Below are 56,608 nucleotides of genomic sequence, written 5' to 3'. Positions count from 1 at the left end.
AGTACCGCGGCGAGCCGCACCGTGTGGAACCCATTGGTGTGGTGGCAGGCGTGGAATATTTCGACGACAGCAAGGGCACCAATGTGGGCGCCACGGTGGCGGCGCTGTCCGGTCTGGGGGCAGATCGCCGCCTCGTGGTGATTCTGGGCGGCGAGGGCAAGGGGCAAGACTTTTCGCCGCTGGCAGCGCCGGTGGCGCGCTGTGCGCGGGCAGTGGTTCTGATGGGCCGGGATGCACCGTTGATTCGCGCTGCACTGCAGGGTGCGGGTGTTGCGCTGGTCGATGCGCAGACGCTGCCGCACGCCGTGCAGTTGGCCGCGCAGCACGCCCGTCCGGGCGATGCGGTGTTGATGTCTCCCGCCTGCGCCAGCTTTGACATGTTTCGGGACTACGCACACCGTGCCCAGGTGTTCTGCGACGCTGTGCGCGAGCTGGCGCACGACGCCGGACAGGAACTGGAGGGCATGCAATGACCGCCGCCACCAGTGCATGGCAACGCCTTACGGCTTGGCTGGGAGGGCTGTCGGGCAAGGCCGCCGATGTGCTGCCGGTGCGCGTGGGCGGCACCGATTACAGCCCCACCCGCAGCACGCCCGCCGCCGTGCTGGGTTTTGACCAGACCCTGCTGTGGGTGGTGGTGGCGCTGCTGGCCTGGGGGTTGGTCATGGTGTATTCGGCGTCGATTGCCATGCCGGACAACCCCCGTTTTGGCAAGATCGCGCCCACCCACTTCCTCATGCTTCACGCGCGTGCGCTGGTTGTCGGTTTTGTAGTGGCGCTGCTGGCGTTCCAGGTGTCCATGGCCACCTGGGAGCGTGTGGCGCCCTGGTTGTTCGTGGTCTCCATCGTCCTGCTGGTGGCGGTGCTGATCCCGCATGTGGGCATTGTGGTCAATGGTGCGCGGCGCTGGCTGTCGCTGGGTATCATGAACTTCCAGCCCTCGGAGCTGGCCAAGTTTGCCGTGCTGGTGTATGCGTCCGACTACATGGTGCGCAAGATGGATGTGAAAGAGCGCTTCTTTCGCGCCGTGCTGCCCATGGGCGCCGCCGTGGCCATTGTGGGTGTGCTGCTGCTGGCCGAGCCGGACATGGGCGCCTTCATGGTGGTGGCGGTGATCGCCATGGGCATCCTGTTCCTGGGCGGCGTCAATGCGCGCATGTTCTTCCTGATTGCGGGCGTGCTGGTCTCGGCCTTCGCCGTCATGATCGCCAGTTCGCCCTGGCGGCGCGAGCGCGTGTTTGCCTACCTCGACCCGTTCAGCGAAGAGCACGCGCTGGGCAAGGGCTACCAGCTTTCGCATTCGCTCATTGCCATCGGGCGTGGGGAAATCTTTGGCGTGGGGCTGGGCGGCAGCGTTGAAAAGCTCCACTGGCTGCCCGAGGCGCACACCGACTTCCTGCTGGCCGTCATCGGCGAAGAGTTTGGCCTGGTGGGCGTGCTCACGCTCATCGTGCTGTTTGTCTGGATGACACGCCGCATCATGCACATCGGCCGCCAGGCCATCGCCCTGGACCGTGTATTCGCTGGCCTGGTGGCGCAGGGCGTGGCCATCTGGATGGGCTTTCAGGCCTTCATCAACATGGGCGTGAACCTGGGCGCGCTGCCGACCAAGGGACTCACGCTGCCGCTGATGAGCTTTGGCGGCTCTGCCATCCTGATGAACCTCGTCGCGCTCGCGGTCGTATTGCGCGTGGATTATGAAAACAAACTGCTCATGCGCGGAGGCCGCGTATGAGCAGTTTGTTTCACCAAAACAGGCTGCAGCAGCGTGTCAACGCTGCCGAATGCGGAGCATTCGATGCGCGGAGGCCGCGTATGAGCAATTTGTTTCGCCAGAACAAGCTCCGCATTGCGCATGCAATGCAAGGCGCGCAGCGCCTCATGAGAGGGGGGCGTGTATGAGCCAGAAAACGGCACTCATCATGGCTGGCGGCACCGGCGGCCATATCTTCCCGGGCCTTGCCGTCGCTGAGGAGCTGCGCGCACGCGGCTGGCGCGTGCACTGGCTGGGTGCACCGGGCAGCATGGAGTCGCGCATCGTTCCGCAGCACGGCTTTCCGCTCGAACTCATTGATTTTTCCGGTGTGCGTGGCAAGGGCCTGGCCACGCTGGCGTTGCTGCCGCTGCGCCTGCTGCGCGCCTTCTGGCAGGCCTTGCAGGTGGTGCGCCGTGTGAAACCCGACGTGGTGGTGGGCCTGGGCGGCTACATCACCTTTCCGGGCGGAATGATGGGCGTGCTGTGCGGCAAGCCCCTGGTGCTGCATGAGCAGAACTCGGTGGCCGGCATGGCCAACAAGGTGCTCGCCGGTGTGGCCGACCGGGTGTTCACCGCGTTTCCAGGGGTGCTGAAGAAGGCCCAATGGGTAGGCAACCCGCTGCGCGCGGCGTTCACGCGCCAGGCAGCGCCGTCCGAGCGTTTTGTCGGGCGCACGGGCCCCCTGCGCCTGCTGGTGGTGGGCGGCAGCCTGGGCGCGCAGGCGCTCAACGACATCGTGCCCCGGGCTCTGGCGCTGATCCCTGCGGAAAACCGGCCAGTGGTCACGCACCAGAGCGGCGCCACGCAGATCGACACCCTGCGCGCCAACTACCAGGCTGCCGGTGTGCAGGCAGAGCTCACCCCGTTCATCGACGACACGGCCAGCGCGTTTGCTGCGGCCGACATCATCGTGTGCCGCGCCGGCGCCAGCACCGTGACCGAGATTGCCGCCGTGGGTGCTGCCGCCATCTTTGTGCCGTTCCCCTTTGCAGTGGATGACCACCAGACCACCAACGCCCGCTTTCTGGTGAGCGCGGGCGGCGGCTGGCTGGTGCAGCAAAGCGACCTGACCCCCGAAGGGTTGGCGAAGATGCTATTGAATTCAGAGCGAACAGTGCTCGTCGATATTGCCGAGAAGGCCAAAAACATGCAAAAAATCAATGCCACCCGCGAAGTGGTGGCGGCGTGCGAGGAGTTGTCTGCATGAAGCACGCTGTTCGCCATATTCATTTCGTCGGTGTGGGCGGCGCCGGCATGAGCGGCATCGCCGAGGTGCTGTTCAACCTGGGCTACCAGATCTCGGGTTCGGACCTGAGTGACAGCGCCACGCTGCGCCGCCTCGCGGGCTTGGGCATCAAGACCTGCCTGGGTCACGCGGCAGCGCACATTGAGGGGGCTGATGCGGTGGTCACCTCCACCGCCGTCACGGCCGACAACCCCGAGGTGCTGGCCGCGCGCGACAAGAAGATTCCCGTGGTGCCACGCGCCCTCATGCTGGCCGAGCTGATGCGCCTCAAGCAGGGCATCGCCATTGCCGGCACGCACGGCAAGACCACCACCACCAGCCTCGTGACCAGTGTGCTGGCCGAGGCAGGACTCGACCCCACCTTTGTGATTGGCGGGCGCCTGAACAGCGCGGGCGCCAATGCCAAGTTGGGCAGCGGCGACTACATCGTGGTCGAGGCCGACGAGTCCGATGCCTCGTTTCTGAATTTGCTGCCCGTGATGGCTGTGGTCACCAACATCGATGCCGACCACATGGAAACCTACGGGCATGACTTTGGTCGCCTCAAGGGGGCCTTCATCGATTTTCTGCACCGCATGCCGTTTTATGGCACTGCCATCCTGTGCGTCGATAGCCCGGCGGTGCGCGACATTCTGCAAAGCGTGACCTGCCCCATCACGAGCTACGGCTTTTCGGAAGACGCCCAGGTGCGCGCCATCAACGTGCAGGCCGAGGCGGGGCAAATGCGCTTTACGGTGCAGCGACGCAACGGCGTCACGCTGCCTGATATGGAGGTGGTGCTCAACCTGGCGGGCGAGCACAACGTGCTCAACGCCCTGTCGGCCATCGCGGTGGCCGTGGAGCTGAACATTCCGGACGAAGCCGTGCAGCGCGCGCTGGCCGGTTTCAAGGGCGTGGGCCGGCGCTTTCAGCGCTATGGCGAACTGCCCGCCAAGGACGGTGGCCAGTTCACGCTGATCGACGACTACGGCCACCACCCCGTCGAAATGGCCGCCACGCTGGCAGCGGCCCGCGGGGCTTTCCCTGGGCGTCGCCTGGTGCTGGCGTTCCAGCCGCACCGCTACAGCCGCACGCGCGACTGCTTTGAAGATTTTGTGAAGGTCATCGGCAGTGCCGACGCCGTGCTGCTCACCGAGGTGTATGCCGCTGGCGAAGCGCCCGTGGTGGCCGCAGACGGCCGCTCGCTGGCGCGTGCGCTGCGCGTGGCCGGCCGGGTAGAGCCCTTGTTCGTTGACGCCGTGGCCGACCTGCCCCAGTCCATTGCAGACAACGCAAAAGATGGCGACGTGGTGATGTGCATGGGTGCGGGTTCGATTGGTGCCGTGCCCGGAAAGGTGGTTGATTTGCTACAAAATAATGAGCTGTTGCCGCAAGCAGGGAGGTCGCAATGAACACATTTGGCTCAAATATTGACGCCCGCACGTTGGGCAAGGTGGCAGTGCTGATGGGCGGTGCATCGGCCGAGCGCGATGTGTCCCTGATGTCCGGCCGCGGCGTGCTGCAGGCGCTGCGCTCGCGCGGTGTGGATGCTTACGCGTTCGACCCGGCACAGAGCGAACTGGGCGAACTCCAGCGCGGCGGTTACGCCCGCTGCTTCATTGCCCTGCACGGGCGCCACGGTGAAGACGGCACGGTGCAAGGCGCGCTGGAGTTGCTCGGAATTCCGTACACCGGCTCGGGTGTGATGGCGTCCAGCATGTCGATGGACAAGATCATGACCAAGCGCATCTGGCGCGCCGAGGGCTTGCCCACGCCCGACTGGCGTCTTGTGGCCAGCGGCGATGAAACGGCTATGGCCCTGCAGGCGCTGGGCGCGCCCATGATCGTCAAGCCCGCGCGCGAGGGCTCGACCATCGGGCTGACCAAGGTGTCCTCGCCCGAGCAGTGCGAGCAGGCCTATGCACTGGCATCGAAATACGACCCCGAGGTGCTGTGCGAACAGTTCATCGAGGGCGATGAAACCACCTGCCCCATCCTGGGCGAAGGCGCCAGCGCCCATGCGCTGCCGGTGATCCGCATCGTGGCGCCGCAAGGCAATTACGACTACGAACACAAGTATTTCACCGACGACACCCAATACCACTGCCCAAGCGGCCTGCCCGAGGCGGAAGAACGCGAGATCCAGCGCCTGGTGGTGCAGGCCTTCCGTTCGCTGGGCTGTCGGGGCTGGGCGCGGGCCGACATCATGATCCGCGCCAGTGACCGCAAGCCCTTCCTGCTGGAAATCAACACCTCGCCGGGCATGACCGGTCATTCGCTGGTTCCGATGTCGGCACGGGCTCTGGGCATCAGCTACGAAGACCTGTGCGTGGGCGTGCTCGCCACCGCCACGCTGGACACGCCGCCCGGTGCCACGCTGAGCCCGGCACAGAGCCAGCCCCAGGAGGCCACCACGCCATGAACCAGTCGCTGCCCGCACCGCTGGACGTCAAGCTCATGAACCTGACCGCTTCGGTCTTGTTCCTGTGCTGCGTGCTGCTTTTGCTGGCAGCGGGGGGGCGCTGGGTGTTGCGTTATCCCGGTTTTTCTGTGGCGCGCATCGTGGTTCAGGGTGAGCTGGTGCACAACAACGCAGTTACCTTGCGCGCCAATGTGGCGCCGCAGCTGGCGGGCAACTTCTTCACCATCGATCTGCGGGCCGCGCGCGCGGCGTTCGAGCAGGCGCCCTGGGTGCGCAAGGCCCTGGTGCGGCGCGAATTTCCGGGTGGTCTGCGGGTGGAACTGCAGGAACACGATGCTGTTGCCTTCTGGGGGGGCGAAACCGGTTCGGCACTGGTCAACAGCCAGGGCGAGGTTTTCGAGGCCAATGTGGGCGATGTGGAGCAAGAAGGCTTGCCCCGCCTCACGGGTCCCCAGGGTAGTTCGGCCGAGGTGCTGCAGATGCACGGCGTACTGCAGCCACTGTTTGAGCCGCTGGGCATGGCTGTGGATGCGCTGGAACTCACCGGGCGCGGCGGCTGGCGCGCCACGCTCGACACCGGCGCAGCGCTGGAGCTGGGAGGCGGCACGCAACAAGAAGTGGTGCAACGCACGCAGCGCTTCATCAGCACACTGACGGGGGTGGCGGCGCAATACCAGCGCCGTGCGGACGCACTGGAGTCGGCAGACCTGCGGCATGCCGGAGGCTATGCGCTGCGGTTGCGTGGCGTGACGACAGTCACCGCGGAAGCGGCTGCGAAGAAATAGCCGCGTGCAGCAGATGCGACAGGACAGAACAATGAAGGGCAGACACTGATATGGCAAGAGAATACAAAGACGTCGTGGTGGGGCTGGACATCGGCACGGCCAAGGTCATGGCCGTGGTGGCCGAGGTGTTGCCCAATGGCGAGCTCAAACTCGCAGGCCTGGGCGTGGCCCCGAGCAATGGCTTGAAGCGTGGCGTGGTGGTGAACATCGACGCCACCGTCCAGAGCATCCAGCAGGCGCTCAAAGAAGCCGAGCTGATGGCCGACTGCAAGATCCAGCGCGTCTACACGGGCATCACGGGCAGCCATATCCGGGGCCTCAACTCCAGCGGCATGGTGGCCGTGAAGGACAAGGAAGTCACCGCCGCCGACGTGGCGCGCGTGGTCGAGACGGCCAAGGCGATCAACATCTCCAGTGACCAGCGCCTGTTGCTGGTGGAGCCGCAGGAATTTGTGATCGACGGGCAGGACGTGAAAGAGCCCATCGGCATGAGTGGCATCCGTCTGGAGGCCAAGATCCATATCGTGACCGGTGCGCAGAGCGCGGCCGAGAACATCATCAAGTGCGTGCGCCGCTGCGGCCTCGAAGTCGAGCAGCTCATGCTCAACCCACTGGCCAGCAGCCAGGCCGTGCTGACCGATGACGAGCGCGAGCTGGGCGTGGTGCTGGTGGATATCGGCGCGGGCACGACCGACGTGGCCATCTTCACCGGCGGTGCCATCCGCCACACGGCGGTGATCCCGATTGCGGGCGACCTCATCACCAGCGACATTGCCATGGCACTGCGCACGCCCACCAAGGACGCCGAAGACATCAAGGTCGAAAGCGGCTACGCCAAGCAATTGCTGGCCGACCCCGAGGCCCAGGTGGAAGTGCCCGGCCTGGGCGACCGCAGCCCGCGCATGCTCAGCAAGCAGGCGCTGGCTGGCGTGATCGAGCCCCGGGTCGAAGAAATTTTCTCGCTCGTGCAGCAGGTGGTGCGCGAGTCGGGCTACGAAGAGGTGCTGTCATCGGGCATCGTGCTCACCGGCGGCAGCTCGGTCATGCCCGGAATGATCGAACTGGGCGAGGACATCTTTTTGAAACCCGTGCGCCGCGGCATTCCCAAGTATTCCAGCGCCCTGTCGGACATGGTCGCCCAGCCCCGTGCCTCCACTGTCATGGGCTTGCTCGAAGAAGCGCGCCTGGCACGTCTTCGCGGGTTCAAGGTGGCGCAAAAGAGCGGGTCGATGAAGACCGCGTTCGGGCGCTTCAAGGATTTCATCGTGGGGAACTTCTGACCATGAAATACCCAGGCATGAGCGCCGCCGGGCCGCCCCAAGGCGCGAAGGCCCCCTTGCGGGGCAGCGCAGCAGACGCAGTTGCAAGCGTGGGGGCGATCTGGCTAGCAAGAGGGAGTCCCCATCGCATACCGCGCGGGCGATGGCGATGTATCGGACCGCCCTATGTCCCGCGAAACAGACCCCCTTTCCCCATTTGGCAATTGAATACGTATTTAGAAACAGGAGCTCCAACATGACCATCGAAATGATCGAAGCCGAAGAATTCAACCAGGGCACCCAGATCAAGGTGATCGGTGTGGGCGGCGGCGGCAGCAATGCTGTCGAGCACATGATTGCGCGCAGCGTGCAGGGCGTGGAGTTTGTCAGCGCCAACACCGACGCGCAGGCGCTTACCCGCAGCTCCGCCCACCGCACCATCCAGCTGGGCCAAAGCGGCCTGGGTGCCGGCAGCAAGCCCGACAAGGGCCGCGAAGCCGCCGAAGCCGCCGTGGATGACATCCGCGCCGCCATCTCGGGCGCGCACATGCTGTTCATCACCGCCGGCATGGGTGGCGGCACGGGCACCGGCGCCGCACCGGTGATTGCGCGTGTGGCCAAGGAAATGGGCATTCTCACCGTGGGCGTGGTCACCAAGCCCTTCGACTGGGAGGGTGGCCGCCGCATGAGCAATGCCGACAACGGTCTGGCCGAGCTCGAAGCCAATGTCGATTCGCTGATCGTGGTGCTCAACGAAAAGCTGCTCGAAGTGCTGGGCGATGACATCACTCAGGACGAAGCCTTTGCCCACGCCAACGACGTGCTGAAAAACGCCGTAGGCGGCATTGCCGAAATCATCAACGAATACGGCCATGTGAACGTCGACTTCGAAGACGTGCGCACCGTGATGGGCGAGCCTGGCAAGGCCATGATGGGCACGGCCACCGCCAGCGGCCCCGACCGCGCCCGCATTGCCGCCGAGCAGGCCGTGGCCTGCCCGCTGCTCGAAGGCATCGACCTGTCGGGCGCCAAGGGCGTGCTGGTGCTGGTCACCGCCGCCAAGGGCAGCCTCAAGCTGTCCGAATCGCGCCTGGCCATGAGCACCATCAACGCCTACGCCTCGCCCGACGCGCATGTCATCTACGGCGCTGCCTACGACGACAGCCTGGGTGAAGAGATCCGCGTGACCGTGGTGGCCACGGGCCTGTCGCGCCCCAATGCGCGCCGCCAGCCCATCTCGGTGGTGCAGGGCGGCCTGCGCACGGGCACGGACAACATGGCCTACCAGATGCCCATGACCACCAGCGGCGTGATGGGCGGAGCCGTCGGCGTGGCAGGGGGCATGGGCGTCGGTTCCCAGGCCGACTACGGCGGCATGTCGGTGCCCAGCGTCTGGCGCACCAACCGCACGCAGGCAGCAGCCCGCGTCGATGCACTGTCGTCGGGCGGCATGGACGATCTGGAAATTCCGGCTTTCCTGCGCAAGCAGGCCGACTGATCGGCGTTCTCTTGCGTCCCCTCGGTTGCCCAGTGGCGACTAGGGGGCGAAGAAAAGAAGCCCTGCCAGCGTGAGCTGGCAGGGCTTCTTTGCATGGAGCGCAGGTTTACCGTGCGCGGACTTGCTTCGATGAGGCTACGCAGCGCTCCCGGTTCAGAAGGACTCCCAATCGTCGTTGTCACCTGCCGCTGGTTTTGGGCTGCTGGACTTCGGCGGCAGCGCTGCCACCGGAGCCTTGGCGGTTGGGGCGGGGCGAGGGGATGCGGGCTTAACCAATGGTGGGGGCGCTTTGCCCGCGCGTAGCGGGGCTGGGGCAGGGCGAAGTGCGGCTGGGGGTGCAGGCCGTCTTGCCGGTGCGGGCGCCGAGGCATTGCTGCCGTTCACCCGGAACAACGCGACCACCTGGGTGAGTTTCATGGCTTGCTCGCGCAGGCTGTCTGCGGCGGCGGTGGATTGTTCCACCAGGGCCGAATTCTGCTGCGTCATCTGGTCGAGCTGGTTCATGGCGGTGTTGACCTGCGCGATGCCCTGGCTCTGTTCTGAGGTGGCAGATCGGATCTCGCCGATGATGTCAGTCACGCGCTGAACGCTCTCAACGATCTCGGTCATGGTGGCGCCTGCATTGCCCACCAGCTGCGTGCCCGATTCCACCTTTTCAACCGACGCGCCAATCAAGGCCTTGATCTCCTTGGCGGCTTCTGCACTGCGTTGTGCCAGGCTGCGCACCTCGCTGGCCACCACGGCAAAGCCCCGGCCCTGCTCGCCCGCACGGGCGGCTTCGACAGCGGCATTCAAGGCCAGAATATTGGTCTGGAAGGCGATGCCATCGATCACACCGATGATGTCGCTGATCTTGTTGCTGCTGGCGTTGATGTCCTGCATGGTGGCGACCACACGCGACACCACTTCCCCGCCACGCGCTGCTACCGTGGCCGCCGAAGTGGCCATCTGGTTGGCGGTCTGGGCAGAGTCTGAGGTCTGCCGGACGGTGCTGGTCAGCTCTTCCATGCTGCTCGCAGTGCTCTGCAGGTTGCTGGCAGTGTCTTCGGTGCGGTGGGCCAGGTCGTTGTTGCCCTGGGCAATCTCGCTGGACGCCGTGGCGATGCTTTCGGTGGCCGAGCGCACTTCGGTCACGAGCTGGCGCAGCGAGACAACCATGCGGCCCAGGCCGTCGAGCAGGGAGCCTGCTGGAGCGTCAGGGATGGGGGTGTCCAGATTTCCCTGGGCCACCTCTGACATCACCGCGATGCGTCGGTGGGTTCGCCACCGATCTGGCGCAGCACCGAGCGCGTGACCAGCAACCCCACGCCACCCACGACCAGCATCACGACGAGCACGATCGCCAGGTTGGACAGCAGGGTTTTGCGAACGAGCTGGTCGATGTCGTCCGTATACAGACCGGAGCCGACCATCCAGTTCCAGCCGTCCACACGGATCACCTACTGGAGCTTGGGCACCAGCGACTGCGAGCCGGGCCGCGCGAACATGGTGGGCACAAATACGCGGCCGTTGGAACTGGCGTTGAGCGCGGTTGATATCTGTTTGAGAATGTCCGTGCCGGCGCCGTCCTTCACTTTGCCAGCCATGTCCTGGCCTTCCCATTCAGGCTTGATAGGGTGCATCACGCCTTTGGAATCCAGCGTCCAGATATAAAAGTACTCGGTTTTGCCTTCAGGTCCACCAAAGCGGGACACACGCAAGGCGTCCTTGGCCGCCTTTTGGGCTTCTTCTACCGGCATCGCCCCGCTTGCGGCCTTGGCCTGGTACGAGGCCACGATGCTGTGGGCCGATTGCACCGCTGTGGTCAGCAGCTCACGCCGCGACTCGATGATCTGTGACCGCTGTTGCAGCAATGAACTGACCGCCATAAACAGCAGTGCTACCAATGCTGTGGCCAGCATCAGCAGGATCTTGCCTCTGAAACTGAGTTTGCTCATGAAATCTCCCGGGATGAAAAAAAAGGCTGTTCTTGGGACCCAAAGCAAAGGAACGGCCCGGGTCGTGGGCCATGCGGATCCTTTGGGGCTTGCCCTGTAACCGATTGTGTGATTGTCCTCCATGCCGGTTGTGAGGGAAAACGAGTGCATTCCACTCAGAGTGGACCCCGCCCAGCGCAGCGCAGCGCCGAGCGCGGCAGCACAAAATCCTTGCGGCAACTAAAATCGCAGGATGCTCAAGCAACGCACCCTCAAAACCCTGACCCGCGCCGTGGGGGTAGGTTTGCACAGCGGCCAGCGGGTCGAGTTGACCCTGCGGCCGGCCCAGCCCGACACGGGCATCGTGTTTCGCCGCGTGGATTTGCCCCAGCCGGTGGACATCCCCATTTCTGCGTCCGCCGTTACCGACACCCGCCTGGCATCGACCATCGGCACCGGCAACGCCAAGGTGCACACCGTCGAGCACCTCATGTCGGCCTGCGCCGGCCTGGGTATCGACAACATGTACGTGGACATCACCGCAGAAGAAGTCCCCATCCTGGATGGTTCATCGGCATCGTTTGTTTTTCTGCTGCAAAGCGCAGGCATTGAATTGCAGAACGCACCCCGCCGCTTCATCCGCGTGACCCGGCCGGTCGAGGTGCGAGAGGGCGAGGGCGCCCATGCCAAATGGGCGCGTCTGACGCCCTACCATGGCTACAAGCTCAGTTTCGAGATTGATTTCGACCACCCGGCGGTGGATTCCACGGGCCAGCGGGTCGAGTTTGACCTGGGGGCCGGCAACTACAGCCGCGACATCGCCCGTGCGCGCACCTTTGGCTTCACGCGCGATGTGGAAATGATGCGCGCAAGCGGCCTGGCGCTGGGCGGCGGGCTCGACAACGCCATCGTGATGGACGACTACAAGGTGCTCAACAGCGACGGGCTGCGCTATGACGATGAATTCGTCAAGCACAAGATCCTGGACGCCATGGGCGACCTGTACCTGGTTGGCAAGCCTTTGCTGGCCGCCTACAGCGCCTTCCGTTCAGGCCATGCCATGAACAACCTGCTGCTGCGCGAGCTGCTGGCCCAGCGCGACGCCTGGGAAGAGGTGACGTTCGAGGACGACCGCCAGGCACCCAGCGGTTTCCTGCAACCCGTGCGAGCCTGGTAACAGACCCATGCTGCTGTTTCGCTGGCTGGCCATGGCACTGCTGCTGACTGCGGCGGTTTCCTTCGCGTTTTATGCGGGCACCGGCCAGGCACGCTACAAGCGCTTTGGCCTGGTGGTGCTGAAATGGACCATCATCGCGGCGGTTTTCTTCTTTGCCGTGATGTTCATCGGGCGCCTGGCCTGAGCCCGAAAGTTGGGTCGCGGCAGCGCAAGCAGTGCTGGCCTATACTCGCGCCTGCTCCGGGGTGTGCTGATGCACTGAGATGCGGGAGGGCGTGAAACACACGCCCCTCTGCGAACCCGACGAACTTGATCCGGTTCATACCGGCGGAAGAAGAGCCGACCTCCATGCGCCCGTGCCTGCCTACCCGGCATGCACGCCATGCCCCAGGTGCCCCGCGCACTTGCGGGGGAGCAGGTCCATTCCGGAGCAACCCCGCCACCGGAACCAGGAGACCTGCCCCATGAACGCCCCCGACCGACATGCCGAATTGGCCCAGCTGGCCACCCCCGAGAAGTTTGCCGAACTGCTGGCGCGGACGCGCGAGCCCTTCCCCGCATCCCGCAAGGCCTACCTCCCCGGCCATCTGCACACCGATTTGCGCGTGCCGGTGCGCGACATCGCACTCACCAATGGCGAGGTGGTCAGCGTGTACGACACCTCCGGCCCGTACACCGACCCCGAGGCTGCGATCGATGTGCGCCAGGGCCTGGCCAGCGTGCGCGGCGGCTGGATCACCGGCCGTGGTGATGTGGAGCACTACGAGGGCCGTGCCCCGGTGGCGCTGGACGACGGGCAAAAAAGCGAAGACGCCACGCGCCTGGCCCAGCTGCGCGCCGAGGCTGCCGCCCTGCAGCGCAAGCCGTTGCGCGCCAAGAGTGGTGCCAACCACACCGGTAACGTGACGCAGATGCACTACGCGCGCAAAGGCATCATCACCCCCGAAATGGAATACGTGGCCATCCGTGAAAACGGCAAGCGCGAGTGGATGGCGCAGTACATGCAGGATGCAGGCCGCGAGCAGCGCCTGATGGGCAACCCCATGGGCGCCAGCATCCCGCGCATCATCACGCCCGAATTCGTGCGCGACGAAGTGGCCCGGGGCCGCGCCATCATCCCGGCCAACATCAACCACCCCGAGGTGGAGCCGATGGCGATTGGCCGCAACTTCCTCGTCAAGATCAACGCCAACATCGGCAACTCGGCCGTCACGTCGAGCATCGACGAAGAGGTGGAAAAGCTGGTCTGGGCGATCCGCTGGGGCGCCGACAACGTGATGGACCTCTCGACCGGCAAAAACATCCACACCACACGCGACTGGATCGTGCGCAACTCGCCCGTGCCCATTGGCACGGTGCCGATCTACCAGGCGCTGGAAAAGGTGGGCGGCATCGCCGAAGACCTGACCTGGGAAATCTTCCGCGACACCTTGGTCGAGCAGGCCGAGCAGGGCGTGGACTACTTCACCATCCACGCCGGGGTGCGCCTGGCCTACATCCACCTCACGGCGCAGCGCCGCACGGGCATCGTCTCGCGCGGCGGCTCCATCATGGCCAAGTGGTGCATGGCGCACCACCGCGAGAGCTTTCTGTACGAGCACTTCGAGGATATCTGCGACATCATGAAGGCGTACGACGTGTCGTTCAGCCTGGGCGACGGCCTGCGCCCCGGCTGCGCATCGGATGCTAATGACGAAGCGCAGTTTGCCGAGCTGCACACGCTGGGCGAGCTGACCCAGGTAGCCTGGAAGCACGACGTGCAGACCATGATCGAAGGCCCGGGCCACGTGCCCATGCACATGATCCAGGCCAACATGACCGAGCAGCTCAAGACCTGCCACGAAGCGCCGTTCTACACCCTGGGCCCGCTGACCATCGACATCGCGCCGGGCTACGACCACATTGCGTCCGCCATCGGCGCGGCCATGATCGGCTGGATGGGCACGGCCATGCTGTGCTACGTGACGCCCAAGGAGCACCTGGGCCTGCCCGACCGCGACGACGTCAAGCAGGGGATCATTGCGTACAAGATTGCCGCGCATGCGGCCGACGTGGCCAAGGGCCACCCCGGTGCCCGCGCGCGTGACGATGCGCTGAGTCAGGCGCGTTTTGATTTTCGCTGGCAGGACCAGTTCAACCTGGGTCTGGACCCTGAGACAGCGCAGGCCTTCCACGACGAAACCTTGCCCAAGGATGCCTCCAAGGTGGCGCACTTTTGCTCGATGTGCGGCCCCAAGTTCTGCTCGATGAAGATCACGCAGGAAGTGCGCGACTTTGCCGCGCAAAAGGGCGTAGCCGAGGCCGAAGCGCTGGCGGCGGGCATGGAGACCAAGGCTGAAGAGTTTCAGCGCGGCGGCGGCAGCCTGTACGTGCCGATCAAGCCTGTCTGATTGATTACTATTAAAAACGTAGCTGCTAGCGCTTGCTGCATAAGCGCTAGCGGCAATTTTCACCTATTTTTCTAGCGGATTCACCCAATTTTCAGCCCTCACCAGCCATCTACAACGGGGCGGCCGCAACCCCGTTGTTTAGCCATTCGCCAGCAGTGCCTGTTGCCGGTGTGCGTGGGCAATCTGGCCGATGGGCGGCAGGGCTGTTTCGGCGCCCTGGCCAGGCAGCACAAACCGGCTGATCAGGGTGGAAAGCTCGTGGGCCTGGCTGCGCAGGCCGGCCGATGCGGCCATTGACTGCTCTACCAGCGCCGAGTTGGCTTGGGTCATCTGGTCCAGCCGCGCTACTGCGGTGTTGATCTGGCCAATGTCGCGGTTCTGGTCCTGCGTGGCGGAGGTGATCTCGCCCATCATGCGTTCGGCGTTCTGGATGGAGCCCACGATGCGCTGCATGGTAGTGCCCGCTACGCCCGCCAGGCTGGTGCCCTCTTTCACCTGATCGACCGATTCATTGATCAGCGCCTTGATTTCCCGCGCCGCGGCGGCCGACCGGGTGGCCAGGTTGCGCACCTCGGCAGCCACCACCGCAAAGCCCCGGCCCTGGTCGCCCGCATGGGCCGCCTCCACGGCGGCATTGAGAGCCAAAATGTTGGTCTGGAACGCAATGGAGTCGATCACGCCGATGATGGCGGCGATCTTGCCGGCCGACGCATGGATGCCTTGCATGGTGCGCTCTACCTGGGCCACCACGCTGCCGCCCTCGTGCGCCACCGTCGTGGCCGTGGCCACGATCTGCTGCGCGTCGTGCGCCGCTTGCGCCGACTGCATTACCCGGATGGTGATCTGCTCCAGCGCCGCCGCGGTCTGCTGCAGGCTGGCAGAGGTTTCCTCGGTGCGGCTGGAGAGGTCGGTGTTGCCATTGGCGATTTCCGATGCGGCGGAGCTCACGTTCTGTGCCGACCCGCGCACCTGCACCACCAGGGTGCGCAGCGCCTGCTGCATCACTGCCAGCGAGTTGAGCATGCGGCCCGCTTCGTCTTTTTCATGGCCGGCAATGTCGTGGCGCAGGTCCAGGGCCGCCACGCGGTCGGCCGTGACGCTGGCCAATGCGATCGGGCGTGTGATGCTGCGTACCAGCCACAGCGCCAGCACGCTGCCCACCACCAGGGCCAGTGCCCCAAAGGCCAGCAGCGCAGTGCGGGCCACGGCGCCCAAGCGTTCCACCTCGCGTGCGCCGGCATCCATCGCGTTGCGCTGCGACTGGGTCAGCGTGCCCAGTGCGGACAGCAGTGCACCGGAAGAGGGCAGGAACCGCTCTGCATATACCTTGCGGATGCGCTCGGTAAAGTTGGATTCGCTGGCCGCCATCAGCTCGGCGCGGGCTTTCTGAAAATCCTTTCCTGCGGCCTGGATGCCCTCCAGCAGTGCGCGGTCTTCGGCAGCCTGCAGTCCCTTGTCCAGCTCGGCGATCAGCCCGTCGTAGCGCTGCTGGGTGGCGGCGATGTCGGCGCCCAGAATTTCATTCACTTCGGGCTCCGAGCTCAGGGCGATGGCCTTGAAACGTTCGGAGTTGATGGCCTGATAACGGTAGGCGTCGGCAACCAGGCGTTCGGTGGCAACGCCCTGGCTCACCATGGTTTCGGTGGATTGCTGGATCTGGCGAAGCGACCAGATGCCAATGACCGAGCCCAGCAGGGTCAACGTGAGCACCACGCAGAACGTGGTCAGCAGCCGCTTGCCCAGGGTTCCCCGGGATGGTGTGGTGGTGTGCAGGGGGGCAGACATGGTGTTCCTGGGTTCTTCGATGAGTCCGGGGCTATGCCGGGGTGCGCAAAGGGCGGCTGGTGTCGGCCCTGTGGATGCCGCTGCCTGGGCGGCGGTGCGACCCATTGTCTGCCCCAAATGTGACAAAGTGTTTTCAAATCCATGCCACAAAAATGTGCCGCGGCAGCACGGCGGCTGAGGCAAAAACGCCGGTAAATACCCTGTGCGCCAGAGGAGGATGTGGCATTTATAGTCCCCGAGCGCCGGCCCAGAAGGCTGGCTGATGGTGTGGCATCAAAGTTGCTTCGCCAGGGTACTTGTCAAAATTTGTAAGGATGAGCCATGAACGCTCTGGGCCGACTTTCCATTCGTGCGCGCCTGTACTTCGGCACGATCTTTTCGCTGGTGTTGCTGGTGATCATTGGTGCGATGGGTTTCATTGCGCTGGACCGCACCCGCGGCACGCTGGAGGTGCTGTTTTCGCAGCGGGTGCAGACGCTGACCGACATGTCCGATCTGCGCACCGCGCTGGGCGACCTGCGCCGTGCCGAGAAAGACATCATCATCAACTTCAACAACACCGTGGAAGTGGCGGCGCTGCGCGAAAGCTGGGGCAAGACGCTGGCGGCCCTGCGCAAGAGCCTGGCCGATGTGCGCCAGGTGCAGGCGGGCGACGCGGCCTTTGTGGCCGCTATCGACAAATCGCTCGACGAGATCAAGCAATACGAAGCCGGCATTGTTCCGATCTTCGATCAGATCGAGCGCGCCCAGATCGACGGTGCCGGCGGTGGCGCCTATGCCGACCGGCTGAAAACACACATGGAAGCCACCGACCAGCTGTTCTCTCGCCTGGCCACTTCGGCCCGCGAGCAGATGCAGGAGGCGCGCCAAGGCGTGGACACCCTTGCCGCCACCATGTCCGGCCTGATTGGCGTGGCCCTGGTGTTGGCCCTGGCGGTGCTGATTCCGCTCACCACCCTGAGCGTGCGCTCGATCACCCGTTCATTGGCCCAGGCCCGCGATCTGGCCGAGCGCATTGCCGGGGGTGACCTGTCGCGCGACACGCAGGCACTCAACCACGACGAAGTGGGCCAGCTGGTGACGGCCATGGGCCGCATGCAGCAATCCTTGCGCGGCCTGGTGCGCCAGGTGCAGGATGCGGCGGGCAACATTTCTACCGCCAGTTCAGAAATCGCCACGGGCAACCACGACCTCAGCCAGCGCACTGAGCAGACCGCCGCCAACCTCGAAGAAGCGGCATCGTCGATGGAGATGCTCACCAGCACGGTGCAGCAAAGCGCGCAGGCATCGCGCCAGGCCAGTGACTTTGCCTCGTCGGCCGCCGAAGTGGCAGCACGCGGCGGTGCCGTGGTTTCGCAGGTGGTGAGCACCATGGACCAGATCACCACCAGTTCGCGCAAGATTGCCGACATCACGGGCGTGATCGACTCCATTGCGTTCCAGACCAACATCCTGGCGCTCAATGCCGCCGTGGAAGCCGCACGCGCCGGTGAGCAGGGCCGGGGCTTTGCCGTGGTGGCCAGCGAAGTGCGCAGCCTGGCCCAGCGCAGCGCCGGGGCGGCCAAAGAGATCAAGGAGCTGATTGGTTCATCGGTCGAGCGCGTGGAAGATGGCTCGCGCTTCGTGAGCCAGGCAGGCCAGACCATGACCGAAATCGTGGGCAGCGTGCGCCGCGTGTCCGGCATCATTCACGAAATCACCGCCTCGGCCGCCGAGCAAAGCGACAACATCGGCCACATCAGCCAGTCGGTCACGCAGCTTGATCAGATGACCCAGCAAAACGCCGCGCTGGTGGAGCAGTCCACGGCGGCATCGGAATCGCTGCGCGAGCAGGCCCTGCAACTCACGCGCGCCGTCAGCCAGTTCAAGCTGCACGATGGCGCTGCCGCGAGTGCGCAGCCAGGCGGCCTGCCCGCCGCTGCTGCGGCCCGCGGCCGCCAGCCCGCCAGGGCGCGGCAGGCGCAAGTGGCGCTGCAGATTCAATAGTGGTGTTTTTGGCTGCTAGCGCTTATGCAGAAAGCGCTAGAAGCTATTAAATATATAGCATTCAATCTCGGGGCTTCGAGCTGCGGTACATGGTGCAACGGCGCCAGCAACCGGATCGCCCCAGGCCGGTGCCACCGAGAAACCGGTTTTGCTGGGCCACGGGTGGCGTCCCCTTTGGGGAAGCGGCGAAGCCACTCAGGCGGTCAGTCCCTTGTTACCCGCACCACCTCTTCGCGGCTGGTGATGCCGGCGGCAATCAGGCGCTCGCCGTCGTCGCGCATCAGCGCCATGCCGTTGGCCAGGGCGGCGGCGCGGATGTCGGCCTCGGAGGCCTGGTTGTGGATCTGGGCGCGGATGGCGTCGGTGGTCACCAGCAGCTCGAACACGCCCGTGCGGCCTGCGTAGCCGGTCTGGCCACAGGCGTCGCAACCCTTGCCCGCACACTGCGTGCAGATCTTGCGCACCAGGCGCTGCGCCAGCACGCCCAGCAGGGACGAGGACAGCAGAAACGGCTCCACGCCCATGTCGGTCAGGCGCGTGACGGCACTCGCGGCGTCGTTGGTGTGCAGCGTGGCCAGTACCAGGTGGCCCGTCAGCGAGGCCTGGATGGCGATCTGCGCGGTCTCGAAGTCGCGGATTTCGCCAATCATGATGATGTCCGGGTCCTGGCGCAGGATGGCGCGCAGGGCCTTGGCAAAGGTCAGGTCGATCTTGCTGTTGACCTGCGTCTGGCCCACGCCGGGCAGCTCGTATTCGATGGGGTCTTCTACCGTCATGATGTTGTTGCGCGTGGCGTCCAGCCGCGACAGCGCCGCATACAGCGTGGTGGTTTTGCCCGAACCCGTGGGGCCCGTGACGAGCACGATGCCGTGCGGCTGGGCGATCAGGTCTGTAAAGCGGTGCAGGGTGTCGCCCTGCATGCCCACGGCCTCCAGGCTGATCTTGCTTTCGCTCTTGTCCAAGAGGCGCAGCACGGCGCGTTCGCCGTGCGCGCTGGGCAGGGTGGACACGCGCACGTCGATGGCGCGGGTGCCCAGGCGCAGGCTGATGCGGCCGTCCTGCGGCAGGCGCTTTTCGGAGATATCGAGGTCGGCCATGATCTTCAGGCGCGAGATCAGGGCGGCGTGCAGCGCGCGGTTGGGTTGCACCACCTCGCGCAGGCTGCCGTCCACGCGAAAACGCACGCTGCTGTGGCGCTCGTAGGGCTCGATATGGATGTCACTGGCGCCGTCGCGCGCGGCCTGCGTGAGCAGGGCGTTGAGCATGCGGATGATGGGCGCGTCGTCGGCCGTTTCCAGCAGGTCTTCCACGGCGGGCAGCTCTTGCATCATGCGCGAGAGATCGGCGTCGCTTTCCACCTCGCTCACCACGGTGGCGGCGCTCGATTCGCCCTGCGCATAGGCCGCGCTGATGCGCTGGGCCATGCCATGGGCATCAAGCGGCAGCAACTGCTGCACGGGGTGCTTGCGCAGCACTTCCGACAGCGCGCTGGCGTTGGGCTGGGGGCCGTGCCACAGCACCAGCTGCTGGCCGTCGTCCTCCAGCAGCAACTGGGCGGTGCGCGCAAAGGCGTAGGGCAGGGGGTGGCGCATGGCGGGGCTGCTCAGGGCGTTGTGATGGGCGTGCTGATGGGCGCGGGGGCGTAAACCGGTGTGGGCAGAGCGGTTTCGGGGCGCAGCGCGGGCAACACCGGGGCGCCCGAGACAGAGCCCATCACGGCGCTGGGGGCGGGCTGCGCAACCTGCTGCAGCGCGCGGATGGCGTCGTAGCGGTCAAGCATCAGCGCGTCGCTGGCGGCGGCATCGCGCACCACCACGGGGCGCAAGAACACCATCAGGTTGGTCTTCTTGCGTGAGCGGTTCTCGCTGCGAAACAGATTGCCCAGCACGGGGATGTCGCCCATCAGCGGCACCTTGTCCTCGGCCTGCTGGTAGCTATCTTCCAGCAGACCGCCCAGCACGATGATGCTGCCGTCTTCAACGAGCACGTTCGATTCGATGGAGCGCTTGCTGGTGGTGGGGCCGTTCACGTCCTTGAGGGTGTTGCCGTCGATCTTCGAGACTTCCTGGTAAATCGCCAGCTTGACGGTGCCGTTCTCGTTGATCTGCGGGCGCACACGCAGCATCAGGCCCACGTCCTTGCGCTCTACCGTGGTGAAGGGGTTCACGGTGTTGTTGCCCGTGGTGTTGGCATACGAGCCCGTGACAAAGGGCACGTTGTTGCCGATGACGATCTTGGCCTCTTCGTTGTCCAGCGTCATCAGGTTGGGGGTGGAGAGCACGTTGGCATCGCCACTGTTTTGCAGAAAATTGGCCAGCGCGCCCAGGTAATACTGACCGTTGACGCGCGGCGCCAGCGCAATGTTCAGGCCCCCGCCGAGCGAGGTCAGCGCCGAGGTGCTGCCCGAGGCAATGCCTGCGGCCAGGCTCAGGATGTTGCCGCCCGACACCGCCGAGTTGGTGCCGATGGCGCCCACCACGCCATCGCCTTTGCTGCCCAGCACGCTTTGCCACTGGATGCCGAACTCGGCCAACTTGCTGGCCGTGACTTCGACGATCAGGCTTTCCACCAGCACCTGCGCGCGGCGGCCGTCGAGCTTGTCGATCACGGCACGCAGCTGCCGGTATTGGGGCTCGGGCGCGGTGATGATGAGCGAGTTGGTGGTGGGGTCGGCCTGGATCTGCCCGCCGGTCGAGGGCTGGTTGCTGTTGGCGCTGCTGGAGCCGCCGCCCGCGCCCATGCCCAGGCCTCCGCTGCCGCCCAGCCCGGCGCTGTTGCTGGAGTTGCTGGCCGATGCCGTGCTGGACGACGCCGCAGAGGTCGCGAGCCCGCCAGAGCCGGAAGTGCCCGCTGCGGCGGCGCCGCTGCCGCCTCCTGTGGCCGACATGGCCGCGCGCAGCGTGGTCGCCAGCTTGGTGGCATCGGCGTTCTTGAGGTACACCACATGGATGTTGCCGCTGGCCGCGCTGCTGCCGGGCACGGGCGGCTGGTCGAGCTTGTCCACCAGCGCGCGCACTTGGGCCACGCGGGCGGGGTTGGCGGCGCGCAGGATCAGGGCGTTGCTGCGCGGCTCGGCAATCAGCGTGGTCTTGAACGAGGTGTCGCTCTGTCCCTGGGCCGCCGCCGGGGCGGCTGCGCTGCCACCGTCAATCAGCCGCGCCACCAGCGGGGCCAGGTCGGCGGCCACGGCGTTCTTGAGCGGGATTACCTCGACATCGCTGGCATTGGAGACATCCATGGCCGCCACGATGCGCGCCAGGCGCTGCAGGTTGTCGGCATAGTCGGTGATCACCAGCGAGTTGTTGCCGGGGTTCACGTTGATGGTGTTGTTGGGGCTGATCAGCGGGCGCAGCACCGGCACCAGGTTGGCCGCGTTTTCGTAGTTGAGCTTGAAGATCTGCGTGACGATCTGCCCGCCGCCGGGACCGGGGGCGCCGCCGCGCGACACGCTCACGCTGCCGCCCTGCAGCTTGGCGTCGGCCTCGGGCACCACCTTGTACAGGCCGGCGGACTCGACCACCGTGAAGCCCTGCAGACGCAGCGCCGCCAGAAACTGCTGGAAGGCGGCCGCTGGCGTCACGGCGCGTTCGGTGATCAGGGTGAGCTGGCCTTTGACGCGCGGGTCCACCACCACGTTGCGGCCGGTGATGGTGGCCATGGTGCGGGCCACGGCTTCGATCTCGGCGTTGGCGAAGTTGAGCGTGACGGGCTCGCCCGGGCGCACGCTGCTGGTGCCGGTTCCGATGGCCGTTTGTGCATGAATTTGCCCGCTAGCGCTTGCCAGTAAAGCGCAAGCAGCTATCGTATTCAGAGCAAATCGCAGTTGGGGCGAAAGATTGGAAGTCATAGGATCAACCCACGGTGATGATGGAGCGCGCGCCGTTGCGCCGTCCGATGATGTTCAGAAGATTGGCCAGGGCCGCCTCGCGCTCGGGCGTGGCACTGGCCTCGCCCGTGAAGCGCAGGCGCTGGCCTACCCATTGGCCGCTGCCGCTGAGCTGCAGATGGCCGTCAAGCGTGCCCAGGGTGAGCGTGGGCACATCTCCGCCCTGAAGTACCAGCCGGTAGCTGCCCATGGGGCGCAGGGTGGAAAGGCGCGACGACATCGCCCGCGCGTCGAGCTGAACCGTGCCGGTCAGCGCCATGCGCCCTGCGGCCCAGGCGGCCTCGAAACCCTGGGTCTGCACTGCCAGTTGGCCCTGGGGTTGCAGGGTGTTCCAGGGGGTTCCCAGGCCGGTCAGCAGGCCTGCCGGGAACTGGCTTTGCCCATCGGCCAGAGCCAGCCGCGCGCCGCCCCAGCGTGCATCCAGGCGGGCCTGCAGCGGCGCGGTCATGCAGCACGCGGCATGCACCTGCGCACGCAGGCCGCGCAGCGTGGGGCGCAGCTGCCACTCCAGCCGTCCGGGCAGGGCAGCACGGTCCTGGCTGGCGCCGCCACCGGTCAGCACCAGCTGGGCCGAGCCGGTCCACACCGTGCCGCGTGCCTGGGCCAGCAGCACTTGCCCGCCGGTGGCACTGTCCACCGCCCGGGCAAGCCACTGTGCTGGCGCAAAGCTGATCACCGCAGGCAGCACTCCCACCAGCACCCCGGCTGCAGCCCAGCCCCAGGGCGAGCGCGGAGCTGCCGTGGCGGCTAACCGCTGGCGGGGACGCAGGGAAGAAGACACGTTGCGAAACACGAGAGGGACGCCGTTCAGCGCGCGGGCAGTGCCAGCACCAGGCTGCCATCCCAGCGCGGTGCGGCCGCAGCGGGCACATTGCCCAGGGTGGCAGGTGGCGATGTGCCCGCAGCCGCCGCCGCGCTGCGCGTGAGCCGGGCTTCCACCGGCACCGCCAGCGCATTGCTGCGTGCCTGGGCCAGCCATTGCGCCAGGGCGTCGGCGGGCGCGCCCTTCAGGGTGATGGTGGCGCGGTCGCCCACCAGGCTGAGCTGGGCGGTGGCGCCCAGGCGCTGGGTCAGCGACGCGCGCAGGCTGCCCACGGCGTCGCCCGGTGTGCCGCGTGGCGCGGCCTGCAGTTGCAAGGCTTCGGCCTGCAGGCTTTGCATGCGCTGCAACTGGGCATCCAGGGCGGCATGGCGGGCGGGGGCCGTGCGCAGCGTTTTCAGGGCTGGCGCCAGGGCCACCCACCACAGCAGCGCCAGGGCCACGATGGCGCTTGCAGCCAGAACCAGGTTTTGCTCGCGAGGGGCCAGGGCCTTCCAGCGCTGTTGCAAGGTGTGGTGGGTGGGGGTGCTCATGGCGTTGTCTCCGCGCGCAGCGACAGGCTGCCATCGTCCATGCGGGCGCCATAACCCGCGGTCTGCAGCCGGGTGACCATGGCGGTGTGCTCTTCGTCCGTCAGCGTGATGCCGCGCAGGCGCAGCTCACCTGCGGTGTATTCCAGTGCATTGGGCAGCTGGCCTTCGGGCAGGGCCGCGCCCGCCGCAGCCAGCAGGGGCTCCAGGTCGCGTGGCGAGACGCTGCCAGCGGCCTGGCGCAGCACGGCCAGCTCACGCTCCATTTGAACCGGGGCATCCACCACCACCTGCACCTTCGGAAATGTCTGGGTGAGTGCATTGCGCACACCGGCTTGCTTGGCGGCGAGCGCGTCGCGCTCTTGCCAGGCCCACGCGTTCAGGCCAACCAGGTGGGCCGCCGCCAGCAGGCCGACGCCCCAGCGTGCCGCCCGCCATTGCGGCGCATACAAAAACGCACTGGCGGCGCTGCCGGCCTTGCGCAGGGCCCGGGTGCGCCCGGTGCTGGCCAGATCGAACTGCGCCAGATCCCAGGCGCCGCGCGCCGCATCCAGCGCGCGCTGGCTTGCGGTGTGCAGCGCCGCCGGGCGGCCCAGCGTGCGCTCGGCCAGCGCTGCCACAGCCGGTTCGGCGTGCAGCGGCAGCGGGGGGGCTTCGGTGTCTGTGGGGCTGGTGGCCGGGCTGATCAGGCCCAGCGCCGCCGATGACAGGGGCAGCACGGCCACGCCCTGGTCGGGGCCGTGGCCACACAGCACCAGGTGGGCTTCTTCGGGCGTGCCCAGCGCAAACAGCTCGGGCCCGCCGCTGGCGGTGGGGCCGGGCGCAAATTCAGGCACCACGCGCGAGACGCGGCGGCCGGCGGCCTCCAGCACCTGCAAGGCTTCGCGCAGCCAGGCGCGGTCGCACACGGCCACCCACACGGGTTCGCCGGCGCGGGCGCCCGGTTCCAGGGCAAAGTGCAGCTGGGCGGGGTCGTCGAGCAGCTGGTCTTCCAGCAAACCCTCCAGCACCGAGCGCAGGCGCGACGTTTGCTGGCCTGCCCCCAGCGGCACGCCCTGGGGCAATTGCACGCGCTGCCAGGAAAGCGCCCGCGCCGGCACCACGGCCACCACCTCGCCACCCGGCCGGGCGGGCTCGGGCAGCAGCGCCGCCGGGGCACTGGCATGGCGAAGTTCGGTATGGCCGTCGGCGGTCAGCGTGTAGCTGAAGGCGGTCGTGGGCCCGCAAGGGGCCTGGGGCAGGAAAAGGATCAGGGTGCTCATGGACGGGTTTTGCGCGCCATTCTAGGCTGCAGACTTGACAGTACGGAGGCGCTCAGAGAGTGACCGCGTTCTCATCGGCCCGACTCGGGCGCTGCGGTCAAGGGGGCACGGTCAAATGCGCCGCGTTCGCGCCACAAGGTGGTGATGATGGTGCCCTGGCGCGACACCAGCGAGCGCTCGTCCACCATGGTGGCGCCCAGGCGCAACCGCCCGCGCACCTCGAAGTAGCGCGAGGCGATGGCGTGGTCGTCGGCGTTCAGCGCAATGCTGGCGCCCAGCTGGTTGGTGACATCGGTCAGCCCCCGGAAATGGCGCGCCTGCCGGGCCTGCACGATCTTTTGCGCGCTCGCCGTGTCCAGCCCGTCGATGGCGGCCCACAGCACATCCACATCGGCGGTGTTCAGGTTCACGGGGGTGCGCACCGGCAGCAGCGTGACATGGGGGGCCAGCACGGCCACGGTGGTCGGGGGCAGGCCCAGCCAGCCCAGCTGGGTCACGCTGGGCGGCGCCAGGGGGGCGCTGCTGTCGGCGCCCTTGCTGGCCTTGGCCTCGCGCAGGGCTTGCACCAGCTGGTCCAGTTGCTGCGGGGGCAGGCCCAGCCGCTCGAACAGGCGGGAGAACTGGCGCAAGGCGCCAGCGTTGACCTTGTCGCCCTCCATCAGGTTGGTCAGGTTCAGCCGGGCCTGCATGTCGGTGATCTGGCCCGACAGAAAGGCATCGGTGGTGTCGGTGCTGGCATCGTCCACCTGGGCCACGTTGCGGTCGGCCGCGAGAAAGGTGGACAGGCGGGCCTCTTGCAGCGGCACGGCCCAGGGTTCGGCCAGGTGGTCGGCGCCGCCGGTGATGCCGTCCTCGCGCAGGATCAGGCGCGACCAGTCGAGGGCGCCCACCAGTATCCAGGTCGACTGCAGCCGGGCGCGCTCGGCCGTCTCGACCTCGACCGCGCGCCATTGCTGCCACAGGGCGGCAGCGGCAAAGGTGGCCACCAGCGTCACCGTCAGCATGGCCGCCAGCAAGGCCGCACCGCGCTGGTGGACGCGGGCGCGGGCGGCGCTGGGCTGCGCAGGGCGGGTGCCGTGCGTCATGACTTGCCGCCGCCCAGCAAGGGGTTCACCCAGTCGCGCGTAACCTGCCCGGCCAGGGCCTGGCCCGGGCTGATGCTGATCTGCAGGCGCACGCCATCGGGCAGCGCGGCAGCGTTGTCGGGCGTGGCGTCGCCGCTCGACTGCGGGTTCGACCAGGCGCCCCCGCGGTAATAAAAGAGCTGCCAGTTGTCCAGCGGTAGCAGCACCACTTCGCGGCGCCGCTCGGCTTCGCCGGGATTGCGGGCCCACAGGGCGGCCTGCTGCCAGGCCTGTTGCCAGTCGGCGCGGGTGCGCACCGGGGCAGACTGCCAGCGCAGCCAGTGGCTGGTGCCCTGCACGTCGCGCCGGGTCCAGGCCACCACCAGAGCGCCTTCATCGGGCACGGCGCTGCTGCGCCGCGTCATGCGCAGCACCTGGCCATCCCAGTCCAGGGGCGTGGTGTGGGGCACGGCCAGCAGGGCATCCAGATCGGCGCCCCACTGGCCCAGCGCAGCCTGCACCAGCAGCAATTCGTCGGCCCGCTGGCGGATGGTTTCCTGCGCCCGCGCCATCCCGTCCAGCCCGCGCCACCCCAGAACCGCCATCAGCGCCATGATGGAAATGCCCACCAGCAGCTCGATCAGGGTGAAGCCATGCTGCGTGCGCAGGAGGCGTTCTTTGAAAGCCATCCCCATATCAATACCGCCCCACAATGGTGGACAGGCGCAGCACCGAGATGTCTCCATCCAGCACCTGGGCATCCACCCGCCGAAAACTCGGGTTGGGCGTGGGCCGCACGATCACGGCTACGTCAAAGCGGCGCCCCGACTGCTCGCAGGGCTCGGTGCTGTCGCCCACCCCTGGCATCTGGCGTGAAAGGCGGGCCTTGACCAGCTCGTTCTCGGCACACAGCTGGGCCAGCACGATGTCTGATTGGCGCTGCGCATTGCGCGTCAGCGCGGTGGTGGCCTGCAGGCCCGCCATGAGGGCGATGGCCACGATGCCCAGTGCCACCAGCACCTCGACCAGTGTGAAGCCGCGCTCGGGCGCGCGCCCCATGAGCGTCACGGCAGCGGCTCCACCGTGAACGGCCGCACCCCGTCGGTGACCACGCGCAGCATGCGCTCAGGGTAGGCCTGGTTGACCAGCAGCACCTGCTGCGGGCCGATCAGCGGCTCGGGCCCCAGCTGCAGGATGGCGGGGCCGCGCACGCTGGTGCCGGCATCGAGCCATTGGGTGGGCAGCGTGCTGGCGGGCAGACCTTCAAAGCGGAAACCCCGCGCATCGGCGCGCCAGCGCACGGGCACCCCCGTGCCACGCGACTGGGCCCGGCCCGATTCCAGCAGGGCCGCCAGCCGTGCCGCTTCGCGCTCCAGCTGGGTCTGCCCGCTGTCGCGCATCGCCAGACTGACCCCCGCCGTAGCCAGCGCCATGATGCTGATGACGACCAGCAGCTCAAGCAGCGTGAATCCGCGTGAGGCAGCGACACCCCCCTGAGCCGCTGCGCGGCTTCCCCCCTCTCTCGCTTCGCGGGAGGGGAGACGACGCCAGCGCGGCGGGGCGGCCCTTGCGCGGCGTCCGCTGGCGTGGGGCAGTGCCAATTTCATGCGCTGGGGATGCTCTGAACAGAAATCTCTATTGCCAGCTGCCGATATCCGCATCCTTGCCTTCGCCGCCCGACTGCCCGTCGGCGCCGAACGACATCACGTCGATCTCGCCCTTGATGCCGGGGTTCAGGTACTGGTAAGGCCGGCCCCAGGGGTCGTTGGGCAGCTTTTCGAGGTAGGGCTTCCAGTTGCCGGGCACGGGGCCGGCCGTGGGTTTGACGACCAGCGCCTGCAGGCCCTGCTCGGCCGTGGGGTAGCGCTGGTTGTCCAGGCGGTACAGCTTGAGGGCCTGCATCACATTGGTGACGTCGGTGCGCGCGGCGGTGCTGCGTGCGTCGTCGGCGCGGTCGAGCACGTTGGGCACGATCAGCGCGGCCAGCACGCCGATGATGACCAGCACCACCATCAGCTCGATCAGGGTGAAGCCCCGCGACGCATGCAAGGTCAGGCGGCGGCGGGCGCTGCGCAAGAGGAAAAGGGAGGAGGTGTTCACGTCAGCCAGTCTCGGGAGGGTCGGATCGCGTGAATCATAATCCCCCGATGATGACCAATTCATACAGCAAATGGGGCGTGCGTCTGGGGACACTGGCTCTCTGGGCCCTGGCGGGCGCCAGCGTGGTCTATTGGGGGTTGCGCCTGTCGGCACGGCCTGTGGGGCTGGCGGTGCCGGTTGTTGCCCCGGCCGCTGTGGCCCCCGATGCCCAGGCCATGGCCCGCTTGCTGGGGGTGCCGGCTGCTGGTGCGGCCGCTGCCCGGGCGCCGGCGGCATCGCTGACCAGCCGGTTCGCCCTGATCGGTGTGCTGGCGGGCCGCAGCAGCGGCGGCGGTGCGGCGCTGATCGCGGTGGATGGCCAGCCGGCCAAACCATTTCGCGTGGGTGCCATGGTGGATGAAGGGCTGGTGCTGCAGTCGCTCGACCCGCGCCAGGCCCGGCTGGGTGCCAGCGTGGATGGCCCCGCTACGCTGACGCTGGACATGCCCGCCAAAAACTGACACCGGGGTGCGCCGGTGCAGGGCGTTACGCCAGATCGTGCAATTCCCACGCGCCCCACGCCGGGGCCGCCAGGGGCCATTCGTCGGCCCCGGGCATGGGCCCTTCTCCGTGGGCCAGCAGCCAGGCCACGCAGCGCGCCACGCCCGCATGGGTGAACCACACCACATCGTTGCCGTCCTGCGCCTGCTGGCGTGCATCGCTCAGGGCTGCGGCCACGCGGGCCAGCAGCGCGGCCAGGTTGTCGCCGCCGCCGGGGCGGTGCAGCGCAAAGTCGGCGGTCCAGGCGTCGATGGCGCTTTGGCCAATGCTGTCCCAAGCGTGGCCCTCCCAGGCGCCAAAGTCCATTTCGCGCAGGCGCGCATCGGGATGAATGGTCAAATTGGGCTGTAGCGCTTGTGTAGCAAGCGCGAGTAGCTCACATCTTTGTAGCGTTGAATGGTACGCCGTGGCGCCTGCCGGCAAAGCCTGCGCCAGGCGCTGCGCGGCCACCTGCGTGGCAGCTGCATCGGCGGGCACGTCCAACGCGCCATAGCAGGTGCCGGTGGCCACCACAGGCTGGGCGTGGCGCACCAGCCACAGGCGGGCGCGGGGCTGCACGGCGGGCGGTGGGGTCATGCCCAGCGCAAGGCCAGCGCCGCGCCCAGGTAAAAGCCGATTTCGCTGACCTGCTGCGTGGCGCCCAGGCAGTCACCGGTAAAGCCCTGCAGGCGCCGCGCAAACCAGCGGCCCATCCAGGCGGCGGCCAGGCCGCTGCAGCCTGCAGATGCTATTAAAAACAGAGCTGATTGCGCTTGCCATACAAGCGCTAAAGGCACAAAACACCACAAAACAGCAGCAACCAGCGCCGCGCCGGTGATCTGGTCTGCCAGCGGCTTGCTTTTGGATTGGGCGGTATCCCCCACATGGGGCAGGCTGCGCACGATGAGCAGCGGCCACAGCCGCGACAGCACATGCCCGCCCACCAGTGCCGCCAATGCGGCCTGCAGGCTGTGGGCCCCCAGCAGCGCCAGCAGGCACAGCTTGGCCAGCAAGGCCAGCACCAGCGCCATGGCCCCAAAGGCGCCAATGCGCGAGTCTTTCATGATGTCGAGCGCCCGCTCGCGGTCGTAGCTGCCGCCCAGCCCGTCGGCCACATCGGCCAGGCCGTCCTCGTGGAAGCCCCCGGTCATCAGCACCGTGGCAATGGTGCAAAACACCGCCGCCACGGCCGGGGCCAGCGGGTTGGGCGCCAGGGCCCAATGCAGCGCGGCATAAACGCCCGCCGACAGCGCCGCCGCCAGCCAGCCTATGCCCGGAAAATGCGCCGCACTGGCGCGCAGCATGGCTGGGCTGTAGCCCACCCAGTCGGCCAGCTGCCCCGTGACGGGAATGCGGGTAAAAAACTGCACGGCCAGCAGGTAGTGGCGCAGGGCTTGCATGGAGGGTGTTGTGGCAATGTCAAAAATAATAGCTACTAGCGCTTGATGCATAAGCGCTAGAGGCTGTTTTGACCATTATTTTGAGCGCAAGAACAACCGGTAAGCCGGGTTCAGCGTTTCTTCCACGCAGGGGTAGCCCAGCGTGGCCAGGAAGGCGTCAAACGCCGTGGCGTCTTCAGGTGGCACCTGCAGGCCCACCAGAATGCGGCCATAGTCGGCGCCCTGGTTGCGGTAATGGAACAGGCTGATGTTCCAGGTGGGCTGCATCAGGCTCAGAAACTTCAGCAGCGCGCCGGGCCGCTCGGGGAACACAAAGCGCAGCAGGCGCTCGTCCTGTGCCAGCGTCGAGTGGCCGCCCACCAGGTGGCGCAGGTGCTCCTTGGCCAGCTCGTCGTGCGTCAGGTCGAGCGACTCGAAACCGTGGCGCTCGAAGTTCCTGGTGATCTTTTCCGACTCACCCTTGCCATGCGTGGTCAGGCCCACAAACACATGGGCGCGCGCGGCGTCGCTGATGCGGTAGTTGAACTCGGTCACGTTGCGCGGGCCGCCGGGCAGGCCGCCAATTACTTCGCAAAAGCGCCGGAAGCTGCCGCGCTCTTCGGGAATGGTCACCGCCAGCAGCGCCTCGCGCTCTTCGCCCACTTCGGCGCGCTCGGCCACGAAGCGCAGGCGGTCGAAGTTCATGTTGGCGCCGCACAAAATGGCCGCGTAGGTCTCGCCCCGGGTCTTGTTGTTGGCGACATATTGCTTGATGGCCGCCACGGCAAGGGCCCCAGCGGGCTCGACGATGCTGCGCGTGTCCACAAACACGTCCTTGATGGCAGCGCACACGGCATCGGTGTCCACCGTCATGTATTCGTCCACCAGGTCTTGCGCCACGCGAAAGGTTTCTTCGCCCACCAGCTTGACGGCGGTGCCGTCCGAAAACAGGCCCACGTCGGCCAGCGTGACGCGCTCGTGCGCGTTGATCGACTGGATCATGGCGTCCGAGTCGTTCATCTGCACGCCAATCACCTTGATCTCGGGCCGCACGGCCTTGATGTAGTTGGCCACGCCCGCCACCAGGCCGCCGCCACCAATCGCCACGAACACGGCATCGAGCTGGTTGCTGCCCAGCTTTTGCAGCTGGCGCAGGATTTCCATGGCAATCGTGCCCTGGCCGGCGATCACGTCGGGGTCGTCAAAGGGGTGCACAAAGGTCAGCCCCTGCTCTTTTTGCAACCGCACCGAGTGGTCGTAGGCATCCGAATAACTGTCGCCAAACAACACCACCTCGCCGCCCAGCGCCTGCACGGCGTCGATCTTGAGCTGGGGCGTGGTCGTGGGCATCACCACCACCGCGCGCGTGCCCAGCTTGCGCGCGCTCATGGCCACGCCCTGCGCATGGTTGCCGGCCGAGGCGCAGATCACGCCCTTTTGCAACTGCTCGGGTGTGAGGTGGGCCATCTTGTTGTAGGCGCCGCGCAGCTTGAAGCTGAACACGGGCTGCTGGTCCTCGCGCTTGAGCAGCACTTTGTTGTGCAGGCGTCGGCTGAGGTTCTTGGCGGGCTCCAGTGCCGACTCGATGGCCACGTCATAGACGCGGGCGGTCAGGATCTTCTTCAGGTAATCGGAGGGGGTGAGATGCTGGGTCATGTAATGCAGGAGGTGCGCCGCCGCAGCGGGGGTGGCGGGACCAATCATCATAGGCGCAACGCCGGGCCGCCCGGCGCGCAGGCACCGTTCGGGCCTTGCGGGCCGCACCGGCAGCGCGGCGCAGGCAAAAAAAAGCCCCAGGCGGTAAGGCCCAGGGCTGAATCCATCCTTTGAGGAGATGGAGGAGACAATCGGTGCGTTGCGGCTGTTGGTGACCTTCTCGGTACCAACCCTTTTTTGAAAAAAGGGCAACGCATGGCGCTATCTTAGCGCAATCACTGTTGCAATGCAGCAAAATTCACCGCAATTTTTGAAATGGCCTGCCCATTTTGTGAAAAAACTACGCATCAACAAGGAGCGAAAGACATGGAATGCACAGTCAGCTGGACAGGCGGCACCGGAACGCGGTCGGGAATGGGGTTTGTGGCCGAAACGGGCAGCGGCCACACTATTGCGATGGACGGCGCCCCCGACGCTGCAAACCCCGCCAACGGTGGGCAAAATCTGGCGCCCCGGCCCATGGAAACCTTGCTGGCAGGCACCGGCGGCTGCACCGCCTATGACGTGGTGCTGATTCTCAAGCGCGGGCGCCACGATGTGCGTGGCTGCAGCGTCAAACTCACCTCGCAAAGGGCCGAGGTGGACCCCAAGGTGTTCACCGCCATCCACATGCAGTTCACCGTGACGGGCAAGGGGCTTGCGCCCGCCGCCGTGGAGCGCGCTATCGCCATGAGCCACGAAAAATACTGCTCGGCCAGCATCATGCTGGGCAAGACGGCGCACATCACCACGGGCTTCGAGATCGTTGAGGCTTGAGGTCCTTCGATTGATCCGGCCAGCTAAAGTTTGAACCGTTCGCCCTGAGCGCCTGTCGAAGGGCTTCGACAAGCTCAGCCTGAGCGGTATTCAAAACTTCAATGTGTCAGGTCAATGAGGCCGTACGCGGTCAAACGTAATGCGCCGTGGTTGTCATCACTTTGGCGGCCATTTTCATCATCAGGCGGGCGGGCGCGGGCAGGGCCATGGCGCCGGCATCGCGCGCGCTGGCTGCGTGGCGCTCTTCATCGTCCTTCATGCGGCTGACCACGGCACGCGAGGCCAGGTCGTCCGGCGGAAGCTTGGCCAGGTGGCTCTGCAGGTGCTCGGACACCTGGTTTTCGGTTTCCACCACAAACCCCAGGCTCACGCGGTCACTCACCTTGGCCGCCGCCAGGCCCAGCGCAAACGCGCCCGCAAACCACAGCGGATTGAGCAGGCTGGGCCGGGCGCCCAGGGCGTCTAGCCGCTGCTGCGTCCAGGCCAGGTGGTCGGTTTCCTCGCGGGCTGCTTCTAGCAGGTGGCGGCGCAGCTGGGCGTCACGCGTGACGGCGGCCTGCGCCGTGTAAAGGGCTTGCGCGCAGACCTCGCCCACATGGTTCACCCGCATCAGTGCGCCGGACAGGCGCTTTTGGGCCGGGTCGAGCGCTGTCTCGGCAAAGGGCGCCGCCGGAGATGCCTCCATGGCGTGGGGTTTTGCAAACAGGGTGCGCAGCGCGGTGTCTGCGGCGCAAAGTAAAGAGTCCATGGCAGTATTTTGGGGAAGGATTGACTGGGTTGGGCACAAAATATGCTTTTGCAAACCCACTTTGCCGCTTTGCAACTTGGCAGATTCAACAGAATGTTCCCGCATTCCCTGCGCGCATTGGGCGGATGGTTGAAGGAAAGCGACAGGTGTTACAGACAAGGTGGGCTGTTTCGGGTTAGTTTGCCGCCGACTCTTGCGGTTGGCGTGCGTTGGGTTGTTTGGCTGCCATTTTGCGCAGTTCACGTTTGGCATGGGTTTTGTCAGGGTGCTCCGGTCGTCTGCGAGAGGTGGCTGAAATGTTGCAATGCTGCAACGAAATTGACCCTGCGTGCTGATTTCCTTTGCGCAACCGCGCCCCGTCTGGTGCAATAACTGCAACTTCCCCACCAGGAGGTTGGCCCGGGGAACCGGTGGGACTGCGCTGGCGCTGTGCCCTAGACCTCCGAACCGGCGCCCATGTTTAACCTTGGAGTAACTCGCAATGAAAAAATCCCTGATTGCCCTGGCTGTGCTGGCTGCTTCCGGCGCCGCAATGGCCCAATCTTCCGTGACCCTGTTCGGTATCGTTGATACCAACGTTGGCTATGTCGACAACGCCAACCCAGCTGGCGATAGCGTCTATGGCCTGGGTACCAGCGGCAACGCAACGAGCCGTCTGGGCTTCCGCGGCGTGGAAGACCTCGGTGGCGGCCTGAAGGCTGGTTTCCACCTGGAAGGCGAAATCTTCGGTGACGACGGCAATGCTTCTGGCTTCAATTTCAAGCGCCGCTCCACCCTGAGCCTGATGGGCGGTTTCGGTGAAGTTCGCCTGGGTCGTGACTATGTTGCCGGCTACAGCAAGACCAGCAGCTACGATCTGTTCGGCCAAAACATCGGTATCGGCCAGTTCATGGGCTGGAGCGCATGGGGCAACACGACCACCGATGCCGACGGTGTCCGCAAAAGCAACCTGATCAGCTATTACACCCCCAACTTCAGCGGCTTCACCGGCGGCATCAGCTACGGTTTTGACGAGCAAACCACGGGCAAGGCTGGCCGTTACATCGGCGGCAATGTGGCCTATGACAATGGTCCTCTGAGCGTTGCTCTGTCTTACGACCGGGCTAACCTGAATGCTGGCGTTGAGCGCGATAAGGTCACGCTGGGTGGTTCTTACAACTTTGGCGTTGCCAAGGCCATCGCCATCCTGCAACAGACCAAGGATGACGTTCCTGCCGCTGCAGAGCGCAAGGTGAACGCATACGCCCTGGGCGTGTCGGCTCCCGTGGGCGCTGGCGAAGTGAAGCTGCAATACTCGATGTACGACCAGAAGGCCATCGACTCCAAGGCTCACCACATCAGCCTGGGTTATGTCCACAACCTGTCCAAGCGTACGGCTGTGTATGGCACGGTCTCCTACATGGACAACAAGGATTCCTCTAAGGTTGGTCTGTCTGTTAAGGGCCTGAGAGCAGTGACCGGTCCTGCAACTGGCGAAAGCCAGACCGGCGTGCAAGTCGGTGTCCGTCACTCCTTCTGATGACTTGCTGGCCTTGTGCCAGCATTCACAGACGTGACCTCAAGCCACCCGTCGCAAGACGGGTGGCTTTTTCGCATTTGGCACCTCTTTTTGAACAATGCGCGGTCTTGTCGCCATTCGGTTTGACCGCTGGCAGGGCTTTCTTGGGCCAGGCTTTTCTGCAAAAGGTTGCGGCTGGAGGGCGGGTGTTTGTGCCCTGGAAAGTCGTGATGGCGCGGTGGTTTTTAGTAAGTGAACGGTCGTTCTATTAGGGAAAGCCTGTGTAAGCGATATGCAACAAACGCTTACGCACGAGCGTGCCTTTACTAAACTGGACCGGCACCCAACCAACCACGGAAAGAGACCCGATCTATGAAAAAAACCGATATCACGAAGTTGTTCGCCTTCGGAGCCTTCAAGCTTTGCTTGCGCACAGACCGCCAGCGCACCGACGAGCAGCGTGCAGTTATGGGGCATTGTTGATGTGGCCTATCGCCATACCAATAACGAAGGTGCCGGTAAAGATGGCCTGTCGAAGATGATTGGGGGCGGCATGTCGCAAAGCCGCTGGGGTATCAACGTGGACGAAGATCTGGGCGGTGGTTCCAAGGCCCTGGTTGTTTTGGAAAATCGTTTGAATGCAGATGACGGCAGTGTTTCCACTCCCTTCTTCCAGTTGTCCTATGTGGGGTTGCAAGGCCCCTATGGCCGCCTGACCGCTGGGCGCCAGTGGAACGTGCTGTTCGACGTCGTGACCAGTACCTACGCTTCGTTCCCCTATTCTCCGTATATGGAGGCCTACAAGCCTGAGCTGGGCATGGCCGTGGGAGCGCGTACCAGCAATATGCTGAAGTACACCTTCGCAACACCGGACCGCAGTTTCGTGGGTTCGCTGCAATACTCGTTTGACGAGAACAACGACACCAAGGCACTGGAAGCGGGGCTGCCAGCTTCTGCGGCACAGGTGCCTGCCTATGTGGGCAGCACGCTGGGCGGCGGTGCCTGGCAGACGGCTGGCGGCTATCTGCGCTACGCCGCCAACGGCTTCGCATTGGGTGGCGGTTACATGCGCACGACGCTGCCAGGCGGCACCGATGTCGATGCCTGGACCCTGGGTGGTTCGTATCGCACCGGCCCCTGGTACTTCAACACTGGCTACGGCCTGAACAAGGCGAAATACGAGACGGTCACTAGCACCATCCAGGGTTTCCGTAACACCGTTGACAGGGCGATCCTGGGCCAGTTCTGGGCTGGCCAGACCAATGGCGGCTTCCAGCCGGGTGATGCCGACAAGCGCCAACTGTTCAAGGTGGGCGTGGGCTATCAGCTGACGCCTCAACTGAACCTGGGTGCGCACTACTTCCGCGGTAAGCAATCGGGCTCGGCCTCGGGCGCATCCAACGGTAAGGCCAACTTCTACGTCGCCGTGGCGGACTACGCCTTCAGCAAGCGCACCGACGCCTACTTTGGCGTAGACCACACCAGCATCAGCGGCGGCACTGCGCTCGTGCTCGACACCGCCAGCGGCGCTCGCAGCCGTACCGGTATCACCGCTGGTATTCGTCACCGCTTCTAATCACTGGTGGGGGAAAAACGCCGCTCTGGCAACAGAGTGGCGTGGGTTTCCAAGGGAAAACCGGGTCGCTAGCGATAGTGATCCGGTTTTTTTCTTTTTTGGAAAAATCCGAATCTCGCGGGCGGCACAAAAAAAATGAAGAATTCGCCCCCCAACCCGAATGGGCGCGGGACGAGCCATTTTTCAGGTGCCTGCGGCGGCGGGATGGCTGGCACTGTTCCTGCATGCAGGGAGTGAAGGACCTGTCATTTTCGGCACTGCGTGCTCGAAAACCATCGTTCGTTGCCAGAAACTTCCCTGTTAGCATGGTCCATCATTCTTCGCTTTTCTGATGCTCGCTTTTATTTTGCGCCGCCTGATTCAGGCGGTCATGGTGATGGTTGCGGTGGCCTTTATTGCCTTCATGCTGTTCCAGTATGTGGGCGACCCGGTGGTGTTTCTGCTGGGGCAGGATGCCACCCCCGAGCAGATCCGCAGCCTGCGCGCCGACCTGGGGCTCGACAAGCCCTTTTTCGTGCAGTTCTGGCACTTTCTGGTGAATGCCGCGCAGGGGGAGTTTGGCCTGAGCCTGCGCCAGGGCGCCAAGGTGTCGCGACTGATGGCCGAGCGGTTTCCGGCCACGCTGGAGCTGGCACTGGTGGCCGCCGCGCTGGCGCTGGTGGTAGGGGTGCCCATGGGGGTGTATGCGGCGCTCAAGCGGGGCACCTTCATCAGCCAGGCGTTCATGACGCTGTCACTGCTGGGCGTGTCGCTACCCACGTTTTTGATCGGCATCCTGCTGATCCTGGTGTTTGCCGTGATGCTGGGCTGGTTTCCGAGTTTTGGCCGCGGTGAGGTGGTGCATATCGGGTGGTGGACTTCGGGGCTGCTGACGGCCAAGGGGTGGCATCACATCACGCTGCCGGCCGTTACGTTGGCGATTTTTCAGCTCACGCTCATCATGCGGCTGGTGCGCGCCGAGATGCTGGAGGTGCTGCGCACCGACTACATCAAGTTTGCCCGTGCGCGGGGCCTGTCGAACCGGGCCATCCATTTTGGCCATGCACTCAAGAACACGCTGGTGCCGGTGATGACGATCACCGGGCTGCAACTGGGCGGGCTGATTGCCTTTGCCATCATCACGGAAACGGTGTTCCAGTGGCCGGGCATGGGGCTACTGTTCATCCAGGCCGTGACGTTTGCCGACATTCCGGTGATGGCGGCCTACCTGTGCCTGATTGCGCTGATTTTTGTGGTGATCAACCTGGTGGTGGATCTGCTGTATTTTGTGGTCGACCCGCGCCTGCGCGTGGGTAATGCCGGAGGGCACTGATGCTCAATCCACGATGGAAAGCCGGCGGGCGCGCCTTTGCCCACATTGCGCAATTCCACCCCGAACTGACCGCGCTGCGGCGCGACTTGCATGCCCACCCCGAGCTGGGTTTTGAAGAGCTGTACACCGGCCGGCGCGTCAAAGAGGCTTTGCAACTGTGCGGCGTGGACGAAATCCACGAAGGCATTGGCCGCACGGGCCTGGTGGCTGTGGTGCGGGGGCGCAGCCAATCGAGCGGCAGCATGGTGGGCCTGCGCGCCGACATGGACGCGCTGCCCATTGCCGAGCACAACGACTTTTCCTGGAAATCGTGCAAGCAGGGTCTCATGCATGGCTGCGGCCACGATGGACACACCGCCATGCTGGTGGGCGCCGCCCGCTACCTGGCCGAAACCCGCAACTTTGACGGCACCGCCGTGTTGATCTTCCAGCCCGGCGAAGAGGGCTTTGCCGGCGCCCGCGTCATGATGGAAGACGGCTTGTTCGACCGGTTTCCGGTGCAATCGGTTTTTGCCATGCACAACTGGCCCGCCATGAAGCCGGGCACCGTGGGCATCAACACCGGGCCCATGATGGCGGCGGCAGACCGCATCACCATCGAGATCACCGGGCGCGGCGGCCACGGCGCCCATGCCTACCAGACGGTCGATGTGGTGCTGGTGGCGGCGCACATCATTACCGCGGCGCAGAGCATTGTTTCGCGCAATGTGCGGCCCATCGAAAGCGCCGTGGTCAGCCTGTGCGCCATTCAGGCCGGCGACCTGGGCGCTTTCAGCGTGTTGCCGGGCACCGCCACGCTGGTGGGCACGGTGCGCACCTTCGACCCGGCGGTGCAGGAACTGGTGGAGCAACGCCTGAAAGAGCTTTGCAGCGCCATTGCCCTGGGGTTTGGCGCCACGGCCACGCTGCATTACGAGCGCATGTACCCCGCCACCATCAACACCGAGAGCGAGGCCGTTTTTGCCGCCGACGTGGCCGCGTCGCTGGTCGGTGCCGACCATGTGGTGCGCGACCTGGAGCCCAGCATGGGTGCGGAAGACTTTGCGTTCATGCTGCAGACCAGGCCCGGCGCCTACCTGCGGTTGGGGCAGGGCACGGGCGCCAGTGGCAGCGCGCTGCACAACAGCCGCTACGACTTCAATGACGAGGTTCTGCCCCTGGGGTCGGCACTGCACGCCAGCCTGATCGAGCAGGCCATGCCCTTGCCGACGCCCTGACGGACTGCCTCCCGCGTGCCGTCTTGTCCACTGATTTCTTGTTTCCGCCATCCTCCAGGATATTTGCATGAAATTAAAGAAAAAAACCGCCTTGGCCCTTGTACTGCAAGCGCTAGTAGCTACTACTTTGGTAGCAAACGCGCAAACGATCCGGGTGGCCAATCAGGGTGATGCGCTTTCCATGGACCCCCACTCGCTCAACGAGTCGCTGCAGCTGAGCACGACGGGCAATGTGTACGAGCCGCTGGTGGGGCGCAACAAGGATTTGAGTCTGGCACCCGCACTGGCGACGGCGTGGCGGCAGACCGCGCCCACGGTGTGGCAGTTTGAGCTGCGCCGGGGTGTGCAATTTCATGACGGCACCCCGTTCACGGCAGACGATGTGCTGTTCAGCTTTGCGCGCACCCAGGCCGACGGCTCGGACATGAAGAGCTACACCAACGACTTCAAGGAAGTGCGCAAGATCAACGACTTTTTGGTGGAGATCGAGACCAAAATGCCGTTCCCGATTCTTCCGGACGTGATCTCGCAAGTGGCCATCATGAGCAAGAAATGGTGCGAGACCCACCAGGCGGTGACGCCGGTGGACCGCCGCAAGGGCATCGAGAATGCCGCGTCGTTCCGGGCCAACGGCACGGGGCCGTTCCGCCTGCGCGAACGCCAGCCCAACGTGCGCACGGTGTTCACGCGCAATGGCACTTATTGGGGCAAGATCGAAGGCAATGTGGCCGAAGTCATCTTCACGCCGATTGGCAACGACGCCACCCGTGTGGCTGCGCTGCTGTCGGGCGAGGTGGACGTGATGGAGCCCGTGCCGGTGCAGGACATCGAGCGCGTGAACAACGGTGCCAACACCCGCGCCATCACCGGCCCCGAGCTGCGCACCATTTTTCTGGGCATGGACCAAAAGCGCGACGAGCTGCTGTACTCGAGCGTGAAGGGCAAGAACCCGTTCAAGGACAAGCGCGTGCGCCAGGCCTTCTACCAGGCCATCGACATCGACGGCATCAAGAAAACGGTGATGCGCGGTGCCTCCAACCCCTCGGCGCTGATGGTGGGCCCGGGCATCAACGGGTTTCAGCCCGACGCCAAGCGCCTGCCGTATGACGTGGAAGCCGCCAAGAAGCTCATGGCCGAAGCAGGCTACGCCAGTGGTTTTGAGGTGTCCATGAACTGCCCCAACGACCGCTATGTGAACGATGGCCGCATCTGCCAGGCGGTGGCGGCCAACCTGTCGCGCATCAACGTCAAGATCAATCTGCAGGCCGAGACCAAGGGCACCTATTTCCCCAAGATCTTGCGCCGCGACACCAGCTTTTACATGCTGGGCTGGACGCCTTCCACCTACGACGCGCACAACGCCCTCAATGCCCTGATGGCCTGTGTAGACGACAAGGGCGCGGGCCAGTTCAACCTGGGCGCCTATTGCAACCCCAAGGTGGACGAGCTGACCAAGAAAATCCAGGCCGAGACCGACAAAGCCAAGCGCAACGCCATGATCAAAGAGGCGTTTGACCTGCATTCGGCCGACGTGGGGCACCTGCCCCTGCACCAGCAGGCCCTGGCCTGGGGCGTGGGCAAAAACGTCAAGCTGGTGCAACTGGCAGACAACTACATGCCCTTCAAGTGGATGAGCAAGAACTGATCTGTCTCCCGCCACCCTCCCAATGGGCTGCAAGGCAAGGCCGCACGGCGCGCCGGGCCTTGCTGCCTGTTTATTGTTTCCTCCGATGAAAAAACCCCTTGCGCGCTGGTTTGACAGCGATGTTGGCTACAGCTTTCGCACATCGCCCATGGCCATGCTGGCGGCAGCGATTGCCGTGGTGTGCGTGTTCTGCTCGCTATTTGCGGGCTGGGTGGCACCGCACAACCCGTTCGATTTGTCCACGCTGGAGCTCAGTGATGCGCGCTTGCCGCCGGCATGGATTGCCGAGGGTTCGAGCAAATACCTGCTGGGCACTGATGACCAGGGGCGCGACATTCTCTCGGCCGTAATCTACGGCGCCCGCATCTCGCTGGTGGTGGGGCTGGCGTCGGTGCTGCTGTCGGTGGTGGTGGGCGTGGCGCTGGGGTTGCTGGCCGGTTTCCGGGGTGGCTGGATTGATGCGGTGCTGATGCGCCTGTGCGACGTGATGCTGTCGTTTCCGGCCATTTTGGTGGCCCTGCTGATCGCGGGGGTGGGCCGCGCGCTGTTTCCCAATGCCCACGAATCGCTGGCCTTTGGCGTGCTGATTTTTTCGATCTCGCTGACCGGCTGGGTGCAATATGCGCGCACGGTGCGCGGCTCTACCCTGGTCGAGCGCAACAAGGAATATGTGCAGGCCGCGCGCGTGACCGGCGTGGCCCCCCTGCGCATCATGCGCAAGCATGTGCTGCCCAACGTGATGGGCCCGGTGATGGTGCTGGCCACCATCCAGGTGGCCACGGCCATCATCACCGAGGCCACGCTGTCGTTTCTGGGCGTGGGGGCGCCGCCCACATCGCCCTCGCTGGGCACGCTGATCCGCGTGGGCAACGATTACCTGTTCTCGGGCGAGTGGTGGATTACGGTGTTCCCGGGGCTCATGCTGGTGCTGATTGCGCTGTCGGTGAACCTGCTGGGTGACTGGCTGCGCGATGCGCTCAACCCGAGATTGAGATGACCCCCCTGAGTCGCTTCGCGCCATCCCCCCAGGGGGACGCCCCCAGTGGCCCGGCAAAGCCGGTTCCACGGCGTCTGCTGGTCCGGGCCGTGCCCTTGCAATGAATCGCTGACATGTCCCTTTTAGAAGTCAAAAACCTCGTTGTCGAATTCCCGGGCCGGCGCGGCACGCTGCGCGCCCTGGATGACATTTCGTTTTCCATCGCCCCCGGCGAAATATTGGGCGTGGTGGGCGAGTCGGGTGCTGGCAAGTCGCTCACGGGCGCCGCCATCATCGGCCTGCTGGAGTCGCCCGGGCGCGTGGCCTCGGGTCAGATCTTGCTGGAAGGCGAGCGCATCGACAACCTCAGCGACGCGCACATGCGCCACATCCGGGGTCGGCGCATCGGCGCGATTTTCCAGGACCCGCTGACCTCGCTGAACCCGCTGTACACCGTGGGTCGGCAGCTCACCGAAACCATCCAGGCGCACCTGCCAGTGAATGCGGCAGAGGCCCGGCGGCGCGCCATTGCGCTGCTGCAGGACACCGGCATCCCGGCGGCCGAGCAGCGCGTGGACCATTACCCGCACCAGTTCTCGGGCGGTATGCGCCAGCGGGTGGTGATTGCCCTGGCGCTGGCGGCCGAGCCGCAACTCATCGTGGCCGACGAGCCCACCACGGCGCTCGATGTGTCGATCCAGGCGCAGATCATCACGCTGCTCAAATCCATCTGCAAATCGCGCGGCGCAGCCGTGATGCTGATCACCCACGACATGGGCGTGATTGCCGAAACCTGCGACCGCGTGGCGGTGTTGTATGCCGGGCGCGTGGTCGAGATCGGCCCGGTGCACGAGGTCATCAACCACCCCGCGCACCCCTACACCGCGGGCCTCATGGCCTCGATCCCCGACATGGCGCAAGACCGCGAGCGCCTGAACCAGATTGACGGAGCCATGCCCCGCCTGAACGCCATTCCCCCGGGCTGCGCCTTCAACCCGCGCTGCCCGCGCCGCTTTGACCGCTGCACCACCGATCGCCCCGAACTGCTGGAGGCAGGCGCCACCCGCGCGGCCTGCTGGCTGCACGCCCCAGAGGTGGCAGCATGAGCGCAACCACACCGGCCAGCACGCCCCTGGTGCAGGCGCACGACCTGGCGAAAACCTTCGATGTCTCGGCCCCCTGGCTCAACCGCGTGCTCGAAGGCAAGCCGCGCACGCTCTTGCATGCCGTCGATGGCGTGAGCTTCGACATCGAAAAAGGCAAAACGCTGGCCCTGGTGGGCGAGTCGGGCTGCGGCAAAAGCACCGTGGCGCGCCTGCTGGTGGGCCTGTACGAGCCCACGCGCGGCGGCCTCACCTTTGACGGACAGGATGCACACGCGGCCTTCAAGGGCAGCAACGCCAAGGCCATGCGCCGGCGCATCCAGATGATCTTCCAGGACCCCTACGCCAGCCTCAACCCGCGCTGGCTGGTGGAAGACATCGTGGGCGAGCCGCTCAAGGAGCACGGCCTCATCACTGACAAGGCGCAGCTGAAAGAGCGCGTGGGCGAGTTGCTGCAATCGGTGGGCCTGTCGCCCCTGGACATGGTCAAGTACCCGCACCAGTTCTCGGGCGGGCAGCGCCAGCGCATCTCGATTGCGCGTGCTTTGGCCACCGAGCCCGAATTTCTGGTGTGCGACGAGCCGACCAGCGCGCTCGATGTGTCGGTGCAGGCGCAGGTGCTCAACATCATGAAAGACCTGCAGCGCCAGCGGCACCTCACCTACCTGTTCATCAGCCACAACCTGGCCGTGGTGCGCCACGTAAGCGACCACGTCGGCGTGATGTACCTGGGCCGCCTGGTCGAGCTGGCCGACAAGCACACGCTGTTTGACACGCCGCGCCACCCCTATACGGTCATGCTGCTCGACGCCATCCCCAAGATGCACGACACCGGCAAGGCGCGCACCCCCGTGCAGGGCGAGGTGCCCAATCCGCTCAACCCGCCGCCGGGCTGCGCCTTCAACCCGCGCTGCCCGCACGTCAACGAGCGCTGCCGCACCGAGCGGCCCCAGCTGCTCACCCTGGGCGGCATCCGCATTGCCTGCCACGCGGTGGAGGAAGGCCGAATCTAGATGAGATGCTATTTAAATAGTAGCTGTTGGCGCTTGCTGGTAAAGCGCTAGAGGCCTTTTTTGTATAAACGACTGTCTTCAACCCAGGAGTTGCACGATGACCGTATTCACCCTCTCCAGTCCCGACATCCCCAGCGGCGGCACCGTGCCGCCGCATTTCGAGTTTGACGGCTTTGGCTGTTCGGGCCAGAACCAGTCGCCCATCCTGCAGTGGAGCGGCGCGCCCGTGGGCACGCAAAGCTTTGCCGTCACCGTGTACGACCCCGACGCGCCCACCGGCTCGGGCTGGTGGCACTGGTTTGTGGTGGACCTGCCGGCGACCACCGCGCAGCTGGTGCCCAACGCGGGCGCCCAGGGCGGTGCCGGTTTGCCTGCGGGTGCGCGCCAGATCCGCAACGACTACGGCGCTTTTGCCTGGGGCGGCGTGTGCCCGCCGCCGGGCGACAAGCCGCACCGCTATGTGTTCACCGTGCATGCGCTCAGCGTGCCCCGGCTGGACATTCCCGACGACGCCACCGCCGCACTGGCGGGCTTCATGGTCAACGCCCACACGCTGGCCAAGGCCAGCTTCACGGCCACCTACGGCCGGCCCTGAGCGCCTTCAGGGGGCGGGTAGGGCGGAGGCTGGCGCAGGGCTGGCGGGCGGCTCGGCGCCGGGCAGGGCGCGGCCCAGCAAATACTCGATGCAGGTGCGCACCGCCCGCGTCTGGTGGCGGTCGGGCATGTAGAGCATGAACATCTGCGTGCCAAAAATGCTCAGGCGCCAGTCGTCCAGCGTGGTCAGCACCTCGCCGCTGGCCACGGCGTCCTGCACCACGTAGTCGGGCACCAGCCCCACGCCCAGCCCGGCCAGGATGCCCTGGCGCAGAAACGGAAAATGCTCTGAAATCAGCGTGGGCTCCAGCATCACTTCGTGGCGCTCACCGCCCCGGTAGCCGCGCAGGCGCAGCTGCTTGCCCACCACGCCCGATGTAATGACCGGCGCGGTGCGCAGCGCCTCCAGCGCCGTGGGCAGTCCGTGCGCCTGGGCGTAGCCGCGCGAGGCACAGGCGGTGTAGCGCACCGCGCCCATGTCGCGCGCGACCAGCGTGGGCGGCGGCTCGGGCATGACGCGGATGGCAATGTCCACCTCGTCGCGGATCAGGTCGTCCACCCGGTTTTCAAAGCGCACATCGAGCACGATGCCCGGGTACAGGCGCTTGAAGTCGATCAGCCAGTCGGACATCACCATCTGCCCGTAGCCGCTGGGCACACTCAGGCCCACGCGGCCCTGCAGGCCCTGGCCCAGCGTGGTGATGGTTTCGCGCGCGGCCAGCATTTCGTTCTGGATGGCGCGGCCATGGGCATACAGGCGCAGGCCCACCTCGGTGGGTTCAACGCGGCGCGTGGTGCGGCGCACCAGCTGCACACCCACCGATTTTTCGAGCTGATTGAGGTGGTAACTCACGTTGGCGCGCGTCATCTTGAGGTTGCGCGCGGCCTGGCTCAGGTTGCCAGCGTCCAGGATGTCCACCAGCACGGTGAGGGAGGTAAGTTCCATGTCTTTCTGTTTCTCCAGGAACGTGCTTGCGTTCTGAAAACCGTGCACTGTGGTGGCGCGGCTGGTGGTGCGCCAGCGCGGCCTGTGCCTTGCCTTTGCAAGAAACGGCGCTCCAGATTCAGCAGCGATCGGCTGTTTTCGGTCGCGTGTGTCAAAGAATTTTTGACAGTCTGTCAATCATTAATGTAATTGTCAAGATTGTTTGCCGCATCAACAATACAAAGCTACTTGAAACCACCAGGAGACTCCCGCATGGGCGCAGCTACCCCCGAATCCGTTGTCACCACTGCCCGCGCGGGCGCCATCCTGGTCGTGACCGTCAACAATCCGCCGGTCAATGCGCTGGGCGTGGCCGTGCGCCAGGGGCTGGCCGCCGCCATGGCACAGGCCCAGGCCGACAGCACCGTGGCGGGCGTGCTGCTGATGGGCGCAGGCAAGGCCTTCATTGCGGGCGCCGACATCCGCGAGTTTGGCAAGCCCGCCATGCCGCCCTCGCTGCCCGAGGTGTGCCGCAGCATTGAAGACTGCACCAAGCCCGTGGTGGCAGTGCTGCACGGTGCGGCGCTGGGCGGTGGACTGGAAGTGGCGCTGTCGGCCCACTACCGCATTGCACTGCCCGCTGCCAAGCTGGGCCTGCCCGAAGTCTCCCTGGGCCTGCTGCCGGGCTCGGGTGGCACGCAGCGCGCGCCGCGCCTGATGGGCGCGCGCGCCGCCACCGAGCTCATGCTCAGCGGCAAGCACCTGTCGGCCAAGGCCGCGCTGGCGGCAGGCCTGGTGGACCAACTGGCTGAGGGCGACGACGCCCAGGCTGCTGGCCTGGTCTACCTCAACGCGCTGCTGGCGCAAAACGCCCCCGTGCGCCGCACGCGCGACATCGCCATCCCCGACCCCGCCGCAGCGCTGGCCGAGCTGGAGGTGCTGAAAGCCGACACCGCCAAGAAAACCCGGGGCCTGTTTTCGCCCCTCAAGATCATTGAATGCGTGCAGGCCGCCGTGCAGCTGCCATTTGATGAAGGCATGGCGCGCGAGCGCGCGCTGTTTCTGGAGTGCCTGGACAGCCCGCAGCGTGCCGGCCTGATCCACGCCTTTTTTGCCGAGCGCGAAGTGGTCAAGATCCCCGAGGCCAAGGCCGCCGCGCCGCGCGCATTTGCCACCATCGCCATCATTGGCGGCGGCACCATGGGTGCGGGCATCACCGTGTCGGCCCTGGACGCGGGCTACCCCGTGACCATGGTCGAGCGCGATGCGGCATCCATCGCGCGGGGCCGTGCCAATGTGGAAAAGGTCTACACCGGCCTGGTCGCCAAGGGCCGCATGACCGAAGAAGCCAAGGCCGCCGTCATGGCGCGCTACACCGGCAGCACCTCGTACGACGACCTGGCCAACGTGGACCTGGTGATCGAGGCCGTGTTTGAAGAACTCGACGTCAAAAAAGCCGTGTTCAAGGAGCTGGACCGCGTGTGCAAACCCGGCGCCGTGCTGGCCACCAACACCTCGTACCTGGACATCGACGCCATCGCCGCCGTCACCAGCCGCCCGCAGGACGTGATTGGCCTGCACTTCTTCAGCCCCGCCAACATCATGAAGCTGTTGGAGATCGTGGTGCCAGCCAAGGTGGGTGCTGACGTGGTGGCCACCGCCTTTGAGCTGGCCAAGAAACTCAAAAAAGTGCCCGTGCGCGCCGGTGTGTGCGACGGCTTCATCGGCAACCGCATTCTGGCCGTGTACAAGCAGGCCGCCGACTACATCATGGAAGACGGCGCCAGCCCCTACGAGATCGACGAGGCCGTGCGCGGCTTTGGCTTTGCCATGGGCCCGTTCCAGGTGACGGACCTGGCCGGTGGCGACATTGGCTGGGCCACGCGCAAGCGCCGTGCCGCCACGCGTGACCCCAAGGCCCGCTATGTGGAAGTGGCCGACCGCATCTGCGAGCGTGGCTGGTTCGGCCAGAAAACCGGCCGCGGCTTTTACCTGTACCCCGAAGGCGCCCGCGTGGGCCAGCCTGACCCCGAAGTGCTGGCCATTGTGGATGCCGAGCGCGCCAAAAAAGGCGTCACCCCGCGCCAATTCACGGCCGACGGCATCATGCGCCGCTACATGGCCGCCATGGCCAACGAAGGCGCCAACGTGGTGCACGAAGGCATTGCGTTGCGCCCGCTGGATGTGGACGTAACCTTCATGTCCGGCTATGGCTTCCCGCGCTTTCGTGGCGGCCCCATGAAGTGGGCCGACATGTACGGCCTGCCCCGGCTGCTGGCCGACATCGAGGAATTTGCCAAGGAAGACGCGCTGTTCTGGAAACCCTCGCCCCTGCTGGTCAAGCTGGTGCAGGAAGGGCGCAATTTCGACAGCCTGAACCAGCTTGCCTGAGCACCCGTCGCCACAGCACCCGCCGCCACAGCACCCGCCACCACAGCATCTGTCACGTAGATATCAAAACAATAGCTGTTAGCGCTTTTACATAAAGAGTTTGGTAGTGTTTTTGCTATCAAACCCAATCAATGCAAGAGCAACCAGCTAGAAAAACAGGAGCAACCACCATGCGCCAAGCCGTTATCGTTTCTACCGCCCGCACGCCGCTGGCCAAATCCCACCGGGGCGAATTCAATGCCACGCCCGGCCCGCAACTGGCCGCTTTCTCGGTGAAAGCGGCGGTCGAGCGCGCGGGCATCGACCCGGCCCTCATTGAAGACCTGGTGATGGGCTGCGGTTACCCCGAAGGCATCACCGGCAAGAACATTGGCCGCCAGACCGTGGTGCGCGCCGGTTTGCCGCTGTCGGTGGCGGGCGTTACCGTCAGCCGTTTTTGTGCCTCGGGCCTGCAAGCCATTGCCGTGGCGGCAGACCGCATCGTGGCCGAAGGCGTGCCCGCCATGGTGGCCGGGGGTGTCGAGAGCATTTCGGCCATCCGCGCCGGTTTGCCCGCCGACATCGACCCCTGGCTGATGCAGCACAAGCCCGACCTCTACATGGCGATGATCGACACCGCCGACAACGTGGCCCACCGCTACGGCATCAGCCGCGAAGACCAGGACCTGTTCTCGCTGGAGAGCCAAAAGCGCACCGCCGCCGCGCAAGACCAGGGCCTGTTTGCCGACGAGATCGTGCCCTGTGCCACACGCATGGCCGAAAAGAACAAGGACACCGGCGAAGTCACCTTGCGCGACGTGGTGGCCACGCGCGACAACTGCAACCGCCCCGGCACCACGCTGGAGGGCCTGGCCAAGCTGGAGCCCGTCAAGGGCCCCGGCCAGTTCATCACGGCGGGCAATGCCTCGCAGCTGTCCGATGGTTCCAGCGCCTGCGTGCTGATGGAGGCCACCCACGCCGAGCGCCTGGGCCTGTCACCCCTGGGGGCCTTCCGCGGTTTTGCCGTGGCCGGGTGCGAGCCCGACGAAATGGGCATCGGCCCGGTGTTTGCCGTGCCCAAGCTGCTGGCGCGCCACGGCCTCACGGTGCAAGACATCGACCTGTGGGAGATGAACGAGGCCTTTGCCTCGCAAGCGCTGTATTGCCAACGCAAGCTGGGCATTCCCGGCGAGCGGCTCAATGTCAACGGCGGCGCCATCTCGATCGGCCACCCGTTTGGCATGACCGGCGCGCGCCTGGTGGGCCACCTGCTGCTCGAAGGCCGCCGCCGCAAAGCCAAGTGGGGCGTGGTCACGATGTGCATTGCCGGAGGCATGGGTGCCGCTGGCTTGTTTGAGATCTACTGAGACCTTGCGGGACAGACCAAGAAATTGCATAGCAATTTTTGCTCTGTCCCCAACTGACGAATGCCTTCCTTGCGGGACAGACCAAGAAATTGCATGGCCATTTTTGCTCTGTCCCCCACTGATGAATGCCTCGGGACAGCCCCAGACATTGCGCAGCAATGTTTGCCCTCTCCTCCACCGACCAATGCCCAACTGACTTAAAGGCACGACATGGACCTGAATTTCACCCCCGAAGAAGAAGCCTTCCGCGCCGAAGTGCAGGCTTTTCTGCAAGAAAAACTGCCCGCGCGCATCGCCACCAAGGTCAAGGCCGGGCAGCGCCTGACCAAGGAAGACCAGGAAGAATGGCACGCCATCCTCAACGCGCGCGGCTGGCTGGCCAACCACTGGCCTGAGCAATATGGCGGCCCCGGCTGGGGTGCAGTGGAAAAATTCATTTTTGACAACGAGTGCGCCGTGGCCGGTGGCCCGCGCATCGTGCCCTTTGGCGTCAACATGCTGGGCCCGGTGCTCATCAAATACGGCAACGAGGCGCAAAAGCAATACTGGCTGCCGCGCATCCTGAGCGGTGCCGACTGGTGGTGCCAGGGCTACTCCGAGCCGGGCTCGGGGTCCGATCTGGCCTCGGTCAAGACCACGGCGGTGCGCGGTGTGGATGCCCAGGGCGACCACTACATCGTCAACGGCCAGAAAACCTGGACCACCCAGGGCCAGCACGCCAACATGATTTTTTGCCTGGTGCGCACCGACCGCGAAGCGCGCCCCCAGTCGGGCATCAGCTTTTTGCTGGTGGACATGAACACGCCCGGCGTGGAAGTGCGCCCCATCCGCACGCTCGATGGCGACCGCGAGGTCAATGAAGTGTTCTTTACCGACGTGCGCGTGCCTGCCGAGAACCTGGTGGGCGAAGAAAACAAGGGCTGGACTTACGCCAAGTTCTTGCTGACCTACGAGCGCACCGGCATTGCTGGTGTGGGCTTTTCGGTGGCGTCGCTGGAAAAGCTCAAAGTGGTGGCCAGCAAGGTGCAGCGCAATGGCCGCCCGCTCGCTCAGGACCCGCAGTTTGCCGCCCGCATGGCCAAGGTCGAGATTGACCTCGAAAACATGAAGACCACCAACCTGCGCGTGATTGCCGCCGTGGCCCATGGCAGCGTGCCGGGTGCCGAGAGCTCGATGCTCAAGATCCGGGGCACCGAGATCCGCCAGGAAATTTTGTCGCTGATCCGCCGCGCCATGGGGCCATATGCGCTGCCCTTCATTGAGGCTGCGCAGTACGAGGGCTATGCCGATGCGCCCGTGGGGCCCAAAGAGGCCGCCACCGCAGCAGCCAATTACTTCAACTACCGCAAGCTGTCGATTTTTGGCGGCTCCAATGAAATCCAGAAAAACATCATCTCCAAGATGATTCTCGGACTGTGAGACCGTAGCCATGAACTTTGAACACACCGAAGACCGCCGCATGCTGGCGGACACCCTGAACCGTTTTGTCGCCGAGCAGTACGGTTTTGAAACCCGCAACGCCATTGCCTATGGCGACGTGGGCATGCAGCCCGCGCTGTGGGCGCAGTTTGCCGAGTTGGGCGCCATTGGCGCGCTGTTCCCCGAGGCCGAAGGCGGCTTTGGCGGCGCAGGCTTTGACGTGGCCGTGGTGTTTGAGGCCCTGGGCCGTGGCCTGGTGGTCGAGCCCTTTTTGGGCGCGCTGGTGGTGGGGCGCGCCCTGGCCGCTGCGGGCACGCCCGCACAAAAAGAGCAGATTGCCAGCCTGATCGACGGGAGCACCGTGGCCGCCCTGGCACACAACGAGCCCGGCAGCCACTACGAAGTGGCCCGCGTCAGCACCCGTGCGGTGCGCAGCGGCGAGGGCTGGGCACTCACCGGCGCCAAGGCCGTGGTGGTGCAGGGTGACAACGCGCAGCTCTTGCTGGTGTCGGCCCGCACGGCGGGCGATGTGGGCAGTGAAGACGGCATTTCGCTGTTCCTGGTGCCTGCCGATAGCGCGGGCGTTGCACGCCGCGGCATGGGTCGCATCGACGGTGGCCGGGTGGCCGAAATCACGCTCGACAACGTGCAAGTGGGAGCCGATGCGCTGCTGGGCACCGAAGGCCAGGGCTTTGCCACGCTGGAGCTGGCCATGGGCTGGGGCGTGCTGGCGCTGTGCGCCGAAGCGCTGGGCGCGATGGAAGTGGCCAAAAAGCACACCCTCGAATACCTGCAAACGCGCAAGCAGTTTGGCGTGCCCATTGGCAGCTTCCAGGCCCTGCAACACCGCATGGCCGACCTGCTGCTGGAGGTGGAGCAATCGCGCTCGGCGGTCATCAACGCCGCTGCCGCCATGGACAGCGCCGACCGCGTGGAGCGCGAGCGCGCGCTGTCGGCGGCCAAGTTCACCATTGGCCGCATTGGCGCGCTGGTGTCGGAAGAAAGCATCCAGATGCACGGCGGCATTGGCATGACCTGGGAGCTGCCCTTGTCGCACTACGCCAAGCGCCTGGTCATGATCGACCACGAGCTGGGCGACGAAGACCACCACTTAGCGCGCTACATCGCGCTGGGCTGACATGAACGACCCCCGGAGTCGCTTTGCGCGTTCCCCCTGGAAGGGGGACGACAGCCTCGCTGCGGGGCGGCCCTTGCTTGCTGTCCCTGGCGAAGCAGGCCGGCTACAGGCATAGAACTGGAGAACGAAGATGAGCGAAGTCCTGCTGACCCGCCGCGAAGGCGCCGTGCTGGTGCTCTCCAACAACAACCCGGCGGCCCGCAATGCGCTGTCGCCCGAGTTTTACGCGGCGCTCACCCAGGCGCTGGCCCAGGCCGAGGCCGACCCCAGCGTGGGCGCCATCGTGCTGACGGGCGAGGGCGGGCATTTTTGCTCGGGCGGTGACCTGCGCCAACTGGCCAGGCGCCGCGAGCTGCCTGTTGAAGAGCGCCGGGCCAAGCTCGAAGGCCTGCACGACCTGATTCGCGCCGTGCGCGATTGCCGCAAGCCGGTGATTGCTGCCGTCGAAGGTGCGGCTGCGGGCGCGGGGCTATCGCTGGCGCTGGCCTGCGACATGCTGGTGGCTGCCAAAAACGCGGTGTTCTCGGTGGCCTATGTGAAGGTGGGCCTCACGCCCGATGGCGGCGCCACGGCCTTCCTGGCCGAGTTTGTGTCGCGCCAGGTGCTGACCGAGCTGTGCCTGACGGGCGAGCGCATCAGTGGCGAACGCCTGCACGCGCTGGGGCCGGTCAATCGCCTGGCCGAGCCGGGGCAGGCACTGGCGCAGGCGCTGGCCCTGGCCACCCAGGTGGCGGCTGGCCCGGAGCTGGCCATGGCCCGCATCAAGACCTTGTGCCGCAATGCCTATGCGAACACACTGCAAGAACAGCTGGAGCAGGAAGCCCAGTGCATGGTGCAGTCGCAAGAGACCGAGGAGTCCCGCGAAGGCATCGGTGCCTTCCTGGAAAAGCGGCTGCCCAATTTCGCGCCACTGCGCCAACCCCCGGCCTGAGCGCTGGCAAGGAGACAAACACACATGACCACCACAACGACAACAACACCCACCACTCCGCCGGACGGCATGGACTTTCCCCTTGCGGGCGTGCGCGTGCTCGACCTCTCGCGCGTGTTTGCCGGGCCGCTGTGCGGCATGGTGCTGGCCGATTTCGGCGCCGAGGTCATCAAGGTGGAGCACCCCGGACGGGGCGACGACACGCGCGACTGGGGCATGCGCATCGGCAAGACCGAAACCACCTACTACAACAGCATGAACCGCAACAAGCGGTCGATTACGGTGGATTTGCAGACGCCCGAGGGCGTGAAAATCATCCACGACCTGCTGCCGCAGTGCGACGTGGTGGTGCAAAACTTCAAGACCGGCGGCGCCGAAAAGCTGGGCCTGGGCTACGAGCAGCTCAAGGCCATCAAGCCCGACCTGATTTATTGCTCGGTGGCCGGTTACGACAGCTCTGGGCCCGAGGCCAAGCGCCCAGGCTACGACCTGGTGATCCAGGGTGAGTCCGGGTTGATGGCCCTCAACGGTGAGGCAAACACGCCACCACTCAAGTTTGGTGTGGCCGTGGTGGACCTGATGACCGGCATGTACGCGGCCCAGGCCGTGCTGGCGGCGCTGTTTCAGCGCACGCGCACCGGCAAGGGCCGCCACATCGAGATGGCGCTGTACGACTGCGGCCTGATGATCACCGGCTACTACGGGCTCGATGCCATGCTGCTGGGCCACGACCCGCAACGTTATGGCAACGCCCATCCGTCCATCGTGCCTTACGGCATGTACGACGCGGCCGACGGCCCGCTCATCATTGCCGTGGGCAACAACGCCCAGTTCGACAAGTTTTGCCGTCAGGTCATCGAGCGCCCCGACATCGTGGAAGACCCGCGCTTTGCCACCAATGTGGAGCGCGCCAAGAACCGGCTGGTGCTGGGGCCCATGCTCAAGGAGCTGATCGCCGGATTTGCCCGCGATGTGCTGCTGCAGCGCATGACGGCCGCTGGCATCCCCTGCGGCAAGGTGGCGGGCCTGCACGAGGCCCTGACCAGCGAGCGCACCCGCCGGGGCGGCCTGCTGCAAGAGCTGCCCCACCCGGTGGCGGGCAGCACGCATGTGTTTGCGCCGCCCTACCGCCTGGACGGCCAGCGCCTGCCGATTCGCAACGCGCCGCCCACGCTGGGTGAGGGCACCCGCGAGGTGCTGCAGCAACTGCTGCAACTGTCCGAGCCCGAGTTGCAGGCCCTGCGCGACAAGGGCGTGCTGACACTTCCGCACATTTAATTAGTTTAAAAATCATAGCTATTAGCGCTTGCTGCATAAGCGCTAGAGCTTGTTTCTATATAAAAGAAGAGATATCTATGAACCTTTCGCCAATCAAGCGCCGCAGCGTGCTGCAAGGCATGGCCGCACTGGGCAGCACGGGCCTGCTGGGCACGGCACTGGCACAGACGGGCAAGGCCGCCTGGCCCACCAAGCCGATCCGGCTGGTGGTGCCCTTCAACGCGGGCGGCGCCACCGACATCATTGCCCGCACCGTGGGCGAGGCCCTGTCCAAGCGCATCGGCCAGCCCGTGGTGGTGGACAACAAGGGCGGCGCCGCAGGCATTCTGGGCACCGATGCCGTGGCCAAGGCACCGGCCGATGGCCACACCTTGCTGCTGACGCTCAGCACCTCGATGCTGATCAACCAGTTTCTGTACACCAAGCTGCCCTACAACCCGCAAAAGGACCTGGCGCTGATCACCCAGGTGGCCGCGGCGCCGGTGACGCTGGTGGTGCACCCCTCGGTGCCTGCCAACAACATGAAAGAGCTGCTGGCTTATGTGAAGGCCCAAAAGGGCAAGCTGTCGTATGGCTCCTGGGGTACGGGCTCGTATGCCCACCTGGCGGGCGCGTACATGAGCAAAACCACCGACAGCGACATGGTGCACGTCGCCTACAAGGGCGAGGCGCCCATGATCCAGGAGCTGATTGGCGGCCAGTTGCAGCTGTGCTTTTCGAGCGCGCTCAATACCAAGCCCTTCATCGACTCGGGCCGCGTCAAGGCCATTGGCGTCACCGGCAAGCAGCGCATGGACATCCTGCCCAAGGTGCCCACCATCTTTGAGCAAGGCGTGCAGGACGACGCTTATTCCATCTTTGGCTGGGTGGCCATGGGTGCACCGGCGGGCATCCCGAAAGAGATCGTGGACCAGCTTTCTGCCCACCTGCGCGAAGTGGCCAAAGACCCCAAGGTGGTTGAGCGCATTGCAGCTGCGGGCTTTTTGCCCATGATGAACAGCCCGCAAGAGTTTCAGCAGAACTACCAGCGCGACATGCCCATCTGGAAAGCCCTGGTCGAGGCCGCTGGCGCCCGGCTGGATTGAGACCCCCATTGTTTTCAGGAGACACCATGACCTTTTCCACCATTTCCCGCACCGCACCCCTCGCCCGTTTCACCCGCCGCGCCGCTTTGGCGCTGGCCGCCGCGCCGCTGCTGATCGGCAGCGCCATGGCCCAGCAGGCGGCCTGGCCCGACAAAATGGTCAAGCTGGTGGTGCCTTTCCCGGCGGGTGGCCCCACCGACACGGCCTCGCGCATCGTCGGACAGAAGCTGGGCGAGCGCCTCAAGCAAACCGTGCTCATCGAGAACAAGGCAGGCGCCTCGGGGTCGATTGCCGCAGCCCAGGTCAGCAAAAGCCCTGCGGACGGCTACACGCTGATGATGCTGGCCACACCCACCATGCTGGCGCCGCACCTGTACAAGAAGGCGGGCTACGACACGGTGAAAGATTTCACGCCCGTGGCCACGGTGTATGACCTGCCCATCGTGGTGGTGGTCAACCCCAAGCTGCTGCCCGATGTGACCGACCTCAAGGGCCTGATTGCCAACGCCAAGGCGCAAAAGACCCCACTCAACTACACCAGCTCGGGCGCGGGCAGTTTTGGCCACCTGAGCATGGAGCTGCTCAAGCAGATGGCCAGCTTTGACATGCAGCATGTGCCCTACAAGGGCGGCGTGCCGGCCATCACCGACACCATCGGCGGCCAGGTGCCCGTGATGTATGCCGACCTGGTGGCAGCGTTGCCACACATCCAGGCCGGCAAGCTGCGCGCCATTGCCGTGGGCTCGCCCCAGCGCGTGACCATGCTGCCCGACGTCAAGACCATTGCCGAGCAGGGCATCAAGGGCTATGACGCCGTGTCGTGGGGCGGCCTGCTGGCGCCTTTGGGCACACCCAAGGCGGTGGTCGATCGCATTGCAAACGAAGTGCAGCAGATCCTGGCCGAGAAGGAAGTGCAGGACAAGCTGCTGAACGCCGGTGCCATCGCCCATTTCCAGACCCCGGCGCAGCTGGGCCAGCGCGTGCAGCAGGACTACACCCGCTGGGGCCAGCTGATCCGCGATAAGGGCATTGCCTCCGAGTAACGCCGTCATGAAGACACGCATTACCGAGCTGTTTGGCATAGCGCACCCCATCATCCAGGGCGGCATGCACCATGTCGGCCTGGCCGAGTTGGCTGCGGCGGTCTCCAACGCGGGCGGCCTGGGGATCATCACCGGCCTCACGCAGCGCACACCCGAGCTGCTGGCGCGCGAGATTGCGCGCTGCCGCGCCATGACCGACAAGCCCTTCGGCGTCAACCTGACCTTTTTGCCATCGGTGAACCCGCCCGACTACCCCGGCTACGTGAAAGCCATCATCGACGGCGGCGTGAAAGTGGTCGAGACAGCGGGCAACAACCCGCAAAAGTGGCTGCCCGCCCTCAAGGACGCCGGTATCAAGGTCATCCACAAGTGCACCTCGGTGCGCCACGCACTCAAGGCCGAGGCCATTGGCTGCGACGCCATCAGCGTCGATGGCTTTGAATGCGGAGGCCATCCGGGCGAGGACGATGTGCCCAACTTCATCCTGTTGCCGCGTGCGGCAGAGGCGTTGAAGATTCCCTTTGTCGCCTCGGGCGGCATGGCCGATGGCCGCTCGCTGGTGGCCGCGCTCGCGCTGGGCGCCGAGGGCATCAACATGGGCACGCGCTTCATTGCCACGCAAGAGGCGCCCGTGCACGACAACGTCAAGCGCGCCATTGTGGCGGCCAGCGAGCTCGACACCCGCCTGGTCATGCGCCCGCTGCGCAATACCGAGCGTGTGTTGACCAATGGTGCCGCCGAGCGCCTGCTGCAAAAAGAGCGCGAACTGGGCGCGGCCATCACCTTCGCGGACATTGCGCCCGAGGTGGCGGGTGTCTATCCGCGCATCATGCAGGATGGCGACATGGAGGCGGGCGTCTGGTCGTGCGGCATGGTGGCTGGCTTGATTCACGATGTGCCCACCGTGCAGCAATTGATCGACTCCATCATGGCCCAGGCCGATGCGCTCATCAGCGAACGACTGGCCGGGCTGCTGCGCCCGGCGGCCTAGCCCGTTTATTTCTGGAACCCCCCAAGGAAAGATCCCCATGAAAATTCTTGTCCCTGTCAAACGCGTGGTGGACTACAACGTGAAAGTCCGCGTCAAATCGGACGGCAGCGGTGTGGACACAGCCAACGTCAAGATGAGCATGAACCCC

At 65.4% G+C, this 56,608-nt stretch carries 48 protein-coding genes, 2 pseudogenes and 1 riboswitch (1 of these 51 cut by a window edge); of the genes and pseudogenes, 33 read left to right on the top strand and 17 right to left on the bottom strand.

Annotated features, from left to right (window positions below):
* The 8 genes from murD to ftsZ all read left to right on the top strand — a co-directional run.
* Positions 1 to 473: the end of a UDP-N-acetylmuramoyl-L-alanine--D-glutamate ligase gene (murD, locus tag B7Y64_RS09150; protein WP_291328724.1), read on the top strand. It extends 1,045 nt beyond the left edge of the window; the window shows 473 of its 1,518 coding nt (coding positions 1,046-1,518); the start codon falls outside the window, past its left edge; its stop codon occupies positions 471 to 473.
* Positions 470 to 1,735 (top strand): putative lipid II flippase FtsW, encoded by a 1,266-nt coding sequence (ftsW, locus tag B7Y64_RS09145; RefSeq protein WP_024812948.1) that lies wholly within the window; start codon positions 470 to 472, stop codon positions 1,733 to 1,735. Before murD ends, ftsW begins: the two co-directional genes overlap by 4 nt.
* A 163-nt stretch (positions 1,736 to 1,898) precedes the next feature.
* A complete protein-coding gene (murG, locus tag B7Y64_RS09140; protein WP_291324554.1) occupies positions 1,899 to 2,963 on the top strand; it encodes an undecaprenyldiphospho-muramoylpentapeptide beta-N-acetylglucosaminyltransferase in 1,065 nt (354 codons plus the stop codon).
* Entirely contained in the window at positions 2,960 to 4,393 is a 1,434-nt protein-coding gene (gene murC, locus B7Y64_RS09135; protein ID WP_291328700.1) for a UDP-N-acetylmuramate--L-alanine ligase, read from the top strand. The genes murG and murC overlap by 4 nt, the downstream gene beginning before the upstream one ends.
* Positions 4,390 to 5,403, top strand: a complete 1,014-nt coding sequence (locus tag B7Y64_RS09130; RefSeq protein WP_291326619.1) for a D-alanine--D-alanine ligase — start codon at positions 4,390 to 4,392, stop codon at positions 5,401 to 5,403. Before murC ends, B7Y64_RS09130 begins: the two co-directional genes overlap by 4 nt.
* Positions 5,400 to 6,188, top strand: a complete 789-nt coding sequence (locus tag B7Y64_RS09125) for a cell division protein FtsQ/DivIB (protein WP_291326617.1) — start codon at positions 5,400 to 5,402, stop codon at positions 6,186 to 6,188. Before B7Y64_RS09130 ends, B7Y64_RS09125 begins: the two co-directional genes overlap by 4 nt.
* Positions 6,189 to 6,238: 50 nt before the next feature.
* Positions 6,239 to 7,468 (top strand): cell division protein FtsA, encoded by a 1,230-nt coding sequence (gene ftsA, locus B7Y64_RS09120; protein ID WP_024812943.1) that lies wholly within the window; start codon positions 6,239 to 6,241, stop codon positions 7,466 to 7,468.
* Positions 7,469 to 7,703: 235 nt separating this feature from the next.
* Complete coding sequence (ftsZ, locus tag B7Y64_RS09115) at positions 7,704 to 8,945, top strand: cell division protein FtsZ (RefSeq protein ID WP_024812942.1); 1,242 nt, start codon at positions 7,704 to 7,706, stop codon at positions 8,943 to 8,945.
* A gap of 153 nt (positions 8,946 to 9,098) precedes the next feature.
* On the opposite strand, the pseudogene B7Y64_RS09110 reads toward ftsZ, so the two are convergent.
* A pseudogene (locus B7Y64_RS09110) lies at positions 9,099 to 10,882 on the bottom strand (methyl-accepting chemotaxis protein).
* Between the two features lie 232 nt (positions 10,883 to 11,114).
* Between B7Y64_RS09110 and lpxC the strand changes: the two are divergent.
* From lpxC to thiC, 3 genes are all read left to right on the top strand, one after another.
* Positions 11,115 to 12,038 carry a UDP-3-O-acyl-N-acetylglucosamine deacetylase gene (gene lpxC / locus B7Y64_RS09105; protein ID WP_291326726.1) on the top strand — a complete coding sequence of 308 codons (924 nt, stop codon included), beginning with the start codon at positions 11,115 to 11,117 and terminating at the stop codon, positions 12,036 to 12,038.
* A 7-nt stretch (positions 12,039 to 12,045) separates the two neighbouring features.
* On the top strand, positions 12,046 to 12,222 hold the full coding sequence (locus B7Y64_RS09100; RefSeq protein ID WP_201740999.1) for a hypothetical protein: 177 nt from the start codon (positions 12,046 to 12,048) through the stop codon (positions 12,220 to 12,222).
* Positions 12,223 to 12,269: 47 nt separating this feature from the next.
* Positions 12,270 to 12,391, top strand: a riboswitch (TPP riboswitch).
* A 111-nt stretch (positions 12,392 to 12,502) separates the two neighbouring features.
* Positions 12,503 to 14,428, top strand: coding sequence for a phosphomethylpyrimidine synthase ThiC (gene thiC / locus B7Y64_RS09095; protein WP_291328697.1), 1,926 nt, complete (start codon positions 12,503 to 12,505; stop codon positions 14,426 to 14,428).
* A 138-nt stretch (positions 14,429 to 14,566) separates the two neighbouring features.
* Here thiC and B7Y64_RS09090 read toward each other — a convergent pair whose 3' ends face one another.
* A complete protein-coding gene (locus B7Y64_RS09090) occupies positions 14,567 to 16,213 on the bottom strand; it encodes a methyl-accepting chemotaxis protein (RefSeq protein ID WP_291328695.1) in 1,647 nt (548 codons plus the stop codon).
* 321 nt (positions 16,214 to 16,534) lie between these two features.
* Here B7Y64_RS09090 and B7Y64_RS09085 point away from each other — a divergent pair, with 321 nt between their 5' ends.
* Positions 16,535 to 18,199, top strand: a complete 1,665-nt coding sequence (locus B7Y64_RS09085; protein ID WP_291324471.1) for a methyl-accepting chemotaxis protein — start codon at positions 16,535 to 16,537, stop codon at positions 18,197 to 18,199.
* 203 nt (positions 18,200 to 18,402) lie between these two features.
* Here the strand turns inward: B7Y64_RS09085 and B7Y64_RS09080 are convergent, their stop codons facing one another.
* From B7Y64_RS09080 to gspG, 10 genes are all read right to left on the bottom strand, one after another.
* Positions 18,403 to 19,791, bottom strand: coding sequence for an ATPase, T2SS/T4P/T4SS family (locus B7Y64_RS09080; RefSeq protein ID WP_024812936.1), 1,389 nt, complete (start codon positions 19,789 to 19,791; stop codon positions 18,403 to 18,405).
* A gap of 11 nt (positions 19,792 to 19,802) precedes the next feature.
* Positions 19,803 to 22,046 carry a type II secretion system secretin GspD gene (gene gspD / locus B7Y64_RS09075; RefSeq protein ID WP_291324470.1) on the bottom strand — a complete coding sequence of 748 codons (2,244 nt, stop codon included), beginning with the start codon at positions 22,044 to 22,046 and terminating at the stop codon, positions 19,803 to 19,805.
* Positions 22,047 to 22,050: 4 nt separating this feature from the next.
* The gene (gene gspN, locus B7Y64_RS09070) at positions 22,051 to 22,866 is read right to left on the bottom strand and encodes a type II secretion system protein N (protein WP_111867185.1); all 816 of its coding nucleotides are present in this window, start codon (positions 22,864 to 22,866) and stop codon (positions 22,051 to 22,053) included.
* Between the two features lie 26 nt (positions 22,867 to 22,892).
* Positions 22,893 to 23,438 (bottom strand): type II secretion system protein GspM, encoded by a 546-nt coding sequence (gspM, locus tag B7Y64_RS09065; RefSeq protein WP_291324469.1) that lies wholly within the window; start codon positions 23,436 to 23,438, stop codon positions 22,893 to 22,895.
* Positions 23,435 to 24,697 carry a type II secretion system protein GspL gene (gene gspL, locus B7Y64_RS09060; RefSeq protein ID WP_291324468.1) on the bottom strand — a complete coding sequence of 421 codons (1,263 nt, stop codon included), beginning with the start codon at positions 24,695 to 24,697 and terminating at the stop codon, positions 23,435 to 23,437. Before gspL ends, gspM begins: the two co-directional genes overlap by 4 nt.
* Positions 24,698 to 24,768: 71 nt before the next feature.
* Positions 24,769 to 25,782 (bottom strand): type II secretion system minor pseudopilin GspK, encoded by a 1,014-nt coding sequence (gspK, locus tag B7Y64_RS09055; RefSeq protein WP_291328693.1) that lies wholly within the window; start codon positions 25,780 to 25,782, stop codon positions 24,769 to 24,771.
* On the bottom strand, positions 25,779 to 26,450 hold the full coding sequence (locus B7Y64_RS09050) for a prepilin-type N-terminal cleavage/methylation domain-containing protein (protein WP_291324467.1): 672 nt from the start codon (positions 26,448 to 26,450) through the stop codon (positions 25,779 to 25,781). Before B7Y64_RS09050 ends, gspK begins: the two co-directional genes overlap by 4 nt.
* 7 nt (positions 26,451 to 26,457) lie before the next feature.
* Entirely contained in the window at positions 26,458 to 26,820 is a 363-nt protein-coding gene (gene gspI / locus B7Y64_RS09045; RefSeq protein WP_291324476.1) for a type II secretion system minor pseudopilin GspI, read from the bottom strand.
* A gap of 5 nt (positions 26,821 to 26,825) precedes the next feature.
* Positions 26,826 to 27,368, bottom strand: coding sequence for a prepilin-type N-terminal cleavage/methylation domain-containing protein (locus B7Y64_RS09040; protein ID WP_201740989.1), 543 nt, complete (start codon positions 27,366 to 27,368; stop codon positions 26,826 to 26,828).
* A 28-nt stretch (positions 27,369 to 27,396) separates the two neighbouring features.
* Positions 27,397 to 27,837, bottom strand: a complete 441-nt coding sequence (gene gspG, locus B7Y64_RS09035) for a type II secretion system major pseudopilin GspG (protein WP_291324475.1) — start codon at positions 27,835 to 27,837, stop codon at positions 27,397 to 27,399.
* A 71-nt stretch (positions 27,838 to 27,908) separates the two neighbouring features.
* Here gspG and B7Y64_RS09030 point away from each other — a divergent pair, with 71 nt between their 5' ends.
* Positions 27,909 to 28,361 carry a type II secretion system protein N gene (locus B7Y64_RS09030; protein WP_291324466.1) on the top strand — a complete coding sequence of 151 codons (453 nt, stop codon included), beginning with the start codon at positions 27,909 to 27,911 and terminating at the stop codon, positions 28,359 to 28,361.
* A 25-nt stretch (positions 28,362 to 28,386) separates the two neighbouring features.
* Here B7Y64_RS09030 and B7Y64_RS09025 read toward each other — a convergent pair whose 3' ends face one another.
* From B7Y64_RS09025 to ilvA, 3 genes are all read right to left on the bottom strand, one after another.
* Positions 28,387 to 28,977: a histidine phosphatase family protein gene (locus tag B7Y64_RS09025; protein WP_291324465.1), complete on the bottom strand. Its 591-nt coding sequence runs from the start codon at positions 28,975 to 28,977 to the stop codon at positions 28,387 to 28,389.
* Entirely contained in the window at positions 28,974 to 29,780 is an 807-nt protein-coding gene (locus B7Y64_RS09020; protein WP_291324464.1) for an adenosylcobinamide-GDP ribazoletransferase, read from the bottom strand. Before B7Y64_RS09020 ends, B7Y64_RS09025 begins: the two co-directional genes overlap by 4 nt.
* Before the next feature lie 75 nt (positions 29,781 to 29,855).
* On the bottom strand, positions 29,856 to 31,415 hold the full coding sequence (gene ilvA / locus B7Y64_RS09015; protein WP_291328721.1) for a threonine ammonia-lyase, biosynthetic: 1,560 nt from the start codon (positions 31,413 to 31,415) through the stop codon (positions 29,856 to 29,858).
* Positions 31,416 to 31,781: 366 nt separating this feature from the next.
* Between ilvA and B7Y64_RS09010 the strand changes: the two genes are divergently transcribed.
* Positions 31,782 to 32,231, top strand: coding sequence for an OsmC family protein (locus B7Y64_RS09010; RefSeq protein WP_291324463.1), 450 nt, complete (start codon positions 31,782 to 31,784; stop codon positions 32,229 to 32,231).
* A 130-nt stretch (positions 32,232 to 32,361) separates the two neighbouring features.
* Here the strand turns inward: B7Y64_RS09010 and coq7 are convergent, their stop codons facing one another.
* Complete coding sequence (coq7, locus tag B7Y64_RS09005) at positions 32,362 to 32,979, bottom strand: 2-polyprenyl-3-methyl-6-methoxy-1,4-benzoquinone monooxygenase (RefSeq protein WP_291324462.1); 618 nt, start codon at positions 32,977 to 32,979, stop codon at positions 32,362 to 32,364.
* Between the two features lie 481 nt (positions 32,980 to 33,460).
* On the opposite strand from coq7, the gene B7Y64_RS09000 reads away from it, so the two are divergent.
* From B7Y64_RS09000 to B7Y64_RS08960, 9 genes are all read left to right on the top strand, one after another.
* Entirely contained in the window at positions 33,461 to 34,498 is a 1,038-nt protein-coding gene (locus B7Y64_RS09000; RefSeq protein ID WP_291324461.1) for a porin, read from the top strand.
* A 439-nt stretch (positions 34,499 to 34,937) separates the two neighbouring features.
* Positions 34,938 to 36,053: a porin gene (locus B7Y64_RS08995; protein ID WP_291324460.1), complete on the top strand. Its 1,116-nt coding sequence runs from the start codon at positions 34,938 to 34,940 to the stop codon at positions 36,051 to 36,053.
* A 331-nt stretch (positions 36,054 to 36,384) separates the two neighbouring features.
* Positions 36,385 to 37,365, top strand: a complete 981-nt coding sequence (locus tag B7Y64_RS08990; protein WP_291324459.1) for an ABC transporter permease — start codon at positions 36,385 to 36,387, stop codon at positions 37,363 to 37,365.
* Positions 37,365 to 38,582, top strand: a complete 1,218-nt coding sequence (locus B7Y64_RS08985; protein WP_291324458.1) for a M20 aminoacylase family protein — start codon at positions 37,365 to 37,367, stop codon at positions 38,580 to 38,582. The genes B7Y64_RS08990 and B7Y64_RS08985 overlap by 1 nt, the downstream gene beginning before the upstream one ends.
* Before the next feature lie 67 nt (positions 38,583 to 38,649).
* Positions 38,650 to 40,227 carry an ABC transporter substrate-binding protein gene (locus tag B7Y64_RS08980; RefSeq protein ID WP_291324457.1) on the top strand — a complete coding sequence of 526 codons (1,578 nt, stop codon included), beginning with the start codon at positions 38,650 to 38,652 and terminating at the stop codon, positions 40,225 to 40,227.
* Positions 40,228 to 40,312: 85 nt separating this feature from the next.
* Positions 40,313 to 41,224: an ABC transporter permease gene (locus B7Y64_RS08975; protein ID WP_291324456.1), complete on the top strand. Its 912-nt coding sequence runs from the start codon at positions 40,313 to 40,315 to the stop codon at positions 41,222 to 41,224.
* 113 nt (positions 41,225 to 41,337) lie between these two features.
* On the top strand, positions 41,338 to 42,309 hold the full coding sequence (locus B7Y64_RS08970; RefSeq protein ID WP_291324455.1) for an ABC transporter ATP-binding protein: 972 nt from the start codon (positions 41,338 to 41,340) through the stop codon (positions 42,307 to 42,309).
* Positions 42,306 to 43,319, top strand: coding sequence for an ABC transporter ATP-binding protein (locus B7Y64_RS08965; protein WP_291324454.1), 1,014 nt, complete (start codon positions 42,306 to 42,308; stop codon positions 43,317 to 43,319). The genes B7Y64_RS08970 and B7Y64_RS08965 overlap by 4 nt, the downstream gene beginning before the upstream one ends.
* 97 nt (positions 43,320 to 43,416) lie before the next feature.
* Positions 43,417 to 43,914: a YbhB/YbcL family Raf kinase inhibitor-like protein gene (locus B7Y64_RS08960; protein ID WP_024812913.1), complete on the top strand. Its 498-nt coding sequence runs from the start codon at positions 43,417 to 43,419 to the stop codon at positions 43,912 to 43,914.
* 6 nt (positions 43,915 to 43,920) lie between these two features.
* Here the strand turns inward: B7Y64_RS08960 and B7Y64_RS08955 are convergent, their stop codons facing one another.
* Positions 43,921 to 44,859 carry a LysR family transcriptional regulator gene (locus B7Y64_RS08955; RefSeq protein ID WP_291324453.1) on the bottom strand — a complete coding sequence of 313 codons (939 nt, stop codon included), beginning with the start codon at positions 44,857 to 44,859 and terminating at the stop codon, positions 43,921 to 43,923.
* Between the two features lie 252 nt (positions 44,860 to 45,111).
* Here B7Y64_RS08955 and B7Y64_RS08950 point away from each other — a divergent pair, with 252 nt between their 5' ends.
* The 10 genes and pseudogenes from B7Y64_RS08950 to B7Y64_RS08905 all read left to right on the top strand — a co-directional run.
* Positions 45,112 to 47,229: a 3-hydroxyacyl-CoA dehydrogenase NAD-binding domain-containing protein gene (locus tag B7Y64_RS08950; RefSeq protein ID WP_291324452.1), complete on the top strand. Its 2,118-nt coding sequence runs from the start codon at positions 45,112 to 45,114 to the stop codon at positions 47,227 to 47,229.
* 170 nt (positions 47,230 to 47,399) lie between these two features.
* Positions 47,400 to 48,575 (top strand): acetyl-CoA C-acyltransferase, encoded by a 1,176-nt coding sequence (locus tag B7Y64_RS08945; RefSeq protein ID WP_291324451.1) that lies wholly within the window; start codon positions 47,400 to 47,402, stop codon positions 48,573 to 48,575.
* Positions 48,576 to 48,785: 210 nt separating this feature from the next.
* On the top strand, positions 48,786 to 49,994 hold the full coding sequence (locus tag B7Y64_RS08940; RefSeq protein ID WP_024812909.1) for an acyl-CoA dehydrogenase family protein: 1,209 nt from the start codon (positions 48,786 to 48,788) through the stop codon (positions 49,992 to 49,994).
* Between the two features lie 10 nt (positions 49,995 to 50,004).
* Positions 50,005 to 51,132 carry an acyl-CoA dehydrogenase family protein gene (locus B7Y64_RS08935; protein ID WP_291324450.1) on the top strand — a complete coding sequence of 376 codons (1,128 nt, stop codon included), beginning with the start codon at positions 50,005 to 50,007 and terminating at the stop codon, positions 51,130 to 51,132.
* A 130-nt stretch (positions 51,133 to 51,262) separates the two neighbouring features.
* Positions 51,263 to 52,063 (top strand): oxepin-CoA hydrolase, alternative type, encoded by an 801-nt coding sequence (locus B7Y64_RS08930; protein ID WP_291324449.1) that lies wholly within the window; start codon positions 51,263 to 51,265, stop codon positions 52,061 to 52,063.
* 24 nt (positions 52,064 to 52,087) lie between these two features.
* Entirely contained in the window at positions 52,088 to 53,341 is a 1,254-nt protein-coding gene (locus tag B7Y64_RS08925) for a CoA transferase (RefSeq protein WP_291324448.1), read from the top strand.
* A gap of 77 nt (positions 53,342 to 53,418) precedes the next feature.
* Positions 53,419 to 54,426 carry a tripartite tricarboxylate transporter substrate binding protein gene (locus B7Y64_RS08920; RefSeq protein ID WP_111867084.1) on the top strand — a complete coding sequence of 336 codons (1,008 nt, stop codon included), beginning with the start codon at positions 53,419 to 53,421 and terminating at the stop codon, positions 54,424 to 54,426.
* 26 nt (positions 54,427 to 54,452) lie between these two features.
* Positions 54,453 to 55,469 (top strand): tripartite tricarboxylate transporter substrate binding protein, encoded by a 1,017-nt coding sequence (locus tag B7Y64_RS08915; RefSeq protein ID WP_051463449.1) that lies wholly within the window; start codon positions 54,453 to 54,455, stop codon positions 55,467 to 55,469.
* Positions 55,470 to 55,476: 7 nt separating this feature from the next.
* Positions 55,477 to 56,460 (top strand): nitronate monooxygenase family protein, encoded by a 984-nt coding sequence (locus tag B7Y64_RS08910; protein WP_291324447.1) that lies wholly within the window; start codon positions 55,477 to 55,479, stop codon positions 56,458 to 56,460.
* Positions 56,461 to 56,497: 37 nt separating this feature from the next.
* Positions 56,498 to 56,608 (top strand): annotated as a pseudogene (locus B7Y64_RS08905) (electron transfer flavoprotein subunit beta/FixA family protein); the annotation flags it as partial.

Origin of the sequence: Acidovorax sp. 35-64-16, assembly GCF_002281195.1 — a bacterium.
In the GTDB taxonomy this organism is placed as follows: Bacteria; Pseudomonadota; Gammaproteobacteria; order Burkholderiales; family Burkholderiaceae_C; genus Acidovorax; species Acidovorax defluvii.
The sequence above is the reverse complement of the archived record's forward strand: the minus strand, read 5'-3'. Positions and strand labels throughout refer to the sequence as shown.

What these genes read in the sequence shown, in the direction of transcription:
- B7Y64_RS08920 (WP_111867084.1), top strand. Translation starts at nt 53,419, where the DNA reads ATGAACCTTTCGCCAATCAAGCGCCGCAGCGTGCTGCAAGGCATGGCC.
- B7Y64_RS08935 (WP_291324450.1), top strand. Translation starts at nt 50,005, where the DNA reads ATGAACTTTGAACACACCGAAGACCGCCGCATGCTGGCGGACACCCTG.
- B7Y64_RS09090 (WP_291328695.1), bottom strand. Translation starts at nt 16,213, where the DNA reads ATGTCTGCCCCCCTGCACACCACCACACCATCCCGGGGAACCCTGGGC.
- lpxC (WP_291326726.1), top strand. Translation starts at nt 11,115, where the DNA reads ATGCTCAAGCAACGCACCCTCAAAACCCTGACCCGCGCCGTGGGGGTA.
- gspM (WP_291324469.1), bottom strand. Translation starts at nt 23,438, where the DNA reads ATGAGCACCCCCACCCACCACACCTTGCAACAGCGCTGGAAGGCCCTG.
- B7Y64_RS08915 (WP_051463449.1), top strand. Translation starts at nt 54,453, where the DNA reads ATGACCTTTTCCACCATTTCCCGCACCGCACCCCTCGCCCGTTTCACC.
- B7Y64_RS08940 (WP_024812909.1), top strand. Translation starts at nt 48,786, where the DNA reads ATGGACCTGAATTTCACCCCCGAAGAAGAAGCCTTCCGCGCCGAAGTG.
- B7Y64_RS09080 (WP_024812936.1), bottom strand. Translation starts at nt 19,791, where the DNA reads ATGCGCCACCCCCTGCCCTACGCCTTTGCGCGCACCGCCCAGTTGCTG.
- ftsZ (WP_024812942.1), top strand. Translation starts at nt 7,704, where the DNA reads ATGACCATCGAAATGATCGAAGCCGAAGAATTCAACCAGGGCACCCAG.
- murC (WP_291328700.1), top strand. Translation starts at nt 2,960, where the DNA reads ATGAAGCACGCTGTTCGCCATATTCATTTCGTCGGTGTGGGCGGCGCC.
- B7Y64_RS08910 (WP_291324447.1), top strand. Translation starts at nt 55,477, where the DNA reads ATGAAGACACGCATTACCGAGCTGTTTGGCATAGCGCACCCCATCATC.
- gspL (WP_291324468.1), bottom strand. Translation starts at nt 24,697, where the DNA reads ATGAGCACCCTGATCCTTTTCCTGCCCCAGGCCCCTTGCGGGCCCACG.
- B7Y64_RS09040 (WP_201740989.1), bottom strand. Translation starts at nt 27,368, where the DNA reads ATGAAATTGGCACTGCCCCACGCCAGCGGACGCCGCGCAAGGGCCGCC.
- B7Y64_RS09010 (WP_291324463.1), top strand. Translation starts at nt 31,782, where the DNA reads ATGGAATGCACAGTCAGCTGGACAGGCGGCACCGGAACGCGGTCGGGA.
- B7Y64_RS08985 (WP_291324458.1), top strand. Translation starts at nt 37,365, where the DNA reads ATGCTCAATCCACGATGGAAAGCCGGCGGGCGCGCCTTTGCCCACATT.
- B7Y64_RS08970 (WP_291324455.1), top strand. Translation starts at nt 41,338, where the DNA reads ATGTCCCTTTTAGAAGTCAAAAACCTCGTTGTCGAATTCCCGGGCCGG.
- B7Y64_RS09000 (WP_291324461.1), top strand. Translation starts at nt 33,461, where the DNA reads ATGAAAAAATCCCTGATTGCCCTGGCTGTGCTGGCTGCTTCCGGCGCC.
- thiC (WP_291328697.1), top strand. Translation starts at nt 12,503, where the DNA reads ATGAACGCCCCCGACCGACATGCCGAATTGGCCCAGCTGGCCACCCCC.
- B7Y64_RS08945 (WP_291324451.1), top strand. Translation starts at nt 47,400, where the DNA reads ATGCGCCAAGCCGTTATCGTTTCTACCGCCCGCACGCCGCTGGCCAAA.
- B7Y64_RS09025 (WP_291324465.1), bottom strand. Translation starts at nt 28,977, where the DNA reads ATGACCCCACCGCCCGCCGTGCAGCCCCGCGCCCGCCTGTGGCTGGTG.
- gspD (WP_291324470.1), bottom strand. Translation starts at nt 22,046, where the DNA reads ATGACTTCCAATCTTTCGCCCCAACTGCGATTTGCTCTGAATACGATA.
- B7Y64_RS08960 (WP_024812913.1), top strand. Translation starts at nt 43,417, where the DNA reads ATGACCGTATTCACCCTCTCCAGTCCCGACATCCCCAGCGGCGGCACC.
- murG (WP_291324554.1), top strand. Translation starts at nt 1,899, where the DNA reads ATGAGCCAGAAAACGGCACTCATCATGGCTGGCGGCACCGGCGGCCAT.
- B7Y64_RS08925 (WP_291324448.1), top strand. Translation starts at nt 52,088, where the DNA reads ATGACCACCACAACGACAACAACACCCACCACTCCGCCGGACGGCATG.
- B7Y64_RS09050 (WP_291324467.1), bottom strand. Translation starts at nt 26,450, where the DNA reads ATGGCTTTCAAAGAACGCCTCCTGCGCACGCAGCATGGCTTCACCCTG.
- B7Y64_RS08930 (WP_291324449.1), top strand. Translation starts at nt 51,263, where the DNA reads ATGAGCGAAGTCCTGCTGACCCGCCGCGAAGGCGCCGTGCTGGTGCTC.
- B7Y64_RS08975 (WP_291324456.1), top strand. Translation starts at nt 40,313, where the DNA reads ATGAAAAAACCCCTTGCGCGCTGGTTTGACAGCGATGTTGGCTACAGC.
- B7Y64_RS08955 (WP_291324453.1), bottom strand. Translation starts at nt 44,859, where the DNA reads ATGGAACTTACCTCCCTCACCGTGCTGGTGGACATCCTGGACGCTGGC.
- coq7 (WP_291324462.1), bottom strand. Translation starts at nt 32,979, where the DNA reads ATGGACTCTTTACTTTGCGCCGCAGACACCGCGCTGCGCACCCTGTTT.
- B7Y64_RS09130 (WP_291326619.1), top strand. Translation starts at nt 4,390, where the DNA reads ATGAACACATTTGGCTCAAATATTGACGCCCGCACGTTGGGCAAGGTG.
- gspI (WP_291324476.1), bottom strand. Translation starts at nt 26,820, where the DNA reads ATGGGGCGCGCGCCCGAGCGCGGCTTCACACTGGTCGAGGTGCTGGTG.
- B7Y64_RS08980 (WP_291324457.1), top strand. Translation starts at nt 38,650, where the DNA reads ATGAAATTAAAGAAAAAAACCGCCTTGGCCCTTGTACTGCAAGCGCTA.
- B7Y64_RS08990 (WP_291324459.1), top strand. Translation starts at nt 36,385, where the DNA reads ATGCTCGCTTTTATTTTGCGCCGCCTGATTCAGGCGGTCATGGTGATG.
- B7Y64_RS08965 (WP_291324454.1), top strand. Translation starts at nt 42,306, where the DNA reads ATGAGCGCAACCACACCGGCCAGCACGCCCCTGGTGCAGGCGCACGAC.
- B7Y64_RS09020 (WP_291324464.1), bottom strand. Translation starts at nt 29,780, where the DNA reads ATGCAAGCCCTGCGCCACTACCTGCTGGCCGTGCAGTTTTTTACCCGC.
- ftsA (WP_024812943.1), top strand. Translation starts at nt 6,239, where the DNA reads ATGGCAAGAGAATACAAAGACGTCGTGGTGGGGCTGGACATCGGCACG.
- B7Y64_RS09030 (WP_291324466.1), top strand. Translation starts at nt 27,909, where the DNA reads ATGATGACCAATTCATACAGCAAATGGGGCGTGCGTCTGGGGACACTG.
- B7Y64_RS08950 (WP_291324452.1), top strand. Translation starts at nt 45,112, where the DNA reads ATGGGCGCAGCTACCCCCGAATCCGTTGTCACCACTGCCCGCGCGGGC.
- B7Y64_RS09125 (WP_291326617.1), top strand. Translation starts at nt 5,400, where the DNA reads ATGAACCAGTCGCTGCCCGCACCGCTGGACGTCAAGCTCATGAACCTG.
- ftsW (WP_024812948.1), top strand. Translation starts at nt 470, where the DNA reads ATGACCGCCGCCACCAGTGCATGGCAACGCCTTACGGCTTGGCTGGGA.
- ilvA (WP_291328721.1), bottom strand. Translation starts at nt 31,415, where the DNA reads ATGACCCAGCATCTCACCCCCTCCGATTACCTGAAGAAGATCCTGACC.
- B7Y64_RS09100 (WP_201740999.1), top strand. Translation starts at nt 12,046, where the DNA reads ATGCTGCTGTTTCGCTGGCTGGCCATGGCACTGCTGCTGACTGCGGCG.
- gspK (WP_291328693.1), bottom strand. Translation starts at nt 25,782, where the DNA reads ATGACGCACGGCACCCGCCCTGCGCAGCCCAGCGCCGCCCGCGCCCGC.
- B7Y64_RS09085 (WP_291324471.1), top strand. Translation starts at nt 16,535, where the DNA reads ATGAACGCTCTGGGCCGACTTTCCATTCGTGCGCGCCTGTACTTCGGC.